At 44.7% G+C, this 57,671-nt stretch carries 53 protein-coding genes, 2 pseudogenes and 1 riboswitch; of the genes and pseudogenes, 13 read left to right on the forward strand and 42 right to left on the reverse strand.

Annotation, left to right across the window (positions count from 1 at the left end):
- Window positions 1-54 precede the first annotated feature (54 nt).
- From NFR98_RS02830 to NFR98_RS02850, 5 genes are all read right to left on the reverse strand, one after another.
- Window positions 55-798 carry an SDR family NAD(P)-dependent oxidoreductase gene (locus tag NFR98_RS02830; protein WP_251459648.1) on the reverse strand — a complete coding sequence of 248 codons (744 nt, stop codon included), beginning with the start codon at window positions 796-798 and terminating at the stop codon, window positions 55-57.
- A gap of 207 nt (window positions 799-1,005) precedes the next feature.
- Window positions 1,006-1,818, reverse strand: coding sequence for a teichoic acids export ABC transporter ATP-binding subunit TagH (gene tagH / locus NFR98_RS02835; RefSeq protein WP_017553876.1), 813 nt, complete (start codon window positions 1,816-1,818; stop codon window positions 1,006-1,008).
- A 67-nt stretch (window positions 1,819-1,885) separates the two neighbouring features.
- The gene (locus NFR98_RS02840; RefSeq protein WP_061566515.1) at window positions 1,886-2,371 is read right to left on the reverse strand and encodes a VanZ family protein; all 486 of its coding nucleotides are present in this window, start codon (window positions 2,369-2,371) and stop codon (window positions 1,886-1,888) included.
- A gap of 256 nt (window positions 2,372-2,627) precedes the next feature.
- Entirely contained in the window at window positions 2,628-3,122 is a 495-nt protein-coding gene (locus NFR98_RS02845; RefSeq protein ID WP_041818751.1) for an Ig-like domain-containing protein, read from the reverse strand.
- Window positions 3,123-3,454: 332 nt separating this feature from the next.
- Window positions 3,455-5,200: a phospho-sugar mutase gene (locus tag NFR98_RS02850; protein WP_013858464.1), complete on the reverse strand. Its 1,746-nt coding sequence runs from the start codon at window positions 5,198-5,200 to the stop codon at window positions 3,455-3,457.
- A gap of 188 nt (window positions 5,201-5,388) precedes the next feature.
- Between NFR98_RS02850 and NFR98_RS02855 the strand changes: the two genes are divergently transcribed.
- Entirely contained in the window at window positions 5,389-6,264 is an 876-nt protein-coding gene (locus tag NFR98_RS02855) for a cation diffusion facilitator family transporter (RefSeq protein ID WP_437184213.1), read from the forward strand.
- Window positions 6,265-6,432: 168 nt separating this feature from the next.
- Here the strand turns inward: NFR98_RS02855 and NFR98_RS02860 are convergent, their stop codons facing one another.
- From NFR98_RS02860 to NFR98_RS02875, 4 genes are all read right to left on the reverse strand, one after another.
- Entirely contained in the window at window positions 6,433-7,419 is a 987-nt protein-coding gene (locus NFR98_RS02860) for an acrylyl-CoA reductase family protein (protein WP_251459652.1), read from the reverse strand.
- Window positions 7,420-7,435: 16 nt separating this feature from the next.
- A complete protein-coding gene (locus NFR98_RS02865; protein ID WP_014096042.1) occupies window positions 7,436-7,750 on the reverse strand; it encodes an iron-sulfur cluster biosynthesis family protein in 315 nt (104 codons plus the stop codon).
- Window positions 7,751-7,929: 179 nt separating this feature from the next.
- Window positions 7,930-8,655, reverse strand: a complete 726-nt coding sequence (locus tag NFR98_RS02870; RefSeq protein WP_251459654.1) for a WecB/TagA/CpsF family glycosyltransferase — start codon at window positions 8,653-8,655, stop codon at window positions 7,930-7,932.
- Between the two features lie 285 nt (window positions 8,656-8,940).
- Complete coding sequence (locus NFR98_RS02875; protein ID WP_061565663.1) at window positions 8,941-9,687, reverse strand: AraC family transcriptional regulator; 747 nt, start codon at window positions 9,685-9,687, stop codon at window positions 8,941-8,943.
- A 115-nt stretch (window positions 9,688-9,802) separates the two neighbouring features.
- On the opposite strand from NFR98_RS02875, the gene NFR98_RS02880 reads away from it, so the two are divergent.
- From NFR98_RS02880 to NFR98_RS02895, 4 genes are all read left to right on the forward strand, one after another.
- Window positions 9,803-11,047: an extracellular solute-binding protein gene (locus tag NFR98_RS02880; protein ID WP_251459656.1), complete on the forward strand. Its 1,245-nt coding sequence runs from the start codon at window positions 9,803-9,805 to the stop codon at window positions 11,045-11,047.
- Window positions 11,048-11,233: 186 nt separating this feature from the next.
- Window positions 11,234-12,448: a carbohydrate ABC transporter permease gene (locus tag NFR98_RS02885; RefSeq protein WP_013858457.1), complete on the forward strand. Its 1,215-nt coding sequence runs from the start codon at window positions 11,234-11,236 to the stop codon at window positions 12,446-12,448.
- Window positions 12,449-12,460: 12 nt separating this feature from the next.
- A complete protein-coding gene (locus NFR98_RS02890; protein ID WP_013858456.1) occupies window positions 12,461-13,288 on the forward strand; it encodes a carbohydrate ABC transporter permease in 828 nt (275 codons plus the stop codon).
- Between the two features lie 202 nt (window positions 13,289-13,490).
- The gene (locus NFR98_RS02895; RefSeq protein WP_251459658.1) at window positions 13,491-15,779 is read left to right on the forward strand and encodes a glycoside hydrolase family 65 protein; all 2,289 of its coding nucleotides are present in this window, start codon (window positions 13,491-13,493) and stop codon (window positions 15,777-15,779) included.
- 239 nt (window positions 15,780-16,018) lie between these two features.
- Here NFR98_RS02895 and metC read toward each other — a convergent pair whose 3' ends face one another.
- The 13 genes from metC to NFR98_RS02960 all read right to left on the reverse strand — a co-directional run bounded on the left by metC (window position 16,019) and on the right by NFR98_RS02960 (window position 30,042).
- Complete coding sequence (gene metC, locus NFR98_RS02900; protein ID WP_251459660.1) at window positions 16,019-17,194, reverse strand: cystathionine beta-lyase; 1,176 nt, start codon at window positions 17,192-17,194, stop codon at window positions 16,019-16,021.
- The gene (locus tag NFR98_RS02905) at window positions 17,191-18,306 is read right to left on the reverse strand and encodes a methionine biosynthesis PLP-dependent protein (RefSeq protein ID WP_026104684.1); all 1,116 of its coding nucleotides are present in this window, start codon (window positions 18,304-18,306) and stop codon (window positions 17,191-17,193) included. The genes metC and NFR98_RS02905 overlap by 4 nt, the downstream gene beginning before the upstream one ends.
- Window positions 18,307-18,383: 77 nt before the next feature.
- Window positions 18,384-18,503: riboswitch (SAM riboswitch) on the reverse strand.
- A 108-nt stretch (window positions 18,504-18,611) separates the two neighbouring features.
- Window positions 18,612-19,751 carry an ABC-2 family transporter permease gene (locus NFR98_RS02910; RefSeq protein WP_017552249.1) on the reverse strand — a complete coding sequence of 380 codons (1,140 nt, stop codon included), beginning with the start codon at window positions 19,749-19,751 and terminating at the stop codon, window positions 18,612-18,614.
- A complete protein-coding gene (locus NFR98_RS02915) occupies window positions 19,742-20,638 on the reverse strand; it encodes an ABC transporter ATP-binding protein (RefSeq protein ID WP_017552250.1) in 897 nt (298 codons plus the stop codon). Before NFR98_RS02915 ends, NFR98_RS02910 begins: the two co-directional genes overlap by 10 nt.
- 216 nt (window positions 20,639-20,854) lie before the next feature.
- The gene (locus tag NFR98_RS02920) at window positions 20,855-21,832 is read right to left on the reverse strand and encodes a KpsF/GutQ family sugar-phosphate isomerase (RefSeq protein ID WP_017552251.1); all 978 of its coding nucleotides are present in this window, start codon (window positions 21,830-21,832) and stop codon (window positions 20,855-20,857) included.
- A gap of 14 nt (window positions 21,833-21,846) precedes the next feature.
- Entirely contained in the window at window positions 21,847-22,689 is an 843-nt protein-coding gene (kdsA, locus tag NFR98_RS02925; RefSeq protein WP_017552252.1) for a 3-deoxy-8-phosphooctulonate synthase, read from the reverse strand.
- A 270-nt stretch (window positions 22,690-22,959) separates the two neighbouring features.
- Window positions 22,960-25,017, reverse strand: coding sequence for a BglG family transcription antiterminator (locus NFR98_RS02930; protein WP_225620959.1), 2,058 nt, complete (start codon window positions 25,015-25,017; stop codon window positions 22,960-22,962).
- Between the two features lie 155 nt (window positions 25,018-25,172).
- Window positions 25,173-26,609, reverse strand: coding sequence for a 6-phospho-beta-glucosidase (locus NFR98_RS02935; RefSeq protein ID WP_017552254.1), 1,437 nt, complete (start codon window positions 26,607-26,609; stop codon window positions 25,173-25,175).
- A gap of 161 nt (window positions 26,610-26,770) precedes the next feature.
- Window positions 26,771-28,126, reverse strand: a complete 1,356-nt coding sequence (celB, locus tag NFR98_RS02940) for a PTS cellobiose transporter subunit IIC (RefSeq protein WP_017552255.1) — start codon at window positions 28,124-28,126, stop codon at window positions 26,771-26,773.
- A 21-nt stretch (window positions 28,127-28,147) separates the two neighbouring features.
- Window positions 28,148-28,651: a hypothetical protein gene (locus tag NFR98_RS02945; RefSeq protein WP_017552256.1), complete on the reverse strand. Its 504-nt coding sequence runs from the start codon at window positions 28,649-28,651 to the stop codon at window positions 28,148-28,150.
- A 193-nt stretch (window positions 28,652-28,844) separates the two neighbouring features.
- Window positions 28,845-29,168 carry a PTS cellobiose transporter subunit IIB gene (locus tag NFR98_RS02950; RefSeq protein WP_017552257.1) on the reverse strand — a complete coding sequence of 108 codons (324 nt, stop codon included), beginning with the start codon at window positions 29,166-29,168 and terminating at the stop codon, window positions 28,845-28,847.
- Between the two features lie 133 nt (window positions 29,169-29,301).
- Complete coding sequence (locus NFR98_RS02955) at window positions 29,302-29,634, reverse strand: PTS lactose/cellobiose transporter subunit IIA (protein WP_035317082.1); 333 nt, start codon at window positions 29,632-29,634, stop codon at window positions 29,302-29,304.
- Between the two features lie 249 nt (window positions 29,635-29,883).
- Complete coding sequence (locus tag NFR98_RS02960) at window positions 29,884-30,042, reverse strand: hypothetical protein (protein ID WP_155641199.1); 159 nt, start codon at window positions 30,040-30,042, stop codon at window positions 29,884-29,886.
- Window positions 30,043-30,165: 123 nt separating this feature from the next.
- On the opposite strand from NFR98_RS02960, the gene NFR98_RS02965 reads away from it, so the two are divergent.
- Entirely contained in the window at window positions 30,166-30,573 is a 408-nt protein-coding gene (locus tag NFR98_RS02965; RefSeq protein ID WP_017551954.1) for a YndM family protein, read from the forward strand.
- A 145-nt stretch (window positions 30,574-30,718) separates the two neighbouring features.
- On the opposite strand, the gene NFR98_RS02970 is transcribed toward NFR98_RS02965, so the two are convergent.
- Window positions 30,719-32,557: an Ig-like domain-containing protein gene (locus tag NFR98_RS02970; protein ID WP_017551953.1), complete on the reverse strand. Its 1,839-nt coding sequence runs from the start codon at window positions 32,555-32,557 to the stop codon at window positions 30,719-30,721.
- Window positions 32,558-33,101: 544 nt separating this feature from the next.
- Here NFR98_RS02970 and NFR98_RS02975 point away from each other — a divergent pair.
- The 3 genes from NFR98_RS02975 to NFR98_RS02985 all read left to right on the forward strand — a co-directional run bounded on the left by NFR98_RS02975 (window position 33,102) and on the right by NFR98_RS02985 (window position 33,768).
- Entirely contained in the window at window positions 33,102-33,320 is a 219-nt protein-coding gene (locus NFR98_RS02975) for a DUF1659 domain-containing protein (protein ID WP_017551951.1), read from the forward strand.
- Window positions 33,321-33,345: 25 nt separating this feature from the next.
- Window positions 33,346-33,564 carry a DUF2922 domain-containing protein gene (locus tag NFR98_RS02980; RefSeq protein ID WP_017551950.1) on the forward strand — a complete coding sequence of 73 codons (219 nt, stop codon included), beginning with the start codon at window positions 33,346-33,348 and terminating at the stop codon, window positions 33,562-33,564.
- Window positions 33,565-33,627: 63 nt separating this feature from the next.
- The gene (locus NFR98_RS02985; RefSeq protein WP_013858438.1) at window positions 33,628-33,768 is read left to right on the forward strand and encodes a YvrJ family protein; all 141 of its coding nucleotides are present in this window, start codon (window positions 33,628-33,630) and stop codon (window positions 33,766-33,768) included.
- A 472-nt stretch (window positions 33,769-34,240) separates the two neighbouring features.
- Here NFR98_RS02985 and NFR98_RS02995 read toward each other — a convergent pair whose 3' ends face one another.
- Together NFR98_RS02995 and NFR98_RS03000 are read right to left on the reverse strand one after the other, a co-directional pair.
- A complete protein-coding gene (locus tag NFR98_RS02995) occupies window positions 34,241-35,299 on the reverse strand; it encodes a tartrate dehydrogenase (RefSeq protein WP_046721811.1) in 1,059 nt (352 codons plus the stop codon).
- Between the two features lie 449 nt (window positions 35,300-35,748).
- Window positions 35,749-36,966, reverse strand: a complete 1,218-nt coding sequence (locus tag NFR98_RS03000; RefSeq protein WP_017551947.1) for an MFS transporter — start codon at window positions 36,964-36,966, stop codon at window positions 35,749-35,751.
- 493 nt (window positions 36,967-37,459) lie between these two features.
- On the opposite strand from NFR98_RS03000, the gene NFR98_RS03005 reads away from it, so the two are divergent.
- Window positions 37,460-38,374, forward strand: coding sequence for an LCP family glycopolymer transferase (locus NFR98_RS03005; RefSeq protein ID WP_017551945.1), 915 nt, complete (start codon window positions 37,460-37,462; stop codon window positions 38,372-38,374).
- A gap of 766 nt (window positions 38,375-39,140) precedes the next feature.
- Window positions 39,141-39,506 carry a YhjD family protein gene (locus NFR98_RS03010; protein ID WP_014096071.1) on the forward strand — a complete coding sequence of 122 codons (366 nt, stop codon included), beginning with the start codon at window positions 39,141-39,143 and terminating at the stop codon, window positions 39,504-39,506.
- 288 nt (window positions 39,507-39,794) lie between these two features.
- Here NFR98_RS03010 and NFR98_RS03015 read toward each other — a convergent pair whose 3' ends face one another.
- Together NFR98_RS03015 and NFR98_RS03020 are read right to left on the reverse strand one after the other, a co-directional pair.
- Window positions 39,795-40,976, reverse strand: coding sequence for an aminotransferase-like domain-containing protein (locus NFR98_RS03015; RefSeq protein WP_251459663.1), 1,182 nt, complete (start codon window positions 40,974-40,976; stop codon window positions 39,795-39,797).
- 414 nt (window positions 40,977-41,390) lie between these two features.
- On the reverse strand, window positions 41,391-42,101 hold the full coding sequence (locus tag NFR98_RS03020; RefSeq protein WP_014096073.1) for a FadR/GntR family transcriptional regulator: 711 nt from the start codon (window positions 42,099-42,101) through the stop codon (window positions 41,391-41,393).
- A gap of 216 nt (window positions 42,102-42,317) precedes the next feature.
- On the opposite strand from NFR98_RS03020, the pseudogene NFR98_RS03025 reads away from it, so the two are divergent.
- Both NFR98_RS03025 and NFR98_RS03030 read left to right on the forward strand, forming a co-directional pair.
- Window positions 42,318-43,990, forward strand: a pseudogene (locus tag NFR98_RS03025) (L-lactate permease).
- A gap of 288 nt (window positions 43,991-44,278) precedes the next feature.
- Window positions 44,279-44,416, forward strand: a complete 138-nt coding sequence (locus NFR98_RS03030; RefSeq protein ID WP_014096075.1) for a zinc ribbon-containing protein — start codon at window positions 44,279-44,281, stop codon at window positions 44,414-44,416.
- Window positions 44,417-44,475: 59 nt separating this feature from the next.
- On the opposite strand, the gene NFR98_RS03035 is transcribed toward NFR98_RS03030, so the two are convergent.
- The 15 genes and pseudogenes from NFR98_RS03035 to NFR98_RS03105 form a co-directional block, all read right to left on the reverse strand.
- Window positions 44,476-45,501, reverse strand: coding sequence for an APC family permease (locus NFR98_RS03035; RefSeq protein WP_251459665.1), 1,026 nt, complete (start codon window positions 45,499-45,501; stop codon window positions 44,476-44,478).
- Window positions 45,502-45,619: 118 nt separating this feature from the next.
- A pseudogene (locus NFR98_RS03040) lies at window positions 45,620-46,066 on the reverse strand (APC family permease); the annotation flags it as partial.
- A gap of 11 nt (window positions 46,067-46,077) precedes the next feature.
- Window positions 46,078-46,983, reverse strand: coding sequence for an acetamidase/formamidase family protein (locus NFR98_RS03045; RefSeq protein WP_014096077.1), 906 nt, complete (start codon window positions 46,981-46,983; stop codon window positions 46,078-46,080).
- Between the two features lie 65 nt (window positions 46,984-47,048).
- Window positions 47,049-48,398: a hypothetical protein gene (locus tag NFR98_RS03050; protein ID WP_251459667.1), complete on the reverse strand. Its 1,350-nt coding sequence runs from the start codon at window positions 48,396-48,398 to the stop codon at window positions 47,049-47,051.
- The gene (locus NFR98_RS03055; protein WP_014096079.1) at window positions 48,391-49,095 is read right to left on the reverse strand and encodes a response regulator transcription factor; all 705 of its coding nucleotides are present in this window, start codon (window positions 49,093-49,095) and stop codon (window positions 48,391-48,393) included. Before NFR98_RS03055 ends, NFR98_RS03050 begins: the two co-directional genes overlap by 8 nt.
- Window positions 49,092-49,706: a sensor histidine kinase gene (locus NFR98_RS03060; RefSeq protein WP_237342299.1), complete on the reverse strand. Its 615-nt coding sequence runs from the start codon at window positions 49,704-49,706 to the stop codon at window positions 49,092-49,094. Before NFR98_RS03060 ends, NFR98_RS03055 begins: the two co-directional genes overlap by 4 nt.
- Before the next feature lie 1,009 nt (window positions 49,707-50,715).
- Window positions 50,716-50,931, reverse strand: a complete 216-nt coding sequence (locus NFR98_RS03065; RefSeq protein WP_026104663.1) for an RpnC/YadD family protein — start codon at window positions 50,929-50,931, stop codon at window positions 50,716-50,718.
- 33 nt (window positions 50,932-50,964) lie between these two features.
- Complete coding sequence (locus tag NFR98_RS03070; protein WP_014096082.1) at window positions 50,965-51,396, reverse strand: RpnC/YadD family protein; 432 nt, start codon at window positions 51,394-51,396, stop codon at window positions 50,965-50,967.
- A 221-nt stretch (window positions 51,397-51,617) separates the two neighbouring features.
- A complete protein-coding gene (locus NFR98_RS03075; protein ID WP_014096084.1) occupies window positions 51,618-51,893 on the reverse strand; it encodes a hypothetical protein in 276 nt (91 codons plus the stop codon).
- A gap of 37 nt (window positions 51,894-51,930) precedes the next feature.
- Complete coding sequence (locus NFR98_RS03080) at window positions 51,931-52,677, reverse strand: hypothetical protein (RefSeq protein ID WP_251459669.1); 747 nt, start codon at window positions 52,675-52,677, stop codon at window positions 51,931-51,933.
- An 87-nt stretch (window positions 52,678-52,764) separates the two neighbouring features.
- Window positions 52,765-53,532, reverse strand: coding sequence for a T7SS effector LXG polymorphic toxin (locus NFR98_RS03085; protein WP_014096086.1), 768 nt, complete (start codon window positions 53,530-53,532; stop codon window positions 52,765-52,767).
- 27 nt (window positions 53,533-53,559) lie between these two features.
- The gene (locus NFR98_RS03090) at window positions 53,560-53,847 is read right to left on the reverse strand and encodes a hypothetical protein (protein WP_014096087.1); all 288 of its coding nucleotides are present in this window, start codon (window positions 53,845-53,847) and stop codon (window positions 53,560-53,562) included.
- A gap of 3 nt (window positions 53,848-53,850) precedes the next feature.
- Window positions 53,851-54,255: a DUF5082 domain-containing protein gene (locus tag NFR98_RS03095; RefSeq protein ID WP_017551937.1), complete on the reverse strand. Its 405-nt coding sequence runs from the start codon at window positions 54,253-54,255 to the stop codon at window positions 53,851-53,853.
- 334 nt (window positions 54,256-54,589) lie between these two features.
- Entirely contained in the window at window positions 54,590-55,675 is a 1,086-nt protein-coding gene (locus NFR98_RS03100) for a M42 family metallopeptidase (protein WP_026104662.1), read from the reverse strand.
- Between the two features lie 276 nt (window positions 55,676-55,951).
- The gene (locus NFR98_RS03105; protein ID WP_482883380.1) at window positions 55,952-57,526 is read right to left on the reverse strand and encodes a bifunctional metallophosphatase/5'-nucleotidase; all 1,575 of its coding nucleotides are present in this window, start codon (window positions 57,524-57,526) and stop codon (window positions 55,952-55,954) included.
- Window positions 57,527-57,671 lie beyond the last annotated feature (145 nt).

Consider the following 57,671-nt stretch of genomic DNA (forward strand, 5'->3'; position numbering starts at 1 on the left):
AACCGGTATCAACCCGGACCGGATGGATGCCTTTTGGCGCTGGTTATGCCGCACTTATTGCGCTGTATAACCGCCGTCCACGAGCAGGGCAATGCCGGTTACAAATTCATTTTCACTGAGGAATACGATGGCATGGGCGATTTCATCCGCACGCCCGAGCCGGCCGATCGGATGCCTTGCGACCAGGCCGTCATAAAAGTCACCGAGTGCTTCCTTATTCACCATACCGGTTTCAACATACCCCGGGTTCACTGCATTCACGCGAATGCCTTTTGATGCATATTCAAGGGCCAGCGACTTTGTCATCAGGTTGACGGCACCTTTGCTTGCATTGTAGGCAAAAGCGCCCGGTTCGCCGACGTACCCTAAAATAGAGGATGTATTGACAATACAGCCACCGCCTGTTTTCAACATTTCACGGATGGCATATTTCGAACCGAAAAATACACCGTTTTGATTGACGGAAATAACCTTTTGATAGTCTTCAAAGCTCAGTTCATGGGTTGTAGCCATGACGCCAATGCCGGCATTATTCACCATAATATCCACTCTGCCGTACCGGTTGACGGTTTCTGCGATAAGATCGGCGACGGACTGTTCATCAGATGCATCGGCACGAATAAAGCAAACATCCGCCCCTTTTTCTTTGAGTTCTTTTTCAACCGCTTTGCCGCTTTCTTCGTTGTAATCGGAAATGACCACTTTCGCCCCTTTTTCCGTAAAAGCTTTTGCGGTTGCAAGTCCGATTCCGGAAGCGCCGCCTGTGACAATTGCAATTTTATTTTCTAAGCTGGCCATTATGATTCCCTCCCATTGTGAGTATGTGCACATTTTCACTATACCGCTTTAAAGTAAGCGCTGTCAATTCTTGATATCTTTTTTACGAAAAACATTTTGCCTGGCTGGAATCGTTCTTCAGCCGCCACTCCCGGTTTTCCAGCGAAAATCCCGGTAAGCAAAAAGCGGCTGCCCAGCACGCAACAAGCATTCCGGGCAGCCGCCTCCTTATTCTGCCACTTTTTCTTTTCTTTCTTTGCTCCGTTTTTCGAGAATCATCTGTTTGAAGTTTTTCTGTTTTTCTTTCGGCCACGATTTGAATTCTTTCAGGAATTTTTCATAATTTGGCAGGACATCATCAATCGCGCCGTATTGCTTAATTTCCCCTGCTTCCAGCCACATCGCTTTCTCGCAAAATTTCTTTACCTGGCCCATGGAGTGGCTGATGAAAAAGATCGTTTTGCCCGCATCCTTAAATTCGTTCATCTTCTCAAAACATTTATCGGCAAATGTCTGGTCGCCGACCGATAACGCCTCGTCAATGACAAGAATATCAGGGTCAACGTTGACCGAGATGGCAAATCCGAGCCGTGACTTCATCCCGCTTGAATATTTTTTAACAGGCTGGTCAATGAACTGCCCGATATCCGCAAATTCAATAATTTGCGGGGTTAGCTCCTTAATCTGCTTTTTTGTGAACCCAAGCATCAGGCATTTCAGTTCAATATTTTCAAGGCCTGACAATTCATTGTTTAAGCCGGAGTTAATGGCAATCAGCGATGTTTCGCCGTTTAATTCAATCGTTCCGGTTGTGGGCGGAATAATGCCGGTAATCAGATTGGACAAGGTTGATTTGCCGGCGCCGTTAACGCCGATCACGCCGATGACATCCCCGTTGCTCGCCTCAAAAGATATGTTCTGCAGGGCGTAAAAATCATCGCCATAACCGCCCGGCAAAATGATGTCGAGAATTTTTTCCGAATTGCTCCGGTACATTTTATACTTTTTCGAAACGTTTTTAAATCTGACAGATATGCTCATAGATTAGAACTCCCTGTTGTATATTCAATACGATTATTATAAAGAAACAAATGCCGTTCGTTAAGCATTATCGGGATTTTTTCCTTCGCGTAAACCATAAAAACAGACAGACGCCAATCAAGATTCCGAAGCTGTCAAAAGTGATGACATCTATAAAATGCCCTGTTCTGCCGCTGACAAAACTTTGATGCCATTCGTCGAAATTGGCATAGAAAAAACTTGCCAGAAAGCCGGCCGGGACTGCAAAACGGACAGGAACCAAAACCGTGCGCAAAGTTAGAAGGATCAGCAAAGTACAGACGGCATATTCCGCCACATGGCAGGATTTCCGGATCCAGAATTCAATAAAATCATACGGCAGCGTTGACGTGACAAGCGCACCCCCGTAATAAAATTCGATTTTCGGCAATGTGTTTGCATCGAGGTGTACCAGCTTTTCCAGTTCCGGCCGCATATCCTGTTCCTTATAGGGCTGGCTGGAGAAAAGAAACATGGCAGCCATAAACAGGATGCAGAGACCTGCAAGCACCAACGCGCTTTGTTTTTTCTTCATGAGCAATGGCAAAGCCTCCTATTCGCTCTTTCCATTTTACATGAGTAAGAAAAATGTTGCATCCTTTTTGGGCGTTTTTCTTCCAACGGACAACAAAAAAAGCCGCCCTTTTCAGCCGTTTCCGCGGAAGAAAAAAGCATGGCATTTGCCCTTTATCATAAGCAAAAAAGCCGGGACGGCTCCCGGCCTTTTTGGCCCTGAAACGTTATGCTCCTTTTGAAAAGCGATATCGTTTTGAATGGAGTGATCCGCTCTCCTATTTTTGTACCGTAATCGTTTTAGCGTCGCTCCAAATGCCGTTTTTAACAGCATACAACGACAATTTTGCGCCTGCCTTTTGCTTTTTGATTTTCACGGTGAACCTGCCATTTTTTCCGGCAACAGCATGGCCGATTGCCGTTTTTCCGGTTTTGACATAGACTTTGGACCCGCTAAGTGCAGTTCCGGTCACTTTCGTTGCGCCTGCTTTAACGCCCTGTGCGGACGGTGCCGGCGGTTTTACGGTTGTGGCTGCGGCCTTTCCTGTATGGCGCGCTGCATCGGTTGCATAGACATACAGTTTTCTGCCGATGCTTTGCGGTTGTATCTTGGCCGCAAATTCCCCGTTTTTACCGGCCTTGCCGGTTCCGGTCGTTGTTTTGCCGGCTTTCACCGTGATTTTCGCATATGGCCCTGCTGTGCCGGTTATCTTTTTCGAAAAATTGGTGACAGTCCGCAAACCGGACCGGTTGGCCGGACTCTGTTGAATCAAACAGATACGTCCCGGCCGAAAATGTGCATCTGCCCAGAATATATCATGCCTTATTTTTAAAGTAAAGAAAAATCAGGCTTATTTTTTCGGTAAATTTCTGCAAGCTACGCCTGCTTTTGCAGAAAGGGAAAATCGTACTGAACCTGCATGAAACGGGAAAGAAGGACCGGTACAAATACGGGGGCGGCAGCAATACGGGCGGTCCCGGAGAGATGGCCAGGCCGGTGATAATGAGCGTTGTTCCGCCTGGGCTGCGGTAGTCCGGCAGTATTCTGCAATAGCGCGAAAAAACGCCCCGGACGTCAGATCCGCCCGGGGCACCCCCATGAATACTATTCAAGCATACGGTTTACGAGATTCATCACTTCATCGCTTAGGCGTTTGTTCCGTTGTTCGCTCTCCGCGAGACTGTCCGCTTTCACACCAAAGTAGAACTTCACTTTCGGTTCTGTTCCGGACGGGCGCATGCAGAACCATGAACCGTCTTCAAGGAAAAATTTCAGCACATTGGACTTTGGCAGTTCAATTTTTGACGTTTCTCCCGTTTTCGCGTTGGTCCGCAGTTGTGATTGATAATCCTCGCGGGCGGATACCGGGATGCCCGCCACTTCTGTTAACGGATGGGCACGGAAGTTGGCAAGGATGCCGGCGATTTTTTCCGATCCTTCTTTTCCTTTCAAAGTGAGCGATGTTAAGGATTCCTTATAGTAGCCGTACTGTTCGAAAATGTCGAGCAGGCCTTCATACAATGTTTTTCCCATCGACTTATAGTAAGCGGCCACTTCAGCAGCAAGGACTGCCGACTGCACCGCATCTTTATCGCGCACAAAATCGCCGATTAAATAACCGTAGCTTTCTTCATACCCAAATAAGAAAGTATGGGCACCGGTTTTTTCAAACTCTTTGATTTTTTCACCGATGAATTTAAAACCGGTCAAAGTGTCGATGGTCGGGATGCCGAAAGACCGGGCAATATCGCGGCCGATTTCAGACGTTACAATCGTTTTGATGACAATACCATTTTCCGGCAATGTCCCTTGCTTTTGTTTTTGTGTTAAAAGATAATGGAGCAGTAATGCACCTGTCTGGTTGCCGGTTAAAACCTCGTATTTTCCTTCATGGTTTTTTACGGCAACGCCAAGACGGTCAGTGTCCGGGTCGGTGCCAAGCAAAATGTCCGCGCCGATTTCTTCGCCGTAGCGGATGGCAAGTTCAAAAGCGGCATGTTCTTCCGGATTTGGCGATTTTACTGTTGAGAACTCGGAATCCGGCAGCTCCTGTTCTTTTACAACGGTGACGTTTTGAAAACCGAAATTTTCAAGGCCGCGGCGGACCGGGAGATTGCCTGTCCCGTGCAGCGGCGTGTAGACGATTTTGAAAGAATCTGCAACCGAGCTGATCACTTCCTTGTTTTGGCGGAGTTTGATGAGCTGGTCCTGGTAAGCTTTGTCTACATTTTCGCCGATATAAACGAGCAAGCCTTTTTCGATCAGATCCTTTTCTTCGCCGACTTCGACAAGCAGCTCATTTTCGACACGGTTCACATAGCCTGTCAGTTCGTCCGCTTCTTTTGGCGGCATTTGCCCGCCATCCGGCCCGTAAACTTTGTAACCATTGTATTCTTTCGGGTTATGGCTCGCTGTAATGACAACGCCGGCATAAGCGTTCAAGTACCGGACCGCAAATGACAAAAGCGGCGTCGGATGGAGGGAATCAAATAAATAGGCTTTGATCCCGTGCTTGCCGAGCGTTTTTGCGGTTTCAAGGGCAAACTCCGGCGATTTGCGCCTTGAATCGTAGGCGATCGCGACCCCACGGTTTATAGCTTCTTCCCCCTGGTCGAGAATGAAGTTTGCCAGCCCTTCTGATGCTTTCCGGACTGTATAAATATTCATGCGGTTCGTGCCGGCGCCCAGTTCCCCGCGCATACCGCCCGTTCCGAACTCAAGGTTTTTATAAAAGCGGTCTTCCAGATTTTTTTCATCCCCGCTTACGCCGGATAGTTCTGCTTTTAATGCGGCATCCAGCTCTGCAAAGCGGTTCCATTTTTCATAAGAAGTTTTCCAATCAGTGCTCATGTTGGCCTCCTGTAAAAAATTTTCTATTTCCATATTAGCATAAATTTGTTGAAATCCCAGACCTTAATGCATGAGAAGGCGGATTTTCCCGCATCTAACTTTTATAGCGGCCGGAAAAAACGTTGCTGTAGACCCACCCTGCACTTCATTGTTATGATAGAGAAGTAAACCAAATGGAAGTGAAAGCAATGAATGAAGAAAAATACCAAAATTTAAAATTAGGCGAGTACGGCATTATGATCAGCATGGCAGCCTATTTAAGCCTGTCGGTGCTGAAACTAGTGATTGCCTTCTATACGGATTCAAACGCCCTGAAGGCAGACGGGCTGAACAATATTACGGACATCCTGTCTTCGATCGCCGTCCTGATCGGGCTCCGCCTCTCCCGGAAACCGGCGGACCGCGATCATCCTTACGGGCACTGGAAAGCGGAAAACGTCGCCTCCATGGTTGCTTCTCTCATTATGGTGGCGGTCGGCATCCAGGTGCTCTATGATGCCATTCTCTCGATTGTGCATGGAAAATCCGAATCCCCGGATATGGCAGCGGCATGGACCGGGTTACTTTGTGCTGTTGTCATGTTTTTTGTCTATTTGTACAATAAACGGTTATCAAAACGCATCAACAGCCAGGCGGTGCGGGCAAGCGCGATGGATAATTTGTCCGATGCCTGGGTGAGTATCGGCGCGAGCATCGGCATCATCGGTTCGCAGTTCCATCTTCCGTGGCTTGACCCGGCGGCTGCGATTGTTGTCGGCTTATTGATTTGCAAAACCGCCTGGGAAATTTTCCGCGATACTTCCCATCTTTTAACGGACGGATTTGATGAGTCGGAGCTGGAAAATTATAAAGCGAAAGTATTAAGCGTAGCCGGCGTCCAAAGCGTGAAGGATATTAAAGCGCGGCAGTACGGAAACAATACGGTTATTGATCTTGTCATCGGCGTTGATCCGTCTCTTGATTTGCGTCATGCCCATGACATTTCCACAAAAGTGGAGAATTCACTGATCAGCGATTGTGAAGTATATGAGGTCATTGTGCATGTAGAGCCGGCGGAAAGTTAAAACCCGGACTCGCAAGCATGCCAGCTGGTAATGGAGGTACATTCGAAGGAAAGGTGAACCCTGGAATGGCGGAATGGCCTCAAGACGCCAGCCGGTGCCCTTATCCATTCAACCAGCGCTTTTTGCGGTTGTTAAAAAGGATGCGCGAGTGCCACGCATCCTTTTTTGTTACATTTTTACAATTGTCCGGCCCTGGAGCTTGCCTTCCAAAATATCCGAAAGTGCGGCCGGGACTTGCTCAAGGCTGATTTCCCGAACAATTTCACTTGTCAAATGTTCCGGTTTAAAATCGCTGGCAAGTTTTTCCCAAATTTTCACCCGGAGATCCATCGGGCAAAAAACAGAATCGATTCCGATCCAGCTGATAGCGCGCCCGAGAAACGGCGTTACGGTCGTTGTGACTTCTCTTCCACCGGTAAGACCGCTCGTTGCCACCGCTCCGCCGTACTGGAGGGTGCTGATGATGTATTGTGTCGTTTTCCCGCCGACAGGATCGACTGCAGCTGCCCATTCTTTTTTGCGAATCGACTGGTCTTCATGGTCTGTAACGGCTTCCCTGTCGAGGATGCGGGCCGCACCGAGCCGTTTCAAATAAGCGTGTGCCTCTTTTTTCCCGGTTGAGGCCGTGACTTCATAACCCCTTTTTGCCAAAATATCGACAGCGACACTGCCGACACCGCCGCTTGCCCCGGCAACAAGCACCGGCCCTTGTCCCGGTTTGAGCCCGTGGTCTTCCAGTTTCTGCACGGATAGCGCTGCCGTAAAGCCGGCTGTCCCTAAAATCATGGATTCTCTTAATGTCAGCCCTTTCGGAAGCGGTACCACCCAGGCAGCCGGTACGCGCGCCATTTCACTGAATCCGCCGAAATGCCCGGTGCCCAGCTTATAGCTTGTGACGATCACTTCATCGCCTTCTTTAAAGCGGCTGTCAGCGGATGCAAGCACCGTTCCAGCCAAATCAATCCCCGGTATAAACGGATACGATTTGACAAAGTCCCCTTTCACGCCAACAAGCGCATCTTTGTAATTGACACTTGAATAGGCGACTTTTACGGTGACTTCCGCTGCCGGCAGCCGGCCCGTATCCCATTCCTGTACGGAGAGTACCGGCTGTGATGCATTTTCCATGACCAATGCACGAAAAGTTTCTTTCAATGCAAAGCACCTCTTTTTACTCGGCTCTTGTCAAGTCAAGATTGTATTGGTAAACTTCCTGATCTGAAGAAAGTTTGTACCCTTTATTCGGATTGTAATCGATGATGACTTTCTCACCGAGCTGTTTTTGGCTTGCCTTCGATACAAGGAGCGGAATACCATAAACATTAAACAAATCGTCATCTTCCCGTTTATGGTCAATTTTCAAAGAATGTTCAGCGGCAATTGTACAGCTCCCGACAAAGACCGCCTCAATCCGGATGCCTTCGCCTTCTTGAAATTCAATTTGTTTAAATTGGGAGAGTGCAGCGGGTTTGATATCAATTTCCATATTTCTCACCTTTCTTTTACAAATGATTACATTATCGTACCCGCTTTTCCCTTTTGTAAAACAAAAATTGGCACATCTTTTATCGTTCGGCAAGTGCCGGGCATTCCCTTCTTTTTTTGGGCACGTGTCTGAATTCCCGCCCTGCACGCCCCGTTCCTTTCCGCGCCGGAAAAAGGAAGCTAAGAATGTTTCCATTTATATCGCAAAATCCGGCATAAAAAGATGAGGCTGCCGACATTCCGCTTCCACAGCCGTTTCGGTTCGCGCAACAGCCGGAACAGCCACTCGATCCGCAATTTCCGGAACAGATACGGGGCACGCGGTACGTTTCCGGATGCAAAATCAATAAAAGCGCCGACACCGAGCCGTGCCGTGCAGAAAAGTTCCCGATCGAAGCCGGCAATGAATTTTTCCTGGAGCGGCACGCCCATTCCGACGATCAGCACATCGGCATGCGAGCGGTTAATCGCCTCTACAATCTCATGGTTTGATTGAAAATAACCGTGATGGGCGCCGGCAATTTTCAAACCGGGATAGTCCCTGCGGAAATGTTGGATTGCACTTTTCAAATTCGTTTCGGTAGCGCCGAGCACAAATACGGAGAAGCCGTTTTTTTCACAGCGCTTTAATATTTTCGGCGTCAAGTCGGTACCGTTTAAATTGCCGGCAAGCGGAATATCAAACAGTTTTGCGCCGATTTCAATCCCGACCCCGTCGTTGAGCAGGTAGTCGGCTTCATTGATAATCCGGTAGTAGTCACGGTCGGTTTGGGCGATATTGTAACAGTGCGCATTTAAAAAAAACACATTGGTTTTAATTCCTTCGTGTACCCGGCTCTCAAATTCGTCCAAAAATTGTTCTTCTGTAATCACGGTCAATTCAATATTGCCAAATGCCTTTTTCAAAACAGTTTTCTCCTTAGCACGGTGAAATGTTTCCATGTTTAGTATATACGTTCTGTGCACCGCCGGCAATTACAAATCCCCGCTCCGCCAACGCCTGTGGCAAAAAGGGAAGACCCGCAGCATGGGCGATATGCGGAGGAATTTTGGCGTTCCCCGCAGACGGGGGCTAAGAAATGAAACTTGATGGAAATCCGGACGTGAAACGGTGCTGTTGTTTTGTTAAACATTGGAAAATCACAAGGAAGCGCCGGCCGACCGTTAAAAAACGGATACATGCCAGCAAAACTAGTACTGGTTTTGCTCCCGGAATTCTTTTGGGGTGAGCCCCATATATTTTTTAAAAAGCGAAGTATAGTAGCTTTGGTTGCAAAAATGGAACAGAAGCGCAATTTCAGAAATGGGTATATTCGTATGGAGCAAAAAATAAATCGACTCTTCAATCCGCTTTTTATTTATATAATCCGTCACCGATACGCCGGTCTCTTTTTTAAACAAGTGGGACAAGTAGCTCGGATTCAGGTAAACATGTTTCGCCAGCGATTCAAGCGTGATCACCTGTAAAATATTTTCATGAATATATGCCACAGCCATATGAATCGCATGGCTGTAGCGATGTTCTTGTTTCCTTGCCTGCTGCACGGCTTCCGTAAAATTGCGCAGCATGCTGTACTCGAGTTCAAACAGCTTTTCCTGCGTCTTTAACCTTTCAATCTCCAGAATATGCGCATCGCTGATGTTAAAAGCGGTTTCCGGCGGCACGCCCGCTTCGATCGCCGCCCTTGTAAACAGCGTGCAAATACAGATGAGTGAATTACGGAGCGAGCGGATCGGTTCTTCCGCAAGTTTAGCCCGCTCCAGCGTATTGATAGTTTTCAAAACGGATTCGGCTGCTTCCACTCTACCTTCTTTTACAGCATTCAACAACTGCTTTTCCATCATATAAGGCGGATGGAGAAAATATTCACGTTGGTGTTCAACGCGGTATGAAAGGTAGCGTTCTATAATGGATTTGCTGATGGCAGACTGTTTCATCGGAGCCGCCCCAATACCTAAAAATTTTATTATAGATCTAAAGATTCTAATATCATTGTATGCGCATACAGGGTAATATTCAAGTGTAATCATCAAAACTAAAGGGGGCTTTCATATGTGGAAAAAAGCGGGCGTTATTTTGGTAGCGCTTACGCTTGTTATCGGCGTGCTGGCCGGATGCGGCAGCAATTCAAGCTCGAAATCAAGCAAAAGCGGCAGTTCCTCAAAAAAGATTGTGTTAAAATTCGCGGCACAAAATGACAGTACACCTGCGACAAAAGCAGTCATTGCGGCTTTTAACAAACAATCGAAAAAGTACCAGGTGAAATGGGTGCAAATGACGAATGACTCGGCACAAATGCACGACCAATTGCTGACTTCGCTCTCCAGCGGATCAAGCGAATATGACATCATGTCCATGGACGTTGTGTGGGGCGGCGAATTTGCAGGTGCCGGATACCTTGTCCCGATTGACAAGAAAATGATGGATGCTAATTTGACGAAAGAACAGTTCAATGCCGGTTCGATGGCTTCCGGTAACTATGAAGGGAAACAATATACGCTTCCATTCTTCCCGGACCTCGGCATTCTGTATTACCGTTCCGATATTGTCAGCAAGGAAGATGCAGCGAAACTCGAAAGCGGGGACTACACCTATAAAGAACTCGGGGACATGGCTGCAAAATATGCCGGCAAAAACGGAACGACAAACGGTTTTGTTTATCAGTCCAAACAATATGAAGGCTTAACCGTCAATGTGACAGAATTCACGAATCATTATAAAGATATCAAAGGCGGCCTTGAGACGATGTATCAATTTACAAAAGCAGCATGGGCGCCAAAAGATTTGCTGAACTATATGGAACAACAAACGCTGGACAGCTTTGCGCAAGGAAAATCTGTCTTCGCGCGGAACTGGCCGTACCAGTATGGCACCATTAAAGCTGGCGGAGAAGGTGTAAAAGTGGACATCAAAAATGTTGGCATTGCCCCGCTTCCAAACGGCGGCGCTGTCGGCGGCTGGCTTCTCGGCATCAACAAAAACTCAAAACATGTAGAAGGCGCATGGGAGTTTGTAAAATTCGTAGCCGGCAAAAAAGGGCAGAAGATTATGTCCACAAAAGGCGGTTACCTGCCGGGATATAATGATTTGCTGAATGATCCTGATGTCCAAAAACAAAACAAAATGCTGACCATGCCGGGCTTCCAAAAAGCATTGAAAACGACGATTGCCCGCCCGGTATCCGCGAAGTACAGCAAAGTATCCGACACGATCCAAATTGCGGCCCACAAATATTTAAGCACAGGCCAAAATCTGGATGATGCAGCCAAAACGATCCAGGACGCAGCAGGCGAATAAGCAACCGTCCAGGGGCGCGTTTTACTCCCTTTCCGTCCCCGGGCGCCTGCTTTTCATAATGGTTTGATATCGGCGAAAGGCTCTATTCAATAGAGCCTTTTTTAAAAAAGATATGAGGGGGCGCTGCATAAACTGTGCATCCTCCGTACGGGAAGAAACATTACGGTGAAAAGAGGTGCCAGCATCATGAAGAAGAACCGCTTGCAGGCTTTTTTATTTATCCTTCCAGCCCTGTTGATTATCGGCGTATTCTCGCTGTGGCCGATTTTTCAGTCACTCCGCTATACCTTTTTTGATTACCAGCTGAATAACCAGCAAAAATCGGGGCTGTACATGAGCCCGCGCTATAATTTCGATTTATTTGACGAAACGCAAACGTATGTCAGGCTGTTTCTGACAGAAGACCGGGAAAAAATCACCGACCCGGCCGACCGGCAAAAAGTCGACAAGCTGGTCCATCGCGTTGCCGATGTTGCCAAGCAGTATAAAGGCAGAAAAGGCGTCCAAAAAATCAGCCAGGCCGACCAGAAAAAGCTGATGGGCCTTTATACCGACTCATCCAAACTGGTAAAGGAAATCAATGCCAAATACAATACGCAAAACGGAAAAAATTTATCAAAAATTGTTAAAGATTTCAAAAGCAGCTTTGTACCCTCCAACTTCATCGGCTTCAAGTCTTATAAAGAAGCATTGCATGACAAACGACTCGGGCATGCCTTATGGAATACCGTGCTCTTTACCGTCGTTTCGGTTTTCCTTGAGTTCGTCCTCGGCCTCGGCCTCGCCATGATTATGAACAAAGCGTTCAAAGGGCAAGGCATTGTAAGGACAACTTCGCTGATCCCGTGGGCGATTCCGACCGCGGTTGCCGCGCTCATGTGGAGTTATTTGTATGACGGCACAAGCGGCGTTGTCGCACACTTTTTCCAGTCTATCGGGCTGATCAGCGATTCGCGCATTCTGCTTTTAACGGGATCCGGCGCGATGGTATCCACGATCTTAGCCGACGTTTGGAAAACAACGCCTTATATGGCCCTTTTGCTGCTTGCCGGCCTGCAAAACATTTCCAAAGGGTTGTATGAAGCCGCATCCATCGACGGCGCAACAAAAATCCAGCAGTTTTTCAAAATTACGCTGCCAATGCTCAAATCTTCCATTTTGGTCGCACTGCTGTTCAGGACACTTGACGCTTTTCGCGTTTTCGACCTGATTTACGTCCTGACAGGCGGCGGTCCGGGCGGGGCAACAGAAACCATGTCTGTCTACGGTTACAAAACGATGTTCGGGCAAACCAACTTCGGCTACGGCTCCGTCATTGTGATCATCATGTTTATTTGCGTTGCCATCATCGCAACCATTTACATTAAAGTACTCGGTGCCAATCTGATGGATAAAAACTAAGGAGGGATGGCCATGAAAACGAACCGCAAATGGAATGTGCTCATCATCGCCCTGATTGCCGTCTTTTTATTTGGGATGATATTTCCGTTTTTCTGGATTTTTATCACCTCCTTTAAACCTTCCGGGGAAATTTTTGGGGACGGGGCTTTTCGGGTCTTTGCCCATCATCCGACATGGGAAAATTACACGCAGATTTTCCAAAAGGGAATCCTGACATCGGTGAAAAACAGTTTTATCGTTGCGACAACGACAACGGTTTACATTATTTTAATTGCCACGTTTACGGCTTACGCCATTTCGCGTTTTGATTTTAAAGGGAAAAACTTGTTGCTCGGGCTGATTCTGGCGGTTTCGATGTTCCCGCAAATGATTGTCACCGGGCCGATTTATAACTTGTTCCTGCATTTGCATTTAACGAACTCGTATGCGATTGTCCTGCCGTATTCGACGATCACCCTGCCGACTGCGGTATGGATCCTGGTGACGCATTTCAACCAGATTCCGCTCGCACTTGAAGAATCGGCAAAAATTGACGGTGCGACGCCGGTCCAGACGCTGTTCCGAATCGTCTTCCCGCTTGCCGCGCCAGGTGTTTTTACAACTGCGATTATTACATTCATTGCCGCGTGGAACGAATTTTTGCTGACGATTACCTTAAACTCGGACGCTAATTACCATACTGTGCCGGTCGCGATTTCTTTCCTCCGCACCCAGTTCGAAATACTTTGGGGACAGGTCGCTGCCGCTACCACAGTCGTCACGGTCCCGACCCTGATCATCGTCCTTCTGTTCCAGAAACAAATCGTCTCCGGCCTTACAACAGGCGGGGTGAAAGAATAAAAATTTCCGCTAGCGGAGCGTTCTCCCCCGGTATCGCAACCGCGCGGCATTTTCCAGATCCCTGTCAAGCTGCCGTTGTTTAACTTACGGGCCCGGCAGGCAATCCGATACTGGGAAAGGGTTTTTCGGTCCGGGACATAAGAAAAAAAGGGCGCTTGGCACCATGCCTTCTTTGAATTTGGAATTTTTGGAGGAACAGCGTATGACATGGGAAATCACGAAACACGAATTGGACAAACAAATGTTGCTGGTCAATGAAAGCTTATTTGCACTCGGGAACGGCTATCTTGGCGTGCGCGGAAACTTTGAAGAAGGCTACCCGGAAGAAATCCCTTCTATCCGCGGCACTTATTTGAATGCTTTTTATGACAATACAGAAATCCAGTACGGGGAAAAAGCGTACGGATTCCCGGAAACCGGGCAGAAAATGCTGAACGTGATCGATGCGCAGACTGTCGAAATTTTTCTTGGGGAAGAACGATTTTCCCTTTTTGAAGGGGAAGTTCTCGGTTTTTCCCAAACTTTGCACATGAAACGCGGGTTTTCCGAACGCGTCATCCATTGGAAATCGCCTTCCGGAAAAGAAATCAAGCTCACTTTTTCACGGTTGGTTTCTTTTACATGGCGGGAACTGTTTGCGATTCAAGTGAAAATGGAGCCGGTAAACTTTTCCGGGCCGGTGCGGGTGATTTCCACTGTCAACGGTGATGTGCAAAATTATGTCGATAAAAACGACCCGCGGACCGGATCTGCCCATGCAAAAAGGCTGGCTGTGACAAAAGCAGTGGCGGAGAGCGGGACAGTTGTACTGCGTGCCCGCACACTTGCTTCCGGGCTTGAAACGGCTTGTGCCGCAACCCATGCCGTTTCCGCCTCTTGCGAATGTCATTATGAACAAGACGAACAAAAAGTGCGCGCAATCATCGATTTCAAGCCCGGCGAGCCGGTGTCCCTTACAAAATTTGCGATTTACACGGACACGCTCCGCCACGGGGACCATGCCGCAGAAAAGGCGGCGGACATCCTAAAAAGCATGCAAGGCAAAGATTTTTCAGCACTATTACGGGAGCAGGAGCAATATTTAGCCACTTACTGGCAAACAGCGGACATTGAAATTGACGGCGATCCGAAACTGCAGGAAGGGATCCGTTTCAATCTGTACCAGCTCCTGCAGTCTGTCGGAAAAGACACCGCCAGCAATATTGCGGCAAAAGGGCTGTCCGGGGAAGGTTATGAAGGGCATTACTTTTGGGACACGGAGATTTATATTTTCCCGGTGTTTCTGTTGACGCATCCGGAACTCGCGCGGCATTTGCTGCTGTACCGTTACCATATCCTTGACCACGCACGGGCAAGGGCAAAAGAGATGGGCCATCAAAAAGGCGCGCTATTTCCGTGGCGGACGATCTCCGGCACGGAATGCTCCCCGTATTTCCCTGCCGGCACAGCGCAGTATCATATCAGCGCGGACATCGCTTACAGTTATATGCAATACTGGTATGCCACGCAAGATCAGGACTTTATGAAGCAATACGGCGTCGAAATTCTCGTGGAAACGGCGCGGCTTTGGCTTGAGGTTGGCCATTACCGGGAAAAAGACGGCAAATTTGCGATTGAAGATGTGACCGGGCCGGATGAGTACACAGCCATCGTCAACAACAATTACTATACAAATGTGATGGCAAAATATAATTTGAAATCAGCTCACAAATTTTATCACTGGCTGAAAGAAACAGATGATGCCTATTTTGCGGCATTTGCTGCGCGGCTCGGTTTAACGGACAAAGAAGCGGCAAGCTGGATGAAAGCGGCGGATGCGATGTATCTCCCTTATGATGAAAAACACGGCATCCACAAACAGGATGACAGCTTTCTCGATAAAGCGGTCTGGGATTTTGAACATACGCCGAAAGACCATTACCCGCTCCTTTTGCATTACCATCCGCTCACGATTTACCGGTATCAGGTGTGCAAACAGGCGGACACGGTGCTCGCGCATTTTTTGCTGGAAGAAGAGGCCGATCCGGAAACGATCCGAAACTCGTATCATTATTATGAAAAAGTCACAACACACGATTCATCGCTGTCCACCTGCATCTTCAGCATAATGGCGTCAAGGCTCGGCGAAGCGGAAAAAGCATATCATTATTTTATCGAAACGGCCCGCCTTGATCTTGATAACACGCACGGCAACACAAAAGACGGCCTGCATATGGCCAATATGGGCGGGACATGGCTGTCAATCGTGTACGGATTCGGCGGCGTCCGGATTAAAGAAAACGGGCTTTTCCTGGACCCTGCCATTCCGGAACAATGGGACCGCTATTTATTCCGCCTTACCTACCAAAACCGCAAGCTTCAGGTGGAAGTGGCGCGCCATGCGTTCAAAGTGGCATTGCTGGAAGGAGATGCGCTGGACATCCATATAGGCGGCCGGACAGAAACGCTGCAACCAGGAAGGACGATTACCCGGCCGATTTCCGGCTTGTAAATGCAAGCGTTCGTTCCTTTACACAAAAAATAGAAAAAAGCGGCGGGACACTTTTTACAGTGGTTTCCCGCCGTTTTTATGTTTTCTTTCGGGCTTTTTCAGCGGCTTCTGTGGTGCAGTTTTTTGTCATACGTACGGACGGGACGTGCCTCCATTCCCGTTTCAAAATGAGCCCGGGCGTCTATTTTGAAACGGGGAATCCCGCCGATCAGGGCGGATTCCCTGCAGCCGTTTGTCCATTATTTCACGGTTGTGCCCGCTTTCGTGTACGAAAAAGCCTGCTCGAAATCGGCAATCAGATCATCCGGATTTTCGAGGCCAACCGATAAGCGCAACAAGCTGTCGGAGATGCCGCGTTTTCTTCGGTCCTCAGGCGGCATTGCGGCGTGGGACATTTTTGCCGGATAGGACAGAATCGATTCTACAGCGCCGAGGCTGACGGCAAAGACCGGGATTTTTACATGGCTGACGAATACCCGGAGCGCTTCCTCATCTTCCAGTTCAAACGACAATACCGCGCCCGGCCCTTGTGCCTCCAGCTTTTGCAACGCATGCTGCGGATGGTGCCCGAGCCCCGGATAATACACGTTTCGTACAAGCGGATGCGCATCAAGAAAATGTGCAATTTTCACCGCTGACTGCTGTGATTGGAGCAGCCGCACATGCAACGTTTTCAACCCGCGCAAAACGAGCCATGCATCCTGGACGCCGAGCACCGCCCCGAATGAATTTTGCAAAAAGCCGAGGCGCGCTGCCAATGCTTCATCTTTTACAACTGCAAGCCCGGCGACGACATCGCTGTGCCCCGCTAAAAATTTCGTCGCGCTGTGCAGCACGATATCCGCCCCGAGTTCAAGCGGACGCTGCAGGGCAGGCGTTAAAAAGGTGTTGTCGACAAAGGTGAGCGCCCCGGTTGCCTTTGCCAGTTCACTCACCGCCCGGATATCCGTCACTTTTAAAAGCGGGTTTGAAGGGGTTTCTACATAAAAAGCTTTCGTGTTCGGGCGGACGGCCTGCCGCACTTCTTCAAGGTTGGTCATATCTACAAATGTATGTTCAATACCAAGCCGGGTCAGGACTTCTGTCACCATCCGGAACGTGCCGCCATACACATCTTCGGTGATGACAACATGGTCGCCCGCCGACAAAAGCAGAAACGCGGTTGAAATCGCCGCCATCCCGGAAGCAAACGCGAAACCTTTGACACCGCCTTCGAGTTCGGCGATGACATCCTCGAGCGCTTCCCTCGTTGGATTGAGCGAGCGGCTGTAATCGTATTTACCGAACTGGTCAATGTCCGCCTGGTGGTATGTCGAAGCATGCTGGATCGGTACACTCACAGCACCGGTCGCCGGGTCTATTTTATGGCTGTTATGTAAAAGCCTCGTTTGAAAAGAATAATCTTCATTTGTCATCGTGTTTGCACCCCTTCGTGAATGTTGGCAAAAGCTTTTTCAATATCTGCAAGCAAATCGCGTTCATTTTCAATTCCGACTGAAAAGCGCAAAAGGCAATTGTCTACGCCTGAAGCAATCCGTTTTTCTTCCGGAATGTCGGCATGCGTCTGTGTAGCCGGGTAAGTGATAAAACTTTCCGTCCCACCGAGGCTTTCGGCAAATGTAATCAAAGACAGGCCGCGTAAAAACGGGTCGACCCATGATTCTTCTTTTACACGGAAAGAAAGCATCCCGCCGCGGCCCGGATACAGCACATCTTTTACATCCGGATGCGCGCTTAAAAATGCCGCCACAGCTTTTGCATTTTTTTCGTGTTTTTCCATCCTAAGCGCCAGCGTTTTCATGCCGCGCATCAGAAGCCACGAATCAAACGGACTGAGGGTGGCGCCGGCACCGTTATGGTACAGAAAAAGCTGCTCGCAAAGTTCAGCACCCTTTGCCACGATCAGACCGGCCAGCACGTCGTTATGCCCGCCAAGATATTTCGTCGCGCTATGGACTACAATATCAGCGCCTTCTTTAATCGGCTGCTGCAAAAGCGGGGTGTAAAAAGTATTGTCTACAATCAGCAGGATTCCGTGCCTTTTCGCAATTTCAGCCACTGCGCCGATATCCGTCTGCTGCATGAGGGGGTTTGTCGGCGTTTCGAGGAAAATGGCTTTCGTTTTCGGGGTGATTTCTTGTTCAATATTTTCCGGGTTGCACGTATTCACGTACTTACAACAAAGCCCCCATTTTTTATATCCCTGCTCCAGCAGGCGGTAGGTGCCGCCATATAAATCATCACTCACAATCCACTCATCGCCGGCCTGGAACAAAGATAAAACAGTGAAAATCGCAGCCATGCCGGAACTGCACGCAAACCCGCGGTCCCCGCCCTCCAGATCCGCAATCGCTTCTTCAAGCAACTGGCGCGTCGGGTTGCCGGTACGGGAATAATCGAAACCGGTTGACTGCCCAATGCCTTCGTGGCGGTAAGCGGTAGAAAAATAAACAGGCGGGTTCACCGCACCTGTCACGCGGTCACTGCGGTTTCCGATTTGTGCAAGTTTTGTTTCTGTATGATACATGATGGACACTCCCTCACTTAAAATCAAAAAGCCTTCTCCAATAAGAAGAAGGCCATTCCTTTCGTGCATGAACCATCTTCTTATCTTTCAAGTTATGATCCCATAACTTGCAGGACTTAGCACCTTTTCAACGCGTAAAAGCATTGAAGGTTGCTGAGGCTTCATCGGGCCATTCCCTCAACCTCTCTTGATAAGAAAACACCAATATGAAATTTGCCATCAACGCCGCAAAAGAAATTACACAACGAACCTAAAAATTGCTTACGTTCAATTTATCCCTTTTTTTCGGATTCGTCAAGCTTTTTTTAAATTTTGTTTTTCTTATGGATAATCCATATGGTGAGAAAATAAAACAGCAAAGATGAAAGGAGAAGCGTAATGACTCCGTCTGTAGTATTGATATACTCATTCCTGAATTTTGCTGCACTTTCTCCATTCACTATATTCGGCACATCCACAAATGTAAAAGGGATGATATGCATAACAGCATACAACTTTGTCTTAAATCCGCTCATCATTTCCTCAAAACAAAAACAAGCCACCAAAACGAGCATCAGAAGCAATTGATTTCGAATAAAGGTATTTAAAAACTGCGTGAAAACAGAAATAAATAATAGAAGACATAGGATTAGTAAAAGCGATCTGCCCAAAAACCGGGCAATTGAAATCCACAATACTTCTGTCCCGTTTAAATTGATCGCCACAGGGTACTTCCAACTCCCCAAATGGCTTATGATGCTACCAATAATGAGCGCAACAACCAGGATAACAATCGTGATGGCAAGGCTGTAAACAAATGAAGTGAAGATTCTCGCATCCAATATTTTCTTGAGCTTCACTGGCAAAACATTTACAAAATGATTAATACCGCCTTGTTTGTCTCTTGTTGAAATATCACCAATTAAAACTGCAATGAGAAGAGGCATTAAGAACGGGAATACGTAAAAAAGAATACGATATGTAAAGTTAATACCCGGGGTTTCGAACGACTCTATTACCGGATGAATATTTTGTTTAAGCAGAATGGTATTGAGCTGTATTGCTTTTTCTGTCTGCGGAACAATTTTTTTATTACCAAAAACAATTGTTCCGGCATTAATCCCAGCAATTAATTTTTTATCTAAAGCGATCTGCAATTTCAGTTCTTGCTTCCAATCCCCTGCTTCATGAGCTTGTATTTGTTCTGTACGAAGGCGTAACTCCTCCTGCAAACCCGCAAGTGCTTTCTTCTTTGCTTCACTCTTATTTGGATTTGATTCCATGTGTGAAATGGCATTTTCCAGTGAGGATTTGTTATCCTGATATTCATTGAGCGGGTCCATTCTCTTTGCTCCCACGAAAGTAATTGCAAACAAAATGAAAACAATCAAAATAGCAGCAATAAAAACAGTCAAATTTTTTTTATTTCTAATGAATCGCAATGTCTCTAATTTGATTAGCCCCATTTATCTTCACCTTCGTATATTTCCTCATAAATTAGTTGGCTGCCTTTTTGCCCTATGAAAAATGATTTAAATTTCATGTCTTGTTCGAATGCCTGATTTACCACAAAGGAGCTTTTACTCGAATCTATCTCCGCCCATACTTCATTGGCTGTGGCATTTTTAATTTCTTCATCTTTAAATAGGGAAAGAACTTTATCCGCATCATTCCCATTCTCTAACTTAATGATGATGTATTTATTAAAGTCCGGATTATTTTTTCTGCTTTCGTAAACCATTCTTCCTTGCTTTAAAAAGATGACACGATCACATAATTCATCAACATTGTTCAGAATATGGGAAGAAAAAAATACAATTTTATTTTCATCTCTAAGTTGCTTAATGGATTTGCTTATCAGTTTAATATTGGATGGGTCCAGCCCATTCATCGGCTCGTCCATCAATAGCAAATCACAAGAACTGATCAAGCACATCCCAAATAGCAGCCTTTGCTGCATGCCAAGCGAATATTTTGAAACCCTTTTGTCGATATAGGAACCCATGCTTAATTTTTCAATAACAGCGCCACATTCTTGTTTGCTCTCCCATAATCTTTGTACAAGTTTTAAATGCTCTCTCCCTGTTAAATTTGGATACAATACTGTATGGTCTTGCAAAAAAAATATTTTTTTAAGGATTTTTTCCCGATGCATTTTATAATTCATGCCGTAAATACTAATTTCGCCTTTTGAAGCAGGAATCAGGTTGGATATCGCATTTAAAAGCGTCGTCTTGCCGGATCCATTTGGAGCAACCAGGCCAATAATCTCCCCTGGTTCAGCAGAAAAACTTATATCTTCCAAAATTTTTGACTTCTCTATCTCTACTGACACATTGTTTACCCTTAACAAAACAATCCCTCCCCCGTTAATTCACAAGATCTTATCACCTATTTTAATAGGCCGCAGCGCCATTGTCACCGAAATTTTTGCGTGGTGTCACCGAAAAAACAAACTGCTGCTGCACATATTGGCGGCAACCACCAAAAAAAGCGGGATTCTTTATGAATCCGCTCTATCCAGTCAAAAAATTTTTTCTTGTTATTTTGCTTATTCTTGTTATTTTGCTTATATAGTCTGGACCAAATCCTGAATATGGAGCATGGCAACCGGTTTCTGGCCGGTAACAACCGGAAGCACCTTGAAAGCGTGGTCTTCCATTATCCGCAATGCTTCCGCTGCCAGCTGATGCTCACTGACGCAAACCGGATATTTTGTATACAAATCTGCTACTTTTTTATCCAGTACTTCATGGCCGTTTAAAAGCTCACGCCGGATATCGCCGTCCGTTAAAATGCCGGCCAGCCGTCCCCGATCGTCAATAACTGAAACAGCCCCCGCCCCCGCTTCCGTCATCATAAATAATGCTTCCTTTATGCCGGTGTCCATTCCGGCAACCGGGTTCATCCTTTTCCGTTTAGCCACATGGCCAACCGTGAGAAGCAAACGCCGGCCAAGCGAGCCACCGGGATGGAAAAGCGCAAAGTTTTCAGGTTTAAAATCCCTTGCCTTCAAAAGGGCAACCGCAATCGCATCCCCGAGTGCAAGCGTGACGGTAGTTGTAGAAGTCGGGGCAAGGCCGAGCGGGCACGCTTCCTCAACTTCCCCGATATCCATCACCAGATTCGAACGCCGCGCCAGTGTCGACTTGCGTGAACCAGAAATGGCAATCATTTTTGCGCCGATCCTTTTGATGGAAGGGATCATATTTAATATTTCCGACGTTTCCCCGCTGTTGGAAATGGCAATGAGGATGTCTTCTTTTGTTATTTTTCCAAGATCGCCGTGCAGTGCTTCTCCCGGGTGAAGGAAAAATGCCGGGGTACCGGTGCTTGCAAATGTGGAAGCAAGTTTCCGGCCGATGATGCCCGATTTCCCCATTCCTGTAAAAATGACTCTGCCTTCGCACGCCAATATCATTTCAATGCCTTCATTTATACGAAAATTGATCCGGTCCTTCAGCTTTAAAATCTCATTGGCCTCTTTTTCCAGCACTTCACGGACGCTTTCGACATAATTGATGCTTCGTTTGAAATCTTTTAACATCCTATTCACCTCCGTTAATGAATGTTTGCTGCCGTTTGTTCTTTTATCATGCGATCAATTTCAATAACTGGCTTTAACATTTCTTCAAGATCATCCAGTTTCACCATATTCGGGCCATCCGACCAGGCCTGGTCCGGATCAGGATGGGCTTCTAGAAACAACGCATCGATCCCGCAAGCCGCCGCTGCCCTTGCGAGATACGGGACAAACGCACGCTTTCCGCCTGTTGAAGTCCCATTTCCGCCCGGTATTTGGACACTATGGGTGGCGTCAAACACGACCGGATACCCTAATCTGCGCATTTCCGGAAGTGCACGCATATCCACCACCAGGTTATTGTAGCCGAATGTCGAACCGCGTTCTGTAAGAAGAATTTTGTCGGTGCCGGATTCCTCCAGTTTTTGAATGACGTTTTTCATATCCCAAGGCGCCAAAAACTGCCCTTTTTTGACATTCACGGTTTTGCCCGTCGCGGCGGCGGCAAGCAGCAAATCGGTCTGGCGGCAAAGGAAAGCGGGGATTTGCAGTATGTCGAGCACTTCCCCGGCTGCTTTTGCCTGGTGCGGCTCATGAATATCGGACGTGACCGGTACGCCAAATACATTTTTAATCCGGTCAAGTATTTCGAGCCCTTTTTCCAGTCCCGGGCCCCGTTTGGAAAAAATGGATGATCGGTTGGCTTTGTCGAAAGAAGCTTTAAAAACGAAAGGAATGCCGAGTTTTCCGGCAATGGTTTGAAGGGTTGCGGCTGTTTCCATGGCCATCGTTTCACTTTCAATTACGCACGGGCCGGCAATCAATACAAGCGGTAGACGTTGGCCGAAAGCTATCCGGCTGTTCAGTTGGACCGTTTTCATTTGCTCACTCCTCATTTTTAAGTTTTCACGTGTCTTTACTCCTTCTGCTGCAGGTTACAAATATTATCCTTTAGAAAACCGCACAGGGCAAGGAAGATGTAAAGAATATTCACAAACTTTTTGTTTTTATGTAAGGTTTTCTCCAGGAAATATAAAGCACAAAACCGGACAAGTTTTGTGCTTTATAACGCGGATGGCGGGTAAAGTCTCCTTCGGGGAAATGGCTGGGAAAAATATTCTTCTTACAAATGGTGGCGATACGGGGCTCAATTATTTTATAAATGCCATTAACTCATCAGCCGTTTTGCTTTTGATGATTTTTTGCACAACAGACCTGTTTTCGATAATCGAAATGAGCTTTTTATACATATCATCTAAATCCGTTTGCGTGCCTTCTTTAATATTCAACAAACAAACAAATTGAACCATTTGCTGTCCATGCCAATGGATAGGGCTTTTTAGCGTACATACTGTCCAAAACGTTTCCTTCGTTACGGGCACCATTGGATGGGGAATGGCTACGAGATTTCCAAAACAGGTTGGCGTAATCGACTCCCTTTCTAAAACAAGGTTTACATAATCCTTCGGTACAAGCTTCTGCTTATACAGTTCATCACATAAAAATCGAATCACGCTTTCCTTATCCTGCAATGCCAGTTGGAGAAAAATTCTTGAAGGATGTAAATATTTTTCTGCCACATTTTGCGTCCTAGATAAAAAACCATTTATAGCTTGAATGTCTTTGTCTTCCAAAAAAGTATTCACAACTTGGACCGGGACGCCAAAATCCTCCTTTATAGGCACAGTGCTAATGATCAAGTCAATAAAAGATAAATCATATGATGATAAATTGTAATAATTAATCGTATCGGCAATTTCAATTTCTTGGCCATACAAATTTTGCAATCGGTAGGATAGTAATTTTGCACTCCCTACGCCCGATGCGCAAACGATTAGTACTTTTTTTATTTTTTTCTTGTTTAATTTCATTCGTTCAAGAGCAACACCGATATGCAGCGCAATATAGGCAATTTCATCTTCAACCACTTCCATTTGCAAATACTCTTCTATACATTTGCTGGCAATAATGGCGCCTTCAAACGCAGCCGGGTATTTTTTCTTTATATCGTTTAATAACGGATTCCGGATATTCATTTTGTACCGCAATCGGTTCATTGCAGGACGGATATGCAGCGTTAGCGCCTGAATAAACTCGCGGTCTTGGCGAAAGTCCCAATTCAATTCAGCCTTTAAACGAGCTAACATACAATTTATAATTGTTCCGGCTTCATCAAATTTACTAAACTCGGCCAGCTCCTTCTTGTGTAAAAGTTTGGTTCCTAATAAATGAACAATAATATAATCGATTTCTGTCTCAGGAAAAGTTAACGAAGTAAAATCTTCAACTTCTTTTATGATTTCGTTCGCCACAATTTTTTCAAATGGATGATCATCGACCAGAACATCAGCCAGCTCTTCAATAACAAAGCCTTCCTGAATTCTTCTGCAGGCGATAGCAATATGCGTTGCTAAATTTTCCAAAGATATATCAGAGATTTCAATTTTATATTTATTAACCTTTTGGACGATTACTTCTTTAATCTTTTTAAATAGTTCCGGATCAATGAGTTGTAAACAATTCTCCTTCAAAAATGCCTCCTGGTTCCGCTCCAACAATAAATTAGATAAACACAAACGTTTCATATATTCATCGCCTTCAACCTTTGAACCATAGTGCGGGCGGTTGATTAGCTTTAAATGATATTGATCAAGAATTTCTTTTACCATCTTTAAGTCATTTTGCAATGTCGATAAAGAGACGAACATCTCATCTATAAAACTTTCAATTTTAATAAAATCGGTTTCTAACAATAACCGGCGTAAAATATAGAGAACTCTCGTATCTTTATCAGTGAAGTCACCCGCTAAATGATGTTCCTCCGTAGAAATCTCATTGAGTATTTTTGAAAAAAGCCCGGCATCTAATACTTTTACGCTATATCCCAATCCTCTGGTTGATTCAATTTGAAATCCGTGTGATGCTGTATTATTTTGCATGAGCTTAATTTCGTTTCGAATCGTTCGGTCACTGACGCCTAATTCTCTTGCCATCCAGCTTGCAGTAACGGGTTCTTTTGACTTAGATAAAAGGATTAATATATCTTTCTGCCGTTTTGATAGGATAGCCACTGCCAACAACTCCCTTTTACATGGATTACTAAGATTTTTGGCAAAGGAAGAGCTGTAGTTTTCGGGAAACCAACCATTTTTTCGGGCTGTGATGTAATCGTTGAAAAAACCAATACTTGATACTTTGCAGCCTGTCATATCGTAGCTTTCCTTATAACTATTGCTTTTTCACCGGGGATTTCTATTTTCTTCCCGTATATGAAAAAATGGAGTTTTATTGTAACTCCATTTTTTCACGCCATGATTGAATATGATTCTTATTGTAAACGTTAGAAAAACGACCGTCCTAAAAGTTAAAGCTCTTCTCCATTTGTTTTTATGACATGCCTATACCATTCAAATGACTTTTTCTTTTTTCTTTCTAAAGTTCCGTTCCCTTCATTATCTTTGTCCACATAAATAAAACCGTAACGTTTTTCCATTTCTCCTGTTCCAGCACTCACTAAATCTATACATCCCCACGGTGTGTAACCCATTAAATCAACACCATCCAGTTCAACCGCCTTTTTCATTTCCAGAATATGATCGCGAAAATATTGAATACGGTAATCATCGTTAATCGTGCCATCCTCTTCAACGACATCCCGCGCGCCAAGGCCATTTTCTACAATAAATAGAGGGATATTGTACCTTTCATATAAAGCATTTAACGAGTAACGAAGGCCGACCGGATCAATTTGCCAACCCCAATCACTGGCTTGAACATAAGGATTGCGAACGACGCGGCCAAACTCTCCATCAGGCTGGCTGTCTTCTACTTCACGGGCGCTGACTACTTTAGACATATAATAGCTAAATCCAATGTAATCTACTGTTCCTTCTTTAAGAATTTGTTCATCTTCCTTTGTATATTCAATTTCAAATCCGTTTCTTTCCCAGTATTTTTTCGTATAATCAGGAATCGTCCCACGAACATGTACATCACCAAAGAACCAACGATTATGCATCGCTTCCGTGGCAAGCATCACATCGTCCGGATGACAAGAATATGGATATACAGGTACGAAAGAAAGCATGCAACCAATCTTAAAGTCAGGATTAATTTTGTGGCCTAATTTAACGACTTTTGCGCTGGCAATTAATTCATAAAGCGCTGCCTGGTACATGGTTTGTTTCCGGTTTTCACCTTCTTCATATTTAATTCCTGAGTTTGTGAAGCTTGCAAAATCCATGCTCGTATCTGCTTGATTATTGATTTCGTTAAAGGTCATCCAGTATTTTACTTTATCTTTATAACGTTTCATGACTGTCTCAGAAAATTTCACAAAAAAATCAATACATTTCCGGTTTCTAAAACCCCCATATTTTTTCACAAGATGATAAGGCAATTCAAAATGAGATAGGGTAATAACAGGTTCGATATGATATTTTAATAATTCATCAAACAAATCATCGTAAAATTGCAAGCCTTCTTCATTTGGCTCATCATCGTCCCCGTTTGGAAAAATTCTTGTCCAAGCAATAGAAGTACGGAAACATTTAAACCCCATTTCTGCGAACAGTTTAATATCTTTTTTATAACGGGAATAGAAGTCGATTGCTTCATGGTTAGGATAATAGTAACCTCCTAATACACCATCCGTAATTTGCCGTGGAACACCATGTCTTCCTGCAGTCATTACATCAGCAACACTTACACCTTTTCCGCCTTTATTCCAGCCGCCTTCAAGCTGGTGGGCTGCTACTGCTCCGCCCCATAAAAAGTTTTCCGGTAAAACGCCTTTTGACATTGTAAACCCTCCATCATTTATCTTATTTGGTTTCCTGAACGAGAAAAGTTAAATAAGAAGGCGATTTTCCTATGAAGAACCGCCTTCTTTCATTCACCCGCAGTGCAACATCGTTTTCATAGGATATTTCTACATCTTATTTTTCTATTTCAAGATGAGGATCAGAGTACAGATTCTCCGCCTTTTTCTTGCTCAACTAACTTCTTATCATATATTCTGATGAACGGAAGATATATGATAAACGCGACCACACCACAAATGAGTGAGACAACTGGCGCCATAATGCTCCCACCTGTTCCAATGAAAGCCCCAATACCGATTGGCGTTGGCCATGGCACTTGTGCAATAAGTGGCGCAACAATGTGCAATTTAATTGCAAAATAACCAATTGTAGCTGTAGCCATAGGCGCTAAGAAAAACGGGATAGCCAGGTATGGATTATAAACAATTGGTAATCCAAACAATATTGGTTCATTAATATTAAAGATGCCAGGAGCAAGGGACGCTTTTCCTAGTATTCTCAATTGCTGTGACCGGGCCAAAAATGCAATAAAGATACATAATCCTAAAGTCGACCCGGAACCGCCCATAATGACAAATGAATTTTGGAACTCGCCGGCGAATGGAATATTTGCCCCATGAATATTGGCTTCCATATTTGCCAAAGTAATTGGCGTCAGGAAGGCTCCGATAATATTCGCCCCGTGAATACCTACGATCCAGAGTGCATGGATTAAGAAGTAAATCACCATCAATCCCAGCCAGCTGCTTGCGATATTCGTAACAAAGCTAAATGGAACAGCGACAACTTTAAATATATCTGTACCTAAAGCTACAAAAATACCATTGATGATTAAGATCACAAAAGCGACTAAAAATGCAGGGATTAAAGCTGTGAACGATCTGGATACCCCTTCCGGAACAGCTTCCGGCATTTTAATCACCCAATTTTGTTTTACACATAACCGGTACAACTGGACAGCAATAACAGAAACAATAATGGCCGTAAATATACCTGAAGAACCTAAACGGCTTACACCACTGTCGCCCATTTCCCAACCGAAAATAATATGAGTCGTATCATTCATTTTTTGGATAAGTGACATTTTTCCATTGCCTGCAACCAATTCCGGAATCGTCATAAAGAAAGCAAACATGGATAATAAAGCCCCGTTTAGCGGGTTTACATTTATCCCTTCTTCTTCAGCATATATTTTTGTATACTCATAACCAATAACAAGGTTGAAATATAATGCTAAAATTCCCATTGTTGCTTTATTTGCCAGCATATACAAGTCACTAATTCTAAAGAAAGTATTATCGAAAAAGCCTTGCAAAAATGTTAAAGTCTGTGGCAATACGTTCAACACCAAGAACATGGATCCTACGATTGTAAATGGTATTGAAGCCATCCCGGCAGCCATTACCGCCCGGACAAATCGAAAAGATGCTACTTTCCCCATAGGACCCATCAGATACTTTTCAAGAAAAGTAAATGCCTTATTTTGTTCTGACATAAAGACCCCTCTTTTCTATTATTAACGAATCGCTTTTTCATACTCCATGATGCGTTGAAAATGCTTGTCTTCATCATGTGTAATTTGGTATAACCGATAAAGGATAAAAGCGCTTAAAAATATCCCGGCAATCAAAACAGTTAAAATTAATACTTTTGACTTGTTTTGATTGATTAAAAATGGATATAAATGAGCGAAAGATGACGAAAAACAACTCGGCAACAGCAAAATCACATTTGCAATGAGCAAAGTCATGAAACAAAACTTTGTGTATTTAGCATGATTTGTCGGGCTGCTATAAATCTTTACTTGTTCCGCAACGCTCAATATGACAACGATGATCAACGCCAATGGAAGAAGGTATAGTAACGAATGACTCATAACCAATGAAATTAACCAATATACATTCGTAAAGAAAAAGATTGCGGTAACATATCTGACAAGCAAATATCGGTTATAGTACATCGATTTAAGCATCTGGTTTTTTTGATTTTTTTCAAATAATGCTCTTTCTACGTCATTCATAAAAATCCCTCATTTATTAAAAATATGGCTCCCCGCTACTCGTTAAAGCTTAAGCAATCCATTACCTCCAATCCAAAAGACATCTTAACGGGTATCTTGCTTGAAGATCACCTTCCTTCCGACTATCCATAAATTTTGGCATTTCCGGGTGAGTGCATTGTAAATAGCGAAGACCCATTTTCTCATAAGCAAATCAATCTTTTGGCAGTTCTTGTAAGATTAAATTTCCTAATTTTTCAACACCCATTGGAATCGGAATATAGGCTTGTGGCGGAATGTTTACAACTGGCTTTCCTACGCGTTCTCCGGCTTCCTTAAGTTTTTGAAAATACATCTTTGTTTGTGGGCTGACTAAATATAAATCAAAGTCCCCCTTTTCAATCATCTTATTGCCTTCATTTGCTGAAACAGCATCGACTTCAATTTCCTTACCTTTTGTTTTAAAAAATTCCGTTGTCTTCTTCGCCATTAAAGAAGATGACATACCTGCTGCACAAATAATTAATGCTTTTTTCATCATAAATGCCTCCAATTGGTTTTTTATTGTGATTTAAACTTGCTTATCAATGAATTAATGACTTCCGTTGCTTTTAATGGCCCGCTTGTGCCGCCAATCATCCATTTTTCAAACAGCAAACTTGGCAAATTTGTTAGCACTTTCGACATTCAAGTTCATTTGTTTTTTTATAAAGTTCAATGATTTCTTTTGCCAGGTCAATTACTGTCATGGCATTCATTAAATGGTCCTGTGCGTGTATCAGCAATATACTGATTTCAAATTTTTCCCCACTGGCCTCCCCCTTTATTAGGTCTGTTTGAAAACGATGAGCGATTGTCATGGCTTCGTTGGCTTCTTCAATTTTTTGTTCAGCTAATTTAAACTCACCAGCTTTAGCATGATTTATGGACTCCGCAGCTAAGCTTCGGGCGTTTCCACCATTTAAAATAATTTGAAAACTGATTTCTTCTATGTTCAATGTCATCACCCTTAGTTTAAAAATTGTCGTTTCTTCACCCTTTTTGTCGCATAATATCCATCATTGTTACTTACTGTTGATCACAAAGAGTAACTTGCTGTAATCCTTAAACACTGTTTAATGCTCCGCTTTATCAGCCGCTTGCCTTAATTCAATATTAATATGGAAACGGTTTCACTTTAACCTAAACTCTTTCCTTAGCGCAACGGAAATCATTACTGGAAAAAATGAAGTAACGGAAAAAGGAATCCGGGATCAAGTTTCTGCTTTCTCGCCATTAACATGATTGCCGCTTTTTTCAATAAAGCATGGCATCAAGCTTTTAGACATACCTTTTTGTTTATCGTACTTACCAATCCCGGCCTGGCATTTCAAAAAAGGAAAGTGCGGCAAGCAGAAGGCAATTTGCAGCATTTTAAGAACCCGCATTAAAAGTTACAATTGGAAAGATTTTCTGTGCAGAATGCCTTCATTTCCCGATTAACGGCTGCAGAAGCGGGTAATGATATAGTACAAACACTAAAAGGAGGGACCGTTATGGATCATGCAAAGGCGTTAGTGATAAAGTTTATTATGGTCGCAGTTGTGTTGGGCATCATTTTATCCGCCATCTTCAACATGCCGTTTGGCGATATGATCGCCACCAGTGTAGTACTGACCATTCTCGCATATGTCCTGGGAGATTTAATGATTTTCAAACGGGAAAATGAACGGGAAGAGAATACGCAAAGAAATATCATGGCGACCGTCGCCGATTTTGTTCTGGCGTACCTTGTCGTGTGGCTGATGGGCAGATCACTCGCCCCGGACATGGACAATCTGTTATGGGCGGCGCTGGCTTCGAGCATCGTCATTGCAGCCGGCGAATGGTTCTTCCATAAATATTTACACCATCTTTTCCATCACACGCCTGACCGCGAATTTACCGGATACGGCGGTGACTGATTGAAAAAACGGCAGCCGGATGAGCTGCCGTTTTTTCGTATTCCTATAAAAACTTACCATTCATCAATAAATCATCCAATCGGCAAGCATCAAGTTTTTTAATCACTACGCAATTTTTTCGGCCAAGCAAAACTTTTACTTTCTTTCACCTTACCGTAACCGTTCTTGTTTTGCTTTTGTTTCCGGCTCTGTCTTTCGCGAAAATGGAAAGCTTCGTGCCTTTTTTCTGTTTGCTGATTCTTACACTGTATGCGCCTTTGGCATTTACTGTGGCTTTGCCGATCTGTTTGCTGCCGCGGTATACATAGACAACTGCTGATTTTTCCGCTTTACCCACAACATGCGTGGACTTCGTTGTGACATTGCCGGCAGTCGGCATGCCCGGTGCCGTTTTGTCTTTTACTATAACTTTCACTTTGCTGCTTTTTAAACCGGCCTCTGTGTAGACATAAAGGACGGTTCCGGCTTTTTGCTTTAAAACCGGGACTTTAAAATATCCTTTCCCGTCCGCTGTGCCGCGGGCAAGTATTTTTCCGTTCTTCATAATGGCTACTTCGATCCCCGGGTCGGAGCTGCCGGAAATGGATGTGCTATTATCGCCGACAGTCCATACTTTCGGTGTTTTCGGTTGCTGCGCCTTGCCGCCGATATTTCCCGACAGCAGCGTGTACGTCATATCCCGTCCTTTTCCAGACGGAACGGAAAAGCGGCTTGGTGAAGACAGCTTTTTCACAACCGCCCCGCCGCCTTTTAGCTTCAATGAACTGCCGTTGTAAGTTTTAATTCGGAGCGGCTTGAACGCGGCATCCCCTTTAAACCCGTATAATCCGTTTGTCTGCTTTAACACGAGCGCGGCCCGGAAATCGGTCATAAACTGCCCGAAAGTCAGGTTCGGGTCAATGTATTTTCGGATCACATCCTCGATGGCTTTTTCATTCGTGTTCGGATCGTCCATGATTTTTTTGAAAATGGCATCGCCTTGTCCGCATTGAATTTTCAAATACTCCATGAACAAATAGGACAAGGAATAATTGGCAAGCACATCCCCGTTACTATCCCAGTAGAGAAGCGAGTGGCCATTTGTAATTGAAGCATCGTTGTTATAATCATCAATCCGATCGGAAAGCGGCTTTCCGGTATAAATTTGCTCTGCGGCCATGGACATCCCTTCGTCAATCCATGTATCAAACGTATCCCAATGGTGCTGGACGAACACTTTCTGGTTAAAAGAGATCATATGCTGAAACTCATGGGCGAGTGTTGAATACGCTTCGGTTACATTTTTCGATGTCCCCGTCCCCATAAGCGGGTACGTGTCAATATAAAAGATTTCCGACTTGTTGGAAGTGTCGGCATCAAAAAGGTCAAGCGGGTAAAAATAGCCGGCAACATATCCGCCCGAGCCGTCAAATCCGTCCTGGATGTCATAACAAAGAATATTCACTTTCCCATTTCCATCAACATCGGATGGCATGCCGAAATATTTTGTATCGAGCGCATAAATACGGTTGTCAAATTCTTTTCCAAGCTGGGCAGCCTGGGCGTCGTTCAGCTGGTTATTGTATACCCAGACATCCGCATGCGGACCGCTGTATAAAAGCTTAGCACTTATTTGATAATCTTTATTGCTGGCAAGATTGGACACCCAGAATTTTTTCGTATCTCCCACCCGGGGAAGACGGGCCCTTTTCGTATCCATGCGAACGGAATACTTCCGAAGGCTTAAATATTTTAATAGATCAAATGGCTTCTGGTAATCAATCCGGTAAACGTTGCTCTTTAACTTTTGACGGAGCGCTGCCAGGTTCACAACCTTGAAGGTGCCAGTCGGCTCTGTCGAAAGGCTTGAGGCAGACTCGTTGCTGACAAGTTTATAATAATCCTGAGCCGACGCGCTTCCGCCTGCACCGAATACCCCGGCCGGCAGTATAAACAATAGCGATAGTATAATAGGCAAGGATAATGCCCGTCTGAACATTCTCAATGAAATTCCTCCTGCACCTTTGTCCGGGCAACCCGGCAATTTTAAAAAGTTGCTTCTTTCATTCTAGCACAGCAGGCCGAATTTTGGCTGTCCGGTTCAGGAAAAAGAAGAGCGGAGTTTTTTAACCGTCCTTGTTCCCATTTGCTTGGCTGTTTCATCCTGCTGAGCGGATTCTTTTGCAACAGCAGGGGCCGTACCGCTTTTTGAAAAGACGTTTTTTGTGCAACCTTTGGGAGAATTTCTTAAGGGCCGCCCTGCACACTTTGGGGGCATGTCTGTTAAAGCAGCGGGAAATTTTTCATATTCCCGCTGGATGGTGGAGTTTTCGGCCGCGGCTGTAGCCCTGGCGCTACTGTTTCCATTTCATTTACAAAAGTCCTGTCATATGGTTCGGCTTTGTTTAACCAAGAGGATTATTTTCTAAAACGATTGTCCTGCCTCTGTTGCACTGCCCGCCTCCTCTCCCTGTTTCTCTCTTTTCAACAAAAAAGTACCCTTTTTTCTATTCAGCCGCTATATAAGGAGTGAAAGGGGGTGAGCGGGAATGGCACAAGTCCATTTAACAAGTTCCCGCATTTCATTAATCTTTGATAACGGGGTGAATGAAAATGGAAAACCGGTAACCAAAGCGAAGTCGTTCGCCAATGTGGCTGCCTCTGCAACACCCGATGCGATCCGGCAATTTGCAGACGCATATGCTTCACTGCAGCAAAAAGCGCTGGTCCGTGTAACGCGCACTGACTTGAATGACATCAGTGAGTAAAAATTAAAAAAGGGGGAATGGATAGATGAAAACTTTGGAACTTCAGTTTTTAACGCAGGATAACAAAACAGTGAGGGTTGCAGTCGATGAGCCGGCAGAACCCATCGATACGGTGAAAGTGAAAAACGCCATGGCTCAGATGCTCGGCTCGGGCGTGCTGGTCAGCTCATCCGGCACGGCGCTCTCCAGCGTGAAAGGTGCACGTCTTATTGAGCAAAACATTACTGAATATACACTGGCGTAATCTTTTGCCCCCGGTTCCCGTTTTCGGAACGGGGGCTCTTGATTTTACAGGGGGAGAGGAGAAATGCATGAAATGGTGTCGCTCATCAGTGAAGTCGGGTTTCCGGTCGCCGTCACCGTCTTTTTGCTGTACCGGATTGAGGCCAAGCTTGATGCGGTGATTGAATCGATCCAAAACCTGCCGGAACGGATGAAGGGGATCTGAAAGGGAGGGGCTTATGTGCAAGCCCCTCCCTTTTTCCGGATGGATCATTTCCCGGTCCGGTCGTTATTCATTTGTTTAGTCACATACCTGCAATTGCTCCATTTCCGCAAAATCCACGCTGCAAAGGATATATTTCGACGAAGGCAGCCCACCAAGCCTGCATTTCACTTCTTCACTCATCTTCCGGTAACGCTCAGCCGCGGGCTCCCGGCTCAGACCGATTGTTTTCATATAGGGGTTGCTGAACGAATCCGATGCTGAGTTTGTACCCAATTTGTCTGCAAGCCCTGTCTCAAAATATAGTAGAATCTTTTTGCGAAAATGACGATTTTATCTTTTCATACGTTGAATCGGCTTTCAAGTGCAAACTTTGTAAAACCCTTACATTAAAATTGTTGTCAAAGCTGTCAGCAGCCTTGCCAAATCTAGAAATTTTACTGATTCAGCAAACCCTATACAGGCTTCGCTTTCTTTAAGTTTGTAAAATGCGCCGGCAAACTGCTTCTGTTACTTCTTCTGTTGTTGCCGTTCCGCCGATGTCCGAGGTTTTGATGCCTTTTTCAATCGTCCATTCGATTGCATCCATTATCGTTTCACCCATTTCTGTTTCGCCAAAATGATCGAGCATCATTTTAGCTGTCCAAATTTGGCCTATTGGGTTGGCAATGCCTTTTCCTGCAATATCCGGCGCCGAGCCGTGGACAGGTTCAAACATGGAAGGATATTTCCCGTCCAAATTGATGTTCGCGGACGGCGCAATGCCGATACTGCCCATAATCGCGCCGCCAATATCTGTTAAAATATCCCCGAATAAATTGCTCGCAACAATGACATCAAAAGTCTCCGGCTTCATCACCAGAAAAGCAGACAGCGCATCAATATGCATGCTGTTTACAGCCACATCCGGATAGCCAGCCTTTACCTGGCTGAACACCTCGTCCCAAAAAGGCATTGTGTGGAAAATGCCGTTTGATTTCGTTGCACTGGTCAGGCGTCGGCCGCGTTTTTGCGCCAGTTCAAACGCATATCGCATCGCCCGCTCTGTTCCTTTTCTTGTAAAAATTGCATTCTGGATCGCAATTTCGTCTTCACCGCGATGAATTCTGCCGCCAACCTCGCTGTACTCCCCTTCACTGTTTTCACGCACGACAATGAAATCAAAATCTTTCGGGTCCCTTAACGGGGACTGCAGCCCTTTGAAATACTTTGCAGGCCGGATATTCAGCACCTGTTCGAAGCCGCGCCGGATTTTCAGCAAAAGGCCCCAAAGCGACACATGATCCGGCACAAGCCTTGGATTGCCGACTGCCCCGAGAAAAATAGCCTCATAATCTTTTAAAATCTCAAGCCCGTTATCCGGCATCATTTTTCCCTGATCAAGATAATAATCACAGCTCCACGGGAACGCCGTGAATTCGAACCGGATTCCGCCATGCCGTTCCGCTGCCGCATGCAGCACACGGATGGCAGCCGGCACCACTTCTTTTCCAATCCCGTCGCCCGGGATCGCCGCGATATGGTATGTTTTCATTCTAATCCCCTCCGTTAAAGCGCTCCCAATTATATTCATTTTACCATAAGCATGAAAATGAAATGCTTTATCATCCCTTAAAATCAAGATTCTTATTCCGTTGCTGCCCCCGCTGCGCCAAGCGGGTAATGATAAACAACATACGATCAACATGGTGATTTTCAGAGGATGAATGAACGGCATATCGCTTTAACCTAATGTGCCAGGCCATTGTATGGGGCGGTAAAAAATAAAGGCAATGAGAAAACAGCTCATTGCCTTTTGATTGGCTAATTTGTACGCGAACAGATCGGGCCCCTCCGAATTTTTTTCGCTGGCGTTCGAGACACTTGTCACTGCTGTTTGATCACTGACTTTTTCAGCGAATGGCCGCGGGCACGCCGCTCATTCCTATTTGCATCAAATTTTTCCGGTTAACGGCAGCGGGCAGCAAACGGGCACTGCTGCCGCTATTCTCCCTTCGATTCTGCATTCCCCGGCACGCCTGTTTTCAACATTGGAAAAACAAAGCACAGCCCGATAATGAAAAACAACGCAGCAAGTTCGAAAACAGCCGTGATCGAAAACCATTCCTTCAATGCCCCCGCAAGGCTCATGGTCACCACCATGGAGCCAGTGAAAAGCGGGCTCAAAATGCCGTTCACCCTGCCAATAAAATCGGATTCCGTATTTTGCAGGATCAGGGTGTTAATGCCGATCTGGATGCTCGGCATGAAAAAGCCCGAAACGAGTTCGGCGGCGAGTGTCAACCAAAGCGAAGTCGAAGCACCGATTACCGCAAGCCCAATGGCATTTGCAAGCATACCGGTGAACAGCATTTTTTGCGGTGAAGCAGATTTTGAAAAGGCCATGGAAAAAGCCCCGCCTGTAATCATCCCAATGCCATTCACCATCACAAGCCATTGCAGGTTCTCTTTCGGCAGGCCGAGACGGTCCGTTACGAGAAAAATATTCATCGGTTGGATAAAACCGACGCCAAGCCCTGCCGCCAGAAAACCAAGTCCCAGCAGCCGCAATTCCTTTTTAGACAAAACATAGCGAATCCCGCTCTTCATTTCCTGGAAAATATTCGACACTTTTTCCTTCTTTTTCATGGCCTGGTCTTTCGGGATAAATGACAAACTCGCGGCGGAAAACAGGAAAGCGAGACCGGTTATCAAAATAGAATAATCGATTCCAAACCTTTCATAGGCAAACGTGCCGACCACCGGGCCAAGAATCATGAAAACAGCAAAAATGGTCTGGTAAACGGCCATTGCCTGCTGGATCAGGCGTTCCTCAAGATGCATTTTAAACAGTTTCATCCCGGACGGTTGCGAAAACTGCGACAAAATCGAGGAAATCAGTGTTGCAAAAAAGACGGACTGCCACGAGCCAAAAACAAGCGCGCCGATGACGCCAAAAATGGACACGGCACTCAGCAAATCACACCAAACCATTGTTTTCTTCGGCTGCCAGCGGTCCGCAAATGTCCCGCCGATAAAGCTAAAAATGAAAATGGGCAGGAACTCCGCCACTGAAATCATGGAAACGGCAAACGGGTCGCCGTTTGTTTTTTCTGTCACAAACAACAGGACGGCAAAATTCCGCACCCAAATGCCCACCTGCAAAAACAACGCGGATACAAATACCATCCGGACAAACCGATTTCTCAAAAGCTCTCCCACAAGCGCCCCCCTCTGGTCAAATCTGTCTCATATCGTGCCATTATCATACCGAAATTGAAAGCCTTAAGCAATACAGAAGCACCCGTGTAAAACAGAGTGCGAAAAAATGCATGCAAACTTGGGAAACGGAAGCCCGCAGGCAAAAGGTGAAAAAAATCGGCGCATTTGGCCGCGTGCTCCTTTTTTCCTTCGTCCAGTCCCTTCTCATGTGCCTGCACTCAAAACAGACATCTATTCTGCTTCGCCCGGGCCTGGCATTTTCATGTGTTCCATTGCTTCCACTTCCTCGTCCTGTCACGTGCCTCAACCCAAACCATTTTTCTTGCAGCCATTTTCGCCACATTTCACGCACACATCCTCTTCTTTTTCTAATAAATTACAAGAGAAAAGCCGGACCATTGCATAAACGAAAAATCCCCGTTAACAATTTGGAAAAACCATGATATGATAGCGATTAGATTAAATAAAAAATTCAAAGAAAAGGGTCGAAAAAATGAAGAAGAAGATATTCATCACACTCGGGATTCTCTTAGCGATCATCGTGATCGGGGGCGGAGGGTTCGCCTATTACGTCTACCATTCTGTCCAAAATGCCGCAGATAAAATGTATGACAGCAAATCCGTGAAACCATCCGAGAAAAACACTGAAAAAATCAAAAGTGAAAAACCAATTTCCATTCTTTTACTCGGCGTGGATGAGCGGGCCGGAGATGTAGGAAGATCCGATACGCTCATTATTCTTACACTGAACCCGCAAAAGAAAGCCATGCAGATGATCTCCATTCCGCGTGACACGAGGACAGAAATCGTGGGCAAGGGAACATTGAATAAGATAAATGCGGCTTATGCTTACGGCGGGCCAAAAATGGCACTGGATACGGTAAACAAATTTGCTAATTTAAACCTTGACCAGTACATACGCTTGAATATGGAAGGATTGGCTGACCTTGTAGATGCTGTCGGCGGCGTAACCGTCTACAATAAAATCAGCTGGCATGACGAAGGGTATTATAAAAAAGGCTACTATTATGCCAAAGGGAACATTACATTGGATACCGGCAAAAAAGCGCTCGGTTATGTAAGAATGCGCCACCTTGATCCTCAAGGTGACTTTGGCCGTAACCAGCGCCAGCGTGACGTCATTATGGCCGTCATTAACAAAGCGGCGACCATCCAGTCTTTCTCCCGTTATCAGGAAATCCTGGCTGCGATCCAGAACAATGTCAAAACAAACCTGACACTTGATGATATGAAAAACATTGCGATGAACTACCGCGACTGCCGCCAAAATACGACAGACTATGAAGTTAAAGGCAACAGTACAACCATTGACGGCATTTACTATCTTAATGTTAGCCAGGCAGAACGCGACAAGGTCCACAACATGGTGACCAATATGGAACAATAAAGACAGGCAGGCCCCGTTGTCCGGAGCCTGCCCTTTTCAATTTTTATTTTTGCTTTTCCTGCGGTTTTACCGGAGATCTTTCCGGCTCTATGTCTTTATGATGATGCTGTTTTTCCTGTTGTTCCGGCGAGTCGCCTTTTTTGTCCTTGTTGTAATCCATTTGGTGCCCTCCTCCCGGTTGGATTGATGTTCCTTAGCATCACTGCCTGTCTATTGTAAAAATACCCGGTAACTGCATATGCTAAACAAAGGGGAGAGGCTGCCTGCTTTAGCGGAATAAAAAATTCTCTATTCGGGCGGGAGCGAAGGCAATAGATCCCGATGGCTGTCACGGTAACCAAGGGCTTAGATGGAAGGTGATCCAGCCCCCGCATTTGCTTTTTTACCGGCTTTCCATCAAACGGGAGCAAAGACAATATAACCTGTTACCTGCCGCAGATTCGTGCCGGCACCTGCCCCCGGCCGGAGCGAAGGTAACCTGTTTTTACAAAAGCAGCCGTGGAAAACGGAAACGCTCAAAACAGCCTGAACAAAACCCATATTACAAAAGCCCATACCGGAATGGACAAGCCAATGCCAATCAGACAGCCTTTCGCAAAATCTCCGTCTTTTCCATTCATCTCTTCATTTTCCTTTTTAAGTAATAGGATGCATTCGCCTCGTTGGCGAATAGGGTGAACATTATTATAACAACCCATCCCCTTAAAACCAAGTAAGCATTGACAGGAACGTACGTTTGTTTATATAATGGAAACAGGTGATCCGTATGCCGCAAATCTTAACCGAGGAAGAAGAAAAGCTGATCGAGGCATTTATCCTCCTGCCGCTTGCCAAAAGGACGCTGGAACGGGACCAGAGAGCGATCCGGGCAAGCCTGTTAAAATTTAAAGAGCCTTATCTTTTTGCAACGGACCAAATGCTCTTGCAAATTTCATCCTGCCTCGCTCAGGTCAAACGGGAAGCCGGCAGAAAAAAGATGCGCTTTTACAAACGGAACGACCTTTCCTATACCGTGTTTGTGCGCGGCTGGCGGTTTGAAAAGAATTACCACCCGCAAATAGCAGCGGAGTGGGTAAAAAACCGAATCACCGGTTTCTTCCTCCCGTTGCGCCTGCCTTTTGAAGACCGGTAAGGAGCTTGCGAAACTCAGCAGCTTCGAGGAACGCCTTCCGGACCGTAAAGGGCGCCAAAACGCCTATTCATGAAACATTCCAGGGATACATGGGATTGAATACCGCTGATGAAACATTCCGGCATAAACGGATATTGAAGACCGCCGGTGATAAGGAGACGCCGCTCTCTTTTTAAAGAGCGTGAAAAAATCCCAATATACGAATGACAAACAGCCAGGTAAGCCCGGAGAACGCGGGATCCCGGAACTTTTACATGCCCGGAAATCCCTTTAGCAGATCCTCCCCCGTTAAGCGCTTGTTTTCTTCCACTTTTTAAAACTTTCTTCTAGACGGGAAAACCCTTTTTTCATTTCCTCATCACTGCAGTAGGCGAAACAAAGGCGGATTTTTGTGTTTAGCCCGCGCTCAAGCGTAAAGGCATCACCCGGCACAAACACGGCGCCGTCCTGTGCCGCCATTTTCATCCATTCCGCCACACCGCCTTTTTTGACATCGATCCAGTAAAACAGCCCGCCGGCAGGTTCAGACCCTTCCCATTGCTCCGTCTCGTGCATATGCTGTATAAATCGTTTTGTCCAGTCTTTCCGTTTTTCATAAAATTGTTTTTGCTTTGCAAGAATCTGCGGCCAGTTTCCGGAAGAAATGAGTTTTCCCGCCAGCATCTGGTTCATGGGCGATGTGCAGGCGTCTGTTACCTGCTTAAACTGTTCGAGTTTTTTCAGAAAGGCCGGGTGCGCGAGGATAAAGCCGGTCCGCATCGCCGGCGCCATAACTTTTGAAAAACTGTACAGGTATATGGTTCTTTCTTTTAAGGAATCGAGTTCGAACAAGGAAGGAGGGCGGCCGTGAAACAGCAGATCACGGTACGGATCATCTTCTATAATGATAAAATCATACTGGTAAGCAAGTTCAATGAGTTTTTTCCGTTTTTCGAGAGAGGTGGTGACGCCGGTTGGGTTTTGAGCATTTGGAATAATGTAAAGCGCTTTCAATCTTCTTGTTTGCAATGTTTTTTCAAGAAAATCGACATCCAAACCGTCTTGTTCAAGCGGAATGCCGACCGCCTTGAGCCGGTACTGGTGCACCGCCGAAAAGGCAATGGAATACGTATACATTTCCATTGCAAAACCGTCCCCTTCATCCAGCAGCATTCTGCAGACAAGGTCAACCCCCTGCGTATTGCCGTTTGTCGCCATGATATAGCTTTCCGGAATATTTTCCGTTTTAGAGATAACATCCACATACGGCCCAAACCCTTTTGCACTGCAATACTCATACAGGCGTGCCGGATCTGCCTCAAAGATTTCATTCATGATGCGCTGCAGTTCTTTTTTCGGGATCATGCCGCCATTTGGCATGCCGACGCTGAAAAATACCGGATCCCGGACAGCCGGCTCGATGCTGTCCATATACACATCAATCGCATTTTCTTTAATCTTGACGCTCAACGCTGAAAACATTTGCTTCATCGCCGCCGCACCCCGCTTTCCATTTGCTGAAAAATTGCCTATACCCTATGTATATGGGAAAGCGCGGAGGAAAGTGACACAAAAAATAAAGCATGAAATCAGACAAGAAGACAAGGTAGCAATAGTATATCCAGGCCGCATGCCCTTGTCATCCACACGGAACATCAGCCGAGAAATTCACACCACCTCATGTTTCCAGCTGTTGTGCTTCGGTATTATCCTGTCATCGAAAGCCCGAAGTCGTACGAATCGGCGCAATACAAAAGCCTGTTCTGCTTGAAAAATCTTTCAAAGCGGAACAGGCTTTAAATTTCCTCTCATTCTCAGGTGCCAATATCAAGGGAGCCGGACTACCCCAAAACAGATCCCCTGCTGAAGAAAAGGGCCGGATTTGCGTTCATGAAAACAGATTGGTTAACGCAGAAAATCCTTTAGACTGTTTTCCACAAACTGCAAATGGTCGATCATGGCCTTGCGCGCTTTTTCGCTGTCCTTTTCTTCGATGGCTACCCTGATTCTTTCATGTTGCTCATACAAGGCGCCCAATGTGGAAGGATCAGAAAAAAGAAGCATTCTGCGCGTTTCTTTCATTGCATCCTCCATCGTCTCAGCAACCTGGTTCATCAGCCCGGCAAGAATCGGATTTTGTACAGCCTGGACAATGGCAAGATGGAAGGCAAGATCTGCTTTTTCACCGAGTTCTTCGTTCCCCGTCGCCCGCTTCATATCTGCGAGCGCCTGCCTTATCCTTTCCAGATCAGCTTCGGTCCGTTTGACAGCGGCCGTGGCGGCTGCTCCGGCTTCAAGAATCTTCCGGACTTCAAGCAGATTTGCCACATCTTCCTGATTCATCAGGACTGCCTGCGAAATGGGATACGAAATCCCGCTCGCATCAAAGTTACGAACAAACGTTCCCTCTCCCTGTTTTAGCTCAATATAGCCGAGCGCCCTTAGTGACGTTAACGCTTCTCTTATAGCCGATCTCCCCACGGAAAACTTTTCTGCCAAAAGTGGCACCGGATCAAGCTTATCCCCGGGCTTAAGCTCCCCGTTTTGGATCATCTCTATCAATTCATTTGCCACTTGTTCATAAATTTTTGCAGGTTTAATTTTTTTATATTTCATGTTTTCTCCTCTTATCCCTTTTCTATATTTTATGAATAACAGCAATCCGGAAAAATAGCAAACAAAAATTTTAAAAAAAGAGTTGTTTTTTCTTTTTATTATACTTATACTTTTTAACGTGTAAACCTTATCATCTGATGACTATTTCATCTAATGACCTTAAAAATTGCAATTGGGATGGATTGGAGAAAATTTTTCAAAAAGGAGTGGAGATTGTTGGAGTACGTACAAAATTTTATTCCGCTTAAGGGGCATTTGTTTTTATCCGCACTGATTGCTGCCTTTCCGATTCTGTTTTTCTTCTGGGCACTCGCCATTAAAAAAATGGCGGCACATCTTGCAAGCCTTGCCACGCTGGTGATTGCGCTGCTGATTTCTGTAATCGTTTACAGAATGCCGGCCGTACTACCGGTTATGTCAGCTACCCAGGGGATTGTGTATGGGATTCTACCGATTGCCTGGATCATTATCAATTCTGTGTTTTTATATAAATTGACGGTCAAAACCGGCCAGTTTGATGTGATCCGCAACTCGGTCGTATCGATCACGGAAGACAGGAGATTGCAAGCTTTATTGATTGCGTTTTCATTTGGCGCTTTTTGGAAGGTTGTGCCGGGTTTGGCGCGCCGGTTGCGATTACCGCTGCCCTGCTTGTCGGGCTCGGATTCAATCCGCTTTATGCAGCCGGCATCTGCTTATTGGCCAACACTGCACCGGTAGCATTTGGCGCAATCGGGTCCCCTGTAATTGCGATGGCAGGGCCGACCGGTGTTTCTGCACTGGAAATTTCAAAAATGATCGGGCGACAATTGCCGCTTATTTCCATGTTCATTCCGCTTTATCTCATCATTGTCATGGCGGGCTTTAAAAAAGCAATGGAAGTGCTGCCGGCGCTTATTGTATCAGGCTTGTCCTTTGCCTTGACGCAGTTCTTTGCTTCCAATTTTCTGGGGCCGGAACTGCCGGACGTTTTATCAGCACTCGTATCTTTGGTTGTCCTTGCCGTCTTCCTAAAATTTTGGAAGCCGAAAAACATATTCTATTTTGAGCATGAAGAGGCTGCCGCCGCGCTCGAAACGCCGCCTGTTTCCAATACAGGCGGGCAAATTGCGAAAGCATGGTCGCCATTTATTGTCCTGACGGTTTTGATCACCATCTGGGGCATCCCGCAGATCAAACTTGCGCTCACCGGGCAGTATGCCGGAGCGAACCCGGTTTTAAAGGCTCTAAACCCGATCGGCGGAGCGGCTTCGTTCAGCGGGAATGTGCCATTTTTAAACAATCATATTATCAATGGCTCGCACACCCCGATTGCGGCCATGTATAAGCTGGATCTGCTTGGCACTGCAGGCACAGCGATTTTTATCGCAGCCATTGTCACGAAGTTTCTTTTAAAAATTACATGGAAAGCCTGGTTTGCCGCATTCTTTGAAACGTTAAAAGAATTGAAGTTTCCGATTCTTACCATTTTGTTCATTGTCGGCTTTGCGTATGTCATGAATGCTTCCGGCATGATTACTACATTGGCATTGGCGCTCGCCAAAACAGCCGCTTTGTTCCCGTTTTTCTCGCCGGTACTTGGCTGGCTCGGCGTTTTCATTACCGGATCGGACACCTCGTCCAATGTTTTGTTTGGCACGCTTCAGCAAGTTTCAGCTCAGTCTGTCGGCATGAACCCGCTGCTTGCCATTGCGGCCAATTCATCCGGGGGTGTCACGGGAAAAATGATTTCTCCGCAGTCGATTGCCGTTGCCTGCGCTGCAACCGGGCTGATTGGCAGGGAAGCACAACTGCTGAGATTCACAGTCAAGCACAGTATGTTTTTGCTTTTCATCATTTGTCTGCTCACCTTCCTGCAATCCAACATCCTTTCCTGGATGGTGCCTTAATCAGAAACCCCGCTGCGGACATTTCGCGGCGGGGTGTTTTGTGTTCGATCACAGGATTCCGGGCAGGTAATTGAAGGTGCTTCCCCAATGTTAGATAGCCAGATTTTATGTTCGATTGCAGGATTCCGGCAGCCAGTGGGAGCATGACTCGGTGGAAAACCCGTGGCGGGACATTTTGATGAAGCTCTGTAGCGAACGGGCGGTTTTGCACGCGTATGGCAGCCGATGTTTAAAAACTTTTTCGCACGGGTATTCAAATGACAACACGAAACGAAAGGAGCATGGCCGATGCCACATACAGGTGAAACACCGGGAAAAGGCGAGTATAAATGCAAAAACTGCGGGGAACAGATTACGCTGGATGAAGATAAGGACAGGCTCCCTCCATGCCCGAACTGCCACGAAACGGAGTATACGGAAGCGTGAAAAATGGAAAAATCATACAAAGAGCAGCTGTCATCATGCAGCTGCTCTTTTACAGATGGTTATTCTAAATTTAAAGCAGTGTCTTTTTTAAACAGTTTCAGTACAATAAGATAGACAATGCCGATTGCCAGCCAAATAAAGCCAAGTTTCTTGGAGAGCGGATCAAGGTTAATCCATACATAGCCGATAACCGCAAACCCAATCAACGGCATTAGCAAATGTGCCACATAGTTTTTGCTTTTTTTCTTCCTCAGAAAGTAATTCATGACTGATAAATGCAGAAACAGGAATGATGAAAGTGCACCAAAGTTTACAACGGAAGATAGCTTTCCAATTTGTGATGAAAAGAATGCCGTGACAATGACAGAAACGACCGCAATCAAAAGTGTACTAAGATACGGCGTCTGGAATTTCGGGTGAACCTTTGCAAGAAAACCAGGCAGTTTTCGGTCACGGGCCATACTGTATAAAATGCGCGAAATGGCCGCCTGTGCAACAAGCGCATTGGCAATCCCCCATGAAAAAGCGGTTGCGACAATCGTCAATACTTTGAGCCATGTTCCGCCTGCAATCTCAGCGATTTGATAAAATGCTGTATCGGGGTTTTTAAACGCATGATAATCTGGCCATATTAAAGCAGCCACCCATGTTTGGATGATAAAAAGTGCACCAACGGCTAACAATGAATAAACACAAGCTTTTCCAATCGATTTGCTTCCATCCTTTGTTTCTTCTGCCAACGTGGAAATCCCGTCAAATCCTAGAAAACTTAATACGGCAATGGACACCGCTCCCATTACCACATTCATGCTGAAATGGCTATGGTCATACAGTGGCTTCATTGTAAAGTCCGCACCGTTAATGCCCTTAATAATTGCCGTAACGCCTACCGCTAGAAAAATTGCCAGCACAATTAATTCAAGTATTACAATAATTTTATTGGCTTTTGCTGTGAACTCTATCCCCCGAACATTAATTAGGGCTTGCTGAATAAGCGAAATTCCTAGATTTGGAAAGGATGCTGACAGCTTTGGCAACCATTTAAATGCAAAGGTTTTACAACAAATCCAGGGAAATGCCTGCACGCGAAAGCCGATTCAACGTATGGAGAAGACAAACTCACGCATTTTCGCATATATTTTGCGATGGAGTTTGCAGACAAATTGGGTACAAATTCAGAACCGGATTCGTTCAGCAAGCCCTAATTACCGTATTAATTGCAATAAACAGTACAGCCCAAACTACAATCGGAATTTGTGGAACAATATCATGCAAGGCAGAAGCACTGACGAGGTACAGCAATGCCGGCACAAAAATATAGTCCAGTAAAATCAGCCAGCCTGCAATAAAGCCCACTGAATCATTGATGCCTCTTTGTGCATAAGAGTAAACAGACCCGGCGATGGGGAAAGCTTCTGACATCCGTGCATAACTGAATGCGGTAAAAATCATTCCCACCATTCCAATTAAGTAAGTCAGCGCCACCATACCGTTTGAACCTTGAGCAACCGAACCGTAAATGCCAAATGGCGCAATCGGCACCATAAATACCATACCGTATATGAGTAAATCCCAGAAAGATAAAGACCGTTTCAGCTCCTGCTTATAAACAGGCTGCTGTTCCAAGCTTGCAACTGCTTGTTCTGCCATTTGCCCGCCTCCTAAAAGATTTCTTTTATTCCTAGTTGATGAACGATCAATTTTGGCACGAACATTCTCGCTGTTCTCAGCGGGTCAACAATCTGGCTGACCTGTACGTCCCCGGCTGCGCTTAATAACATCGTAACATCACTAACCGGTAAGCCGGATCGCTTGGCCAAATAATGAACCATTTCTTTTACCGCCCCCTCTGCTGCTTCATCCAGCGTCGGCTTTGACACGATAAAAGCAAAGCCGTCTTGATTTTCAACAACAGGGGTATGAATGGTTTGCCCTTTTATGACAGTCAGAACGACGGTTACCCTCGCTGGAATCTCAACGCCGGATACGCACACTTCTCCATCTCCCATTGAAGCGTGGACATCCCCTAAAGAAAACAACGCACCTTCATGGAATACCGGGAAGTACAACGTTGCACCCTCCGTAATTAAAGTGGTATCCATATTGCCGCCATGTTCTCCCGGTGTACCACAATTTACTTCTCCTTCATGGGGGGCAACCCCAATCACACCAATCATTGGCCTCAATGGGAAATGAATATTTTCATTAAAAGCTACCATGTCATTTTCAATTTGAATTTTTTTAATCGAAAAGTCTGTAATTTCATTCCCTAAAACGCCAAGTTCCGGTCCCGTTACCATCGTGCCTTCTTGACCCAGTTCAATTTTCTTAATTTCTACCTTTAAAATATCTCCAGGTGCTGCACCTTCCACATAGACCGGACCGGTTGCCGGATTAATCTGATTCCAATCAATAGCATGATAAGCTGTTTTTTCGCTTTCAATTTGATTCAAAAAGCAATCGTACGTTTCCACCACAATCTTCTCTCCTGATTCAACACACAGAGCAGGTTTGTTTTTTGCGCTCATTGAATAGACATACGTCTCTTTTGTAAGTAGATGTTCCATATTCTCAGCCTCCTTGTGTTACATCTTAAAATATTTCGAAGATTATTTTTTATAAAATCTTTACATTATTTTATTAAATCTTTACTCTTTACTGTCAGAAACACTGCCAAGCCTGTTATAAGGGTGCCTGCTACAGTCACTGCAAGCCCGGCAGTAAACTTACCGGTACAGACAGCAATTCCATAACCAAGCATCCCGGTAATACAACCGGATACCGGAACCCGGACCGTCCTCCTTTTTTCCCCGACAAGCAAAGCATAAAATGGAAACGATACAGCTACATAAAACAAAAAGTAAAATTTCCATAAATAGACCATGTGATTTACCAATATGGTTGAACAGAGCAAAACCAACAGGACAAAAAGGAGAAAAACAAAAAAATATTTTTTGCGATTTTGAATGATCCATTTTTCCCCAAAAATATATACAAATATAATAGCTAGAGAAAAGATCGAAATCATGGTTTCATTTAACATACTGAACAACCAGACAATCGTAATCATTGTCCGAATGAAAGGGGAAAACGGAGCGGAAAAAATGGCTTGGCCCAGCTCTGTTAATGTCGTGATATGAAACCGGCTTAATAAATATACGGTAAAGATCATGGCCGAAAGCGGCACACTAGAAAAGCAGAAAAAAGCCAGCCGCACTGAGTTTTGCTTGTAATTTTGCTTGGTCGAACAAATGACTTGCCATAAAAACAAATGGGAGATTAACAATCCAATTAAGGCCATAAGAAAAGCTACTGCAAAAAGAAAGATATTTGGTGAATGCGGAAAAAGCATTGTACCGTAGTCTTGATAAACATGGTGAATCCCTTCCCTTAGATAGAAAAACGATGGGATAAAAAAAAGAATGAACCCGCACAAGATCAAAAATGAATAGCCAGTTCTGTAAATAACATGCATGCCGCCCAATCCGGCAACAATAAAACAAAATAGTGCTGCAAACCCGGTAAGCATGTAAGAAGGCATGTGAAAATACTCGAAAAAAATATGCCCACCAATAGATAGCTGCAATATGAGCCCTTCAAGGTTTGCAACCAGTAGTATAAAGAATGCAAATTTAAAGCCTTTAGGTGTTAATCTGTTTTTATAGGCGTCCAATAATGTCGGCACACTCCGGCTGTTTAATTGAATACGTTTAGTCAAATGCTGCACACATAGATAAGCCAAATATAAAATGATTGTAAAAGCAAAGAAACTATTAATGAAACCAAAGTGGAAGATGCTAAAGATCGGAACAGCCAGCAACGTTTGCGTAAATAAGGATATCCACAACAAAACGGTGCCTTTTTTCATGCCAAAACCCACGGCCGGAAATATTGATTGAAGAAAGCCCTGGCGGTTAATTTCCTCAAGGTTAAAAACGATAACCGCAGCAAATGTAAACAAAATGATGTACCAATCAATCATGATGCAATTTCTCCCTGTATTGTGTTGGTGTTTCCAGCACGTGTTTTTTAAAGGATTGGCTAAAATGATAAATCGAAGCAAAACCTGTTTCTTCCGCTATTTTTTGAATGGACCATTCGGGGTGTGCTTTAAGAAAAACTTTCGCCATCTCAATCCGGTATTTAATCAAATACTCCTGAAAACTCATCCCAAGTTCTTTGGAAAATTTCCGGCTTAAATAATTTGGGGAAACATGCACCTGGCTTGCAAGATCAGCCAAATTGATTTTTGAATGAAAGTCTTCCCGGATAATTCGAATTACTTCCTGTATGTCAGAGGACAATCCTTCAATATAACCATATTTATTCACATAGTTTTCAAGCATCCGGTACAGTTCTTCTGTGATAATCGGTTTAACAAGATAATCAAAAACATGCAGTTTAATGGCATGCTGTGCATATTGGAAATCTGCATGAGCTGTTATCATCACACATTCCGATTTATAATTCTCCCTTATATATGCACATAATTCCAATCCACTTTCCCCTGGCAAACGGATATCCAAGAAGGATAAATCAATCGGATGATTTTCCAGCATCTTTTTTGCCTGCACTGCATCTTCGGCTTCAAACAGCTCCCACTCTGGATAACGTTGCCGGATTAAAAACACGAGTTGCTCCAATTCAAGTATTTCATCATCAACAATTAATATATTCATACTTTTCCCTCCGGTGTATACGGCCATTTGACTGTTAAAATCGTACTCCCAGCCTCTCTGTTGATAGATAATTCTGAATGTAAATCATAGATTAATTCTAATCGCCTCTTAACATTGATAAGCCCTACCCCTAAAACGCCGAAACTGGCATTTTCTGACCCTGGCCCGTTATCTGCCACAAACAGTATCACCCAATTTCCTTCTCTTTCCAATCCAATTTGCAAATACTTCTCGCCGGGCTGTTTCTCCAACCCGTGTTTGAAAGCATTTTCCACCAGGGTTTGCAGCATATAAGGAGGCATATACGTTCGCCTCGCATCTTCCTGAATATCTATCTTTACTTTCAGGCGGTTACCGAACCGGATTTGTTGAATGGAAATATAGTGACTTGTATAAGCCAGTTCTTCTTCGAAAGCGACAAGCGCATCTTTTTCCGTATATTTGTAACGCAAAAACTTTGAAAATTCCTCAAGTGCATGCGTTAAATCTTTTGTCCTTCCAAGCCTGTTCAGCGAGAGCATTGCATTCAAAGAGTTAAATAAAAAGTGGGGCTGGATTTGCTGACTAAGCTGTAAATATTCCACTCTGTGCAGTTCTTTTTCCATTTCCATTTTTTTATTCTCCAGCTGCAAATAATCCAGCTCCTTATCCAAAAAACCAAGCAGCAGAAGAACAACATAAGCTGCAATTGGGGCGCCCAGTGACAGCATAACCAGTATTGTAAAAATGGTTTCAGCCAATGGCTTCACCTCTCAATAATTGTTATTTCTCTCTCTTTTAAGATCAAATTATATCACAAATCAGGCCAATGATTTTATCTGTTTTGTTGAATAGATAGAACAAGCGGATTTAAATATAATAAAGGGGATGAACAATCATTCATTTTAAAGGAGGAATTACCCGTGTCTACGTTAAATTCGTGGTGCCACTACTATTTTCCGGGGAAAATGACAGCCGCGTCCCGTTCAGTACCTGCTTTTCGTGGATGGCGGGCAGAGGGCGGGCTGATTGACTGCGGCAGCGGCTTTGAAATTTTCGACGAAATAAAAAAAGGAATACGCCGTCCAGTCTGTTTATCTTACCCATTACCATCTGGACCATATTTTGGAGGCGTATCTTTTTAAAAGTGCCAAAATTTAAGATGTAAAAAACTGAATGAGATAGAAAAACTGACAAAAGCGAGCGGCATGCTGAGCCCGGCCGACGCGGAGAACCGCAAAAAGTGGACAAAACAGCTGTTTGAAAAACGCCTGAAAACCGGCAGCCGTTGCTGAACCATACGGAAAAATGATATCCGTACGGGGAAAAGTTTGATGTAAATGGAATGAAATGTCGATGATCCATCCGCCCGGCCATACGGAAGGACACTGCTGCCCATATATTTCCGAAGCACGTATCCTTTTGCCTGCGATTTTGACCTGGCCTCTTTTAACCTGTGGTACAACAACGCCAACTCAGACATTTGAGGCATTTATCGCATCGCATATGCGAAGACTATATAAGTTGAATTTGGAATTTACATCTTTACGCACAGTCGGTTCATGTTCGTTTCCCTTCTTTTCTTAGTCCATCCGCATACGTTATTATCATGCCGCCCTCCCATTTCAAAGCCATCAGCCCTTATTCCTTTTCCAGCTTCTCCTTTATTTCAAGGATCTTTTTTTCAGAAAAGCCTGTTTCCTTTTTGATAAAATCTAGTGGCATCCCAAGTTTAATGAGATTTCGGGTGATCTCGATTTTCCCTTCTTGTCTTCCTTCTCGTTTACCTTCTTGTAGTCCTTCTTTTCTCCCTTCTTCTCTTGCTTCTTGTTTTAGTTCATCTTCATACGTTATCATCATGCCGCCCTCCTATTTCAAAGCCATCAGACCTTATTCCTTTTCCAGCTTCTCTTTTATTTCAAGGACCTTTTTTTCAGAAAAGCCTGTTGCCTTTTTGATAAAATCAAGGGATGCCCCAAGTTTAATGAGGTTTCGGGTGATTTCTATTTTTCCTTCTTGTCTTCCTTCTCGTTTACCTTCTTGTAGTCCTTCTTTTCTCCCTTCTTCTCTTCCTTCTTTTCTCCCTTCTTCTCTTCCTTCTTGTTTTAGTTCATCTTCATACGTTATCATCGTGCCGCCCTCCCAATTTTTGATTTCCTGGTTAAATTCCTTTTGGTAATGACTTTCGAGTTTTATCATGTGGTCCATGAAAATGAAAAGTGTCAGTAAATCCTTTTTATCGAGCTGCAAGCGATCTTTCATAACATTAAAATTCATTCTACCGCTTATAATCTCTTTCTTTTCATATTTGGAATTCTCCATTAACTTAACCCCTTAATAATTTTTAAGTGTCATTTATTCTAAGATTTTAACTTATTCATCATAACGGTCCTTTTTTCGTAAAACGTTCCAAACTGTTTTACAACAATGAGAAAAAAATAACCAATGCCAGCAATACCGTATTTCATATATTTTCTCCCGACATTCTGATCCGTAATTTTTTAGTTTGTTTATCTATACAAGCATAACAGCCACGTGAACTACTAGCCCAATAATAAGTAACCAAATAAAGAACGAAATATAATACTCATAAATGCCTCATCCTCATTATAAATAAAATGCCAGCCTGCTGATAAATTGTCCCATCCTACTGTATTCGCATGGGCTACTGCATATCCTATTCCAACAAAAACGATTGAGTAGAGAAAAGCAGCGATTAAGAAAAATTTCATTCGATCCATTGTTAATCGGCCTTCTTGAACTTCTAACTTGATTTCTTCAAAGTTTTCTTTCGTTAAGATTTTTTCTCTCTCCTTCATATCATCCTATTTTTTCTTCATTATTAACTCTTAATTTTTATTTAAACCATCTCGCTACACTGTCTCCTATACTTTTGCTGACTTTTTCAATCGAATCTATTCCCTTGTTTATTCCCTTTTTACTTTGATCAGATATACTCTTGGATGAATTTCCCCACTTATAATTTATCCCGTAACTAACCATTGTCCCAACTCCAAATCCAACTACCGTGCCAATCGGAGGAAAGAATGCGGAACCAATTGCTGTACCTGCCGCAGTAGCTGCCGTGCCAAAAGCACCGTCTACAACAGTTCCAACTACAACTTTTTGCGTGTCACCCTTATACTTTTTGTAATTATCCGCAGCTATAAGTCCGTAACCTAGCGGGCCTAGTGCTTTTCCGGCTACTTTTGCCCCTTTTCCCAATGTATTCAGGCCTTTAAAACTTTCTTTTATTTCTTCTGTCAAATTTTTGTATGCAACTTTTGGTTTTTTCCACTCTGGGAGAGATCTGACAGTTTTTTTAATTGCTTTATATTTTTTTCCAGCAAATTCGTCTACAAATGTTGTTGATATTTTCACAGCTTTTTTAATTGGAGATAGTTTCTTCATCTCTCTAAATTTATCTATTCCATAAAGGTTTTCAAATTCTTTCTTCATTGCAAGTTTCCCACGTTCTCTGCCAAACGTTTCAATAGACTCAAGTAAATGATTAAAATTTTCTTTTGAAAGTGCCTTCCCTTTGTATTTAGCCAGATGATTTAAAAGAGCTTTTCCATTTATTTTATAGATTGTATTATTCATATAATTATTAAATGTTCGATACTCTTCCTTTGTAAAATTATGGAAAAGCTCACTTTTAAATGCTTTGCGCCTCCCCTTATCCAGTTTCTAATAAATATAGAACTGGATAGCAGCAATCAACAGGGTGTTAGACTTATTAATGTATTTATAAGTACGTTGCATTGCTTTAAAGCCATTGCTCATTAAAATAAATATTGCTAATTTATCGACAAACACTTGTTGTTCATGTAGTGACGAATCATTATCATTCAAACAGTCAGCTTGTCCGCCCCCAACCAAACTCCTTTCTCCTGCTTCCATCACTTTCTTCATCACCCTGTCCACGTCGCGGCGGCTTTCTTCGACGATTTGCAGGGCTTTGCGGTCAAAGGCGTGGAGTTTTTCATTCACTTCATTCGCAAATTTTTGTGATGCTTCAGCGCTTTCTATGAAATGGCCCAAGTCCGGTGCCGGAATGGATACAATATCGGAAATGCTGTGCAAAACTTGTAATCCTTCATGGTAGATGTCCATCATTTGGTTTTTCAATATGCGCGTTTTTTGATTAAGGTCATGCATATAATCAGCGTGCAGTACCGCGCCTGGCGAATCATCCACTGTACCCTCAAATTCGGAAATGATTTGGTTGTACCGGTGCTGAACTTGCCGGGCAGCTGTCACCAGTGCTTCAATCATTTCACCGTGGGTAGTGTGAAAATAATGTTTTGCTGAATCTGCCGCTTTCCCTTTAAAAGATTGCAGCCTACTGATCGCGTTTGTTTTTTGCCTTACAACTTCCAGCCTTGCCGCCATTTCTTTTGTGCTCCGGTCGATTTCTTTTTGCAGATGCAGCAGTTCTTCAAATTCAACTTTCATGGTGCAACATTCAACCCTTTCCCCTCTTTAATTCTCAAGCCTGTGAAAAGACTGGCCGATGTGATCATCCTGCTGTACCATCTCATTCCCTAATTGTTCCAGTTTCCGCAAGTCCGCATCGAGAAGTGCGCTGTACAGTTTCAACGTGTTCTGCAGTTTCCCCACTATTTCAAGCTGTTCTCTCATGCTTTTTAAATCCGGCGGCTGCTGCAGTGTTATTTTTACCGGCTTAATGCCCTCAAGCGTAGACCTGGTACTGTCCGCTTGGCTGAGCACTGCACGGAAGACGGTTTGATTGATCGCAATTTCTCCCATCACTTAATCCCCTTCCACAATTTCCTGGCTCAAGTTAGAAATATACGACTGCAAATATGATAAATTGCTTTGTGCCTCATTCAGCTGGTTCGCAAGGCGCCGGATTTCTTCTTCCAGCCTGTCCTCCGTATTTCGGAGATGATGCACATATTGGCGTACAGACGACTCTATTTTATGCAAGTGATTCAAATACTTATTTTTCGTTGTGCCTTTCCAAGAGGGTGGATGAAAATCAATATGCGCCACCTTCCTTTCGTGCTGCCATGCGCCTTCAATGACTCCCTCCATTCGCCCCTTTGCCCGATACAGCCGCTCGATTTTTTCTTCAAGCAGTGCAGCATCCTGCCTCGCTGCTGCTGCCTGAGCCTGCATGTTTTCCCTTTTGCGGATCAGATCGCTTTTATCCATCCTTCGCTCACTGCCTCCCCTTGTTCGAGTGTACAAACGGTTTATTTTACCACTATTTTCTATCAACCAGCTTCTCGTTTTAATATTTTTTCAAAAATTAGGTCTTTTGAGCTAACTTGGTTACTTATTTCCCTTTCTCCACTAACTAAAACCAGGATATTCAGATGGTGGCGGCAATCATCATCCCCATGAGATACCAATAAGAGGAAAGGCGGACAAAAGAAGAGAATACTTGGTGGCAAATTTTTGCATAAAGAGCTTTTTGGTGGACTATCGGAAAACTTTATTCATAAAAAAATCCGGACATCAAAAAGTGCCCGGAATTTTTATGATTTTAGTCAAAAATAATATGGTTTACTGTTTTGCGGTCGAGACGTTTGATCACTTCTGTTATTAGTTTAACAGTATTTTCGTAATCATCACGGTGCAAGATGCCGGCGTGCGAGTGGATATAGCGTGTTGCAATCGTGATGGCAAGAGATGGAATGCCGCTGCCCGTTAAGTGAATGGAGCCGGCGTCTGTTCCGCCGCCCGGAATCGATTCAAACTGGTACGGGATATTTAACTCTTCAGCAACTTTCACAACCGTATCGCGCAAGCCTTTATGCGCCACCATTGAAGCGTCGTAAATCACGATTTGCGGACCTTTGCCCATTTTGCTGAGTGCTTCTTTCTCGGAGATTCCTGGGGTGTCCCCGGCAATCCCGACATCAAGTGCAAAGGCAATATCCGGTTTCACTTTGCTGGCTGCCGTCTTCGCGCCGCGCAAGCCCACTTCTTCCTGGACATTTGTTACACCGTAAACGATGTTCGGATGGTTTTCTTTATGCAGATTTTTTAGCACATCAATGACAACTGCACAGCCGATCCGGTTATCCCAGGCTTTGGCAAGCAGCATTTTTTCATTTTTCATAACCGTAAATTCAAAGTAAGGCACCACCATGTCGCCCGGTTTTACGCCCCATTCAAGCGCTTCTTCCCGGCTTGTGGCACCAATATCAATGAACATATCCTTGATTTCGTACGATTTTTTGCGTGCATCCGGTGATAAAATATGTGGTGGCTTCGATCCGATCACACCTGTCACATCACCTTTATCTGTTACAACCGTAACGCGTTGGGCAAGCATCACCTGTGACCACCAGCCGCCGATCGTTTGGAAGCGCAGAAAGCCCGACTCATCAATTTGTGTCACCATGAAACCAACTTCATCCATATGGCCGGCGATCATAATTTTCGGGCCGTCCGCCTGCCCCGTTTTCTTTGCAATTAAGCTGCCGAGGCCGTCTGTGTCAAGTTCATCGGCATACGGCTCTATGTATTTTTTGACAACGGCACGCACTTCTGCTTCATTGCCGGCAATCCCTTTTGCATCGGTTAAATCTTTCAACATGGACAATGTCTCATCTAACTTTGCCACTGGCATTTCCTCCTCGTCCCGATATGTACAAAGCCTATTATAATCAAAATCGCAAAAAGTGTAAAAAGTTTCAGCCTTCTATTTTATATCACGTCGGACTATGCCGGGTATTTCCTGATACTCTTTTTGTGGGCTTTTGGCTACCACGTTTCTGAGTAAAGTCACGACACAGTCCATTAGTGGAATTGAAAGTGACAGCCGTATGGGTATTTATGGTCATCAAGCAGCCGCATCGCATTGGACTTTACCATTTTGGCCATGTGACATATACTTTCTTTAAAAAATCACTTTCCAATTGTGATCCACCGTTGCCCGAATCACTTTCCGTTCTAAAATGTAGTTGGCGATCAGTTCGGCCGCGTCAATTTGCACATCTTTTACAACAGGCTTACCCTTGAACATCAGATAATCACCGCCACCGCCGGCCCGGTAGTTATTCATCACGACATCATATTCGGCGGCCGGATCAACGGGCTTTCCTTTGTATTCGAGTTTGACAATCCGTTTGCCGACTGGTTTTGACAGATCGATCACATAGTCGATGCCCTCCCACATATCATAATTATAATGCTGTGGTTTTGGGTTCGAAAAAGCGGGGTTGACTTCGATTGTCCCACCGTTACTAGTCTTAAAATAGCTAGCCGAACGCTCAAGTGCCGCTTTTATATCTGCTCCGGTAATTCGGATAACCTTAAAGGTATTCGGATAAATGTAGTTGGAAACAACATCCCGCATCGTCACGTTTTCAGGAAAGCCTGGCGACTGGTTATCAAATAGTGCTGTGCATGATATGTCTGCCCCGGTCGCTTCCATTTGCACGCGATTCATAAATTCAATCAGGGGATGATCTTTCAAGCGGACTTCCATCGGGTTATGCACGAGCATATCCCCTTCAATTTTACCGATTGGCTGGTCAAGCCAGGCCTGTGTCGCCTCTTCATATGGTTTGGCAAGAGAAATAATCGCAGGGTCGGCTTTTACTGTTTCAACAAACAAAAGTTCTGATGTCTTCTGAACACAGCGCCAGTGTCCCTGTTGTTTTTCCAATTGCAATACAACTTTTCCTACCGCCCTGCCGTTATTGCCTGGCTGTACCACCGTCACCCCGTTGATTGCTTTTCCAGCGATCATCCGGTGCTGATGACCGGTCAAAAGCACATCGATTCCGGATACTTTCTGGCACAGCTGGTAACCCTGATTTTCACCTGTCAAGTCTTCTGTCGGTTCGCCGCTGTCCAAGTCCCGTTCAAATCCGCCGTGGTAAGAGAGGATGACGATATCTGCCTGTTCTTTTTCGCGCAAAAATTTCACCCACTGTTTTGCCGTTTCAACAGGGTCGGCAAACAACATCCCGCTGATATGCTGCGGCTGCTCCCAGTTTGGGATATAAGGAGTAGTCAATCCCAGTACGGCCACTTTCAATCCTTCCGCGAATTTTTTTATGATATAGGGGCGCCCAAAATAAGGCATTTTCGTCTGCTCGTTTAAAATATTGGCGGACAGCCACGGGAAATGGGATTCCTTCACCGCCCCCAGGAGCAGCGCTTGCCCATAATTAAACTCATGATTTCCCGGCACGGCTGCATCGTACTGCAATGCATTGGCAGCAAGCACCATCGGGTTAGGCCCTTCTGAATCAATCCTTGCATAATAGTAGGTTAGCGGCGTCCCTTGAATAAGGTCTCCATTATCAAGAAGCAGCACGTGCTTTTGCCGTGCGCGTTCTGTTTTGACCAAAGTGGAGATTTTTGCCAACCCAACAGCCGCTTCCTCATTTGTTCCATAATTGATCGGCAGAATATTTCCATGAATATCGCTTGTTTCAAGTATCACCAGCTCAAATGTTTTCATCCCTATTTCCTTTCTTTTCGACATCTCATTATCCACATTGTAGCTTTTTTCTTTTACATTTTCCATGTCTGTTCAAAAATCCCCATTTTTTCTACGTTGTTAAAACATTTATAAACAATTAAAATTTCGTTTATTTTGTTTTCCA

The sequence above is a fragment of the Weizmannia agrestimuris genome, from assembly GCF_943193165.1.
GTDB lineage: Bacteria > Bacillota > Bacilli > Bacillales > Bacillaceae_C > Weizmannia > Weizmannia faecalis.

Bases quoted from the DNA above. Each gene is read 5' to 3' on its own strand.
- NFR98_RS02855 (WP_437184213.1), top strand. From the start codon at position 5,389: ATGAATGAAGAAAAATACCAAAATTTAAAATTAGGCGAGTACGGCATT.
- NFR98_RS02980 (WP_017551950.1), top strand. From the start codon at position 33,346: ATGAAAACTTTGGAACTTCAGTTTTTAACGCAGGATAACAAAACAGTG.
- NFR98_RS02880 (WP_251459656.1), top strand. From the start codon at position 9,803: ATGTGGAAAAAAGCGGGCGTTATTTTGGTAGCGCTTACGCTTGTTATC.
- NFR98_RS03105 (WP_482883380.1), bottom strand. From the start codon at position 57,526: ATGAAAACATTTGAGCTGGTGATACTTGAAACAAGCGATATTCATGGA.
- NFR98_RS03020 (WP_014096073.1), bottom strand. From the start codon at position 42,101: ATGAAATATAAAAAAATTAAACCTGCAAAAATTTATGAACAAGTGGCA.
- NFR98_RS02885 (WP_013858457.1), top strand. From the start codon at position 11,234: ATGAAGAAGAACCGCTTGCAGGCTTTTTTATTTATCCTTCCAGCCCTG.
- NFR98_RS03085 (WP_014096086.1), bottom strand. From the start codon at position 53,532: ATGAAAGTTGAATTTGAAGAACTGCTGCATCTGCAAAAAGAAATCGAC.
- NFR98_RS02995 (WP_046721811.1), bottom strand. From the start codon at position 35,299: ATGAAAACATACCATATCGCGGCGATCCCGGGCGACGGGATTGGAAAA.
- NFR98_RS03095 (WP_017551937.1), bottom strand. From the start codon at position 54,255: ATGGATAAAAGCGATCTGATCCGCAAAAGGGAAAACATGCAGGCTCAG.
- NFR98_RS03010 (WP_014096071.1), top strand. From the start codon at position 39,141: ATGCCGCAAATCTTAACCGAGGAAGAAGAAAAGCTGATCGAGGCATTT.
- NFR98_RS02935 (WP_017552254.1), bottom strand. From the start codon at position 26,609: ATGTCAAAAGGCGTTTTACCGGAAAACTTTTTATGGGGCGGAGCAGTA.
- tagH (WP_017553876.1), bottom strand. From the start codon at position 1,818: ATGAGCATATCTGTCAGATTTAAAAACGTTTCGAAAAAGTATAAAATG.
- NFR98_RS03015 (WP_251459663.1), bottom strand. From the start codon at position 40,976: ATGAAGCAAATGTTTTCAGCGTTGAGCGTCAAGATTAAAGAAAATGCG.
- NFR98_RS03090 (WP_014096087.1), bottom strand. From the start codon at position 53,847: ATGGGAGAAATTGCGATCAATCAAACCGTCTTCCGTGCAGTGCTCAGC.
- NFR98_RS02985 (WP_013858438.1), top strand. From the start codon at position 33,628: ATGCATGAAATGGTGTCGCTCATCAGTGAAGTCGGGTTTCCGGTCGCC.
- NFR98_RS03070 (WP_014096082.1), bottom strand. From the start codon at position 51,396: ATGGAGAATTCCAAATATGAAAAGAAAGAGATTATAAGCGGTAGAATG.
- NFR98_RS03055 (WP_014096079.1), bottom strand. From the start codon at position 49,095: ATGAATATATTAATTGTTGATGATGAAATACTTGAATTGGAGCAACTC.
- celB (WP_017552255.1), bottom strand. From the start codon at position 28,126: ATGTCAGAACAAAATAAGGCATTTACTTTTCTTGAAAAGTATCTGATG.
- NFR98_RS02875 (WP_061565663.1), bottom strand. From the start codon at position 9,687: ATGAAACAGTCTGCCATCAGCAAATCCATTATAGAACGCTACCTTTCA.
- NFR98_RS03065 (WP_026104663.1), bottom strand. From the start codon at position 50,931: ATGATAACGTATGAAGATGAACTAAAACAAGAAGCAAGAGAAGAAGGG.
- NFR98_RS03030 (WP_014096075.1), top strand. From the start codon at position 44,279: ATGCCACATACAGGTGAAACACCGGGAAAAGGCGAGTATAAATGCAAA.
- NFR98_RS02910 (WP_017552249.1), bottom strand. From the start codon at position 19,751: ATGGGGCTAATCAAATTAGAGACATTGCGATTCATTAGAAATAAAAAA.
- NFR98_RS02960 (WP_155641199.1), bottom strand. From the start codon at position 30,042: ATGCTGCAAATTGCCTTCTGCTTGCCGCACTTTCCTTTTTTGAAATGC.
- NFR98_RS02965 (WP_017551954.1), top strand. From the start codon at position 30,166: ATGGATCATGCAAAGGCGTTAGTGATAAAGTTTATTATGGTCGCAGTT.
- NFR98_RS02975 (WP_017551951.1), top strand. From the start codon at position 33,102: ATGGCACAAGTCCATTTAACAAGTTCCCGCATTTCATTAATCTTTGAT.
- NFR98_RS02905 (WP_026104684.1), bottom strand. From the start codon at position 18,306: ATGTATCATACAGAAACAAAACTTGCACAAATCGGAAACCGCAGTGAC.
- metC (WP_251459660.1), bottom strand. From the start codon at position 17,194: ATGACAAATGAAGATTATTCTTTTCAAACGAGGCTTTTACATAACAGC.
- NFR98_RS02945 (WP_017552256.1), bottom strand. From the start codon at position 28,651: ATGAATGACGTAGAAAGAGCATTATTTGAAAAAAATCAAAAAAACCAG.
- NFR98_RS02955 (WP_035317082.1), bottom strand. From the start codon at position 29,634: ATGACATTGAACATAGAAGAAATCAGTTTTCAAATTATTTTAAATGGT.
- NFR98_RS03060 (WP_237342299.1), bottom strand. From the start codon at position 49,706: ATGGAAATGGAAAAAGAACTGCACAGAGTGGAATATTTACAGCTTAGT.
- NFR98_RS02890 (WP_013858456.1), top strand. From the start codon at position 12,461: ATGAAAACGAACCGCAAATGGAATGTGCTCATCATCGCCCTGATTGCC.
- NFR98_RS02865 (WP_014096042.1), bottom strand. From the start codon at position 7,750: ATGGAAATTGATATCAAACCCGCTGCACTCTCCCAATTTAAACAAATT.
- NFR98_RS02895 (WP_251459658.1), top strand. From the start codon at position 13,491: ATGACATGGGAAATCACGAAACACGAATTGGACAAACAAATGTTGCTG.
- NFR98_RS03075 (WP_014096084.1), bottom strand. From the start codon at position 51,893: ATGAAGGAGAGAGAAAAAATCTTAACGAAAGAAAACTTTGAAGAAATC.
- NFR98_RS02840 (WP_061566515.1), bottom strand. From the start codon at position 2,371: ATGAAGAAAAAACAAAGCGCGTTGGTGCTTGCAGGTCTCTGCATCCTG.
- NFR98_RS03005 (WP_017551945.1), top strand. From the start codon at position 37,460: ATGAAGAAGAAGATATTCATCACACTCGGGATTCTCTTAGCGATCATC.
- NFR98_RS02830 (WP_251459648.1), bottom strand. From the start codon at position 798: ATGGCCAGCTTAGAAAATAAAATTGCAATTGTCACAGGCGGCGCTTCC.
- NFR98_RS02920 (WP_017552251.1), bottom strand. From the start codon at position 21,832: ATGTTAAAAGATTTCAAACGAAGCATCAATTATGTCGAAAGCGTCCGT.
- NFR98_RS02950 (WP_017552257.1), bottom strand. From the start codon at position 29,168: ATGAAAAAAGCATTAATTATTTGTGCAGCAGGTATGTCATCTTCTTTA.
- NFR98_RS03045 (WP_014096077.1), bottom strand. From the start codon at position 46,983: ATGGAACATCTACTTACAAAAGAGACGTATGTCTATTCAATGAGCGCA.
- kdsA (WP_017552252.1), bottom strand. From the start codon at position 22,689: ATGAAAACGGTCCAACTGAACAGCCGGATAGCTTTCGGCCAACGTCTA.
- NFR98_RS02850 (WP_013858464.1), bottom strand. From the start codon at position 5,200: ATGAGCACTGATTGGAAAACTTCTTATGAAAAATGGAACCGCTTTGCA.
- NFR98_RS03080 (WP_251459669.1), bottom strand. From the start codon at position 52,677: ATGAATAATACAATCTATAAAATAAATGGAAAAGCTCTTTTAAATCAT.
- NFR98_RS03050 (WP_251459667.1), bottom strand. From the start codon at position 48,398: ATGATTGATTGGTACATCATTTTGTTTACATTTGCTGCGGTTATCGTT.
- NFR98_RS02930 (WP_225620959.1), bottom strand. From the start codon at position 25,017: ATGACAGGCTGCAAAGTATCAAGTATTGGTTTTTTCAACGATTACATC.